The sequence below is a fragment of the Shinella zoogloeoides genome, assembly GCF_030733845.1.
In the GTDB taxonomy this organism is placed as follows: domain Bacteria; phylum Pseudomonadota; class Alphaproteobacteria; order Rhizobiales; family Rhizobiaceae; genus Shinella; species Shinella zoogloeoides_C.
The window spans coordinates 262501-320171 of record NZ_CP132312.1 but is presented as its reverse complement, the minus strand read 5'-3'; the positions used below and the strand labels follow the sequence as shown (position 1 = coordinate 320171).

At 66.3% G+C, this 57671-nt stretch carries 43 protein-coding genes and 2 pseudogenes (2 of these 45 only partly in view); 17 read left to right on the top strand and 28 right to left on the bottom strand.

Annotation, left to right across the window (positions count from 1 at the left end):
- The 13 genes from Q9316_RS21925 to Q9316_RS21865 all read left to right on the top strand — a co-directional run.
- A protein-coding gene (locus tag Q9316_RS21925) for an NAD(P)/FAD-dependent oxidoreductase (protein ID WP_306035434.1) crosses the window boundary here: on the top strand, nucleotides 1-911 show its 3' portion. It extends 475 nt beyond the left edge of the window; only the last 911 of its 1386 coding nucleotides appear in the window; its start codon lies beyond the left edge, outside the window; its stop codon occupies nucleotides 909-911.
- Between the two features lie 21 nt (nucleotides 912-932).
- Entirely contained in the window at nucleotides 933-1292 is a 360-nt protein-coding gene (locus Q9316_RS21920) for a cupin domain-containing protein (protein ID WP_306035433.1), read from the top strand.
- A gap of 25 nt (nucleotides 1293-1317) precedes the next feature.
- Nucleotides 1318-3312, top strand: a complete 1995-nt coding sequence (locus Q9316_RS21915; protein ID WP_306035432.1) for an oxidoreductase — start codon at nucleotides 1318-1320, stop codon at nucleotides 3310-3312.
- Nucleotides 3313-3413: 101 nt separating this feature from the next.
- Nucleotides 3414-3788, top strand: a complete 375-nt coding sequence (locus Q9316_RS21910) for a COG4315 family predicted lipoprotein (RefSeq protein WP_306035431.1) — start codon at nucleotides 3414-3416, stop codon at nucleotides 3786-3788.
- Nucleotides 3772-4332 carry an RNA polymerase sigma factor gene (locus Q9316_RS21905; protein ID WP_306035430.1) on the top strand — a complete coding sequence of 187 codons (561 nt, stop codon included), beginning with the start codon at nucleotides 3772-3774 and terminating at the stop codon, nucleotides 4330-4332. Before Q9316_RS21910 ends, Q9316_RS21905 begins: the two co-directional genes overlap by 17 nt.
- On the top strand, nucleotides 4329-5105 hold the full coding sequence (locus tag Q9316_RS21900) for an anti-sigma factor family protein (protein WP_306035429.1): 777 nt from the start codon (nucleotides 4329-4331) through the stop codon (nucleotides 5103-5105). Before Q9316_RS21905 ends, Q9316_RS21900 begins: the two co-directional genes overlap by 4 nt.
- 129 nt (nucleotides 5106-5234) lie before the next feature.
- Entirely contained in the window at nucleotides 5235-12041 is a 6807-nt protein-coding gene (locus Q9316_RS21895; protein WP_306035428.1) for a beta strand repeat-containing protein, read from the top strand.
- Between the two features lie 193 nt (nucleotides 12042-12234).
- A complete protein-coding gene (locus Q9316_RS21890; protein ID WP_306035427.1) occupies nucleotides 12235-13236 on the top strand; it encodes a 3-oxoacyl-ACP synthase III family protein in 1002 nt (333 codons plus the stop codon).
- 4 nt (nucleotides 13237-13240) lie between these two features.
- Nucleotides 13241-14221, top strand: coding sequence for an NAD-dependent epimerase/dehydratase family protein (locus tag Q9316_RS21885; RefSeq protein ID WP_306035426.1), 981 nt, complete (start codon nucleotides 13241-13243; stop codon nucleotides 14219-14221).
- Nucleotides 14218-15039: an MBL fold metallo-hydrolase gene (locus tag Q9316_RS21880; RefSeq protein ID WP_306035425.1), complete on the top strand. Its 822-nt coding sequence runs from the start codon at nucleotides 14218-14220 to the stop codon at nucleotides 15037-15039. The genes Q9316_RS21885 and Q9316_RS21880 overlap by 4 nt, the downstream gene beginning before the upstream one ends.
- Nucleotides 15036-16307, top strand: coding sequence for a CoF synthetase (locus tag Q9316_RS21875; RefSeq protein ID WP_306035424.1), 1272 nt, complete (start codon nucleotides 15036-15038; stop codon nucleotides 16305-16307). Before Q9316_RS21880 ends, Q9316_RS21875 begins: the two co-directional genes overlap by 4 nt.
- Entirely contained in the window at nucleotides 16304-17404 is a 1101-nt protein-coding gene (locus tag Q9316_RS21870; protein ID WP_306035423.1) for a GNAT family N-acetyltransferase, read from the top strand. The genes Q9316_RS21875 and Q9316_RS21870 overlap by 4 nt, the downstream gene beginning before the upstream one ends.
- Nucleotides 17401-18390: a Rieske 2Fe-2S domain-containing protein gene (locus Q9316_RS21865; protein WP_306035422.1), complete on the top strand. Its 990-nt coding sequence runs from the start codon at nucleotides 17401-17403 to the stop codon at nucleotides 18388-18390. The genes Q9316_RS21870 and Q9316_RS21865 overlap by 4 nt, the downstream gene beginning before the upstream one ends.
- Here the strand turns inward: Q9316_RS21865 and Q9316_RS21860 are convergent.
- Nucleotides 18375-19571, bottom strand: a complete 1197-nt coding sequence (locus Q9316_RS21860) for an ATP-grasp domain-containing protein (protein WP_306035421.1) — start codon at nucleotides 19569-19571, stop codon at nucleotides 18375-18377. The two genes, Q9316_RS21865 and Q9316_RS21860, sit on opposite strands and share 16 nt — an antisense overlap.
- A complete protein-coding gene (locus tag Q9316_RS21855; RefSeq protein ID WP_306035420.1) occupies nucleotides 19541-19945 on the bottom strand; it encodes a MerR family transcriptional regulator in 405 nt (134 codons plus the stop codon). Before Q9316_RS21855 ends, Q9316_RS21860 begins: the two co-directional genes overlap by 31 nt.
- Nucleotides 19946-19996: 51 nt before the next feature.
- Here Q9316_RS21855 and Q9316_RS21850 point away from each other — a divergent pair, with 51 nt between their 5' ends.
- Nucleotides 19997-20779 carry a glutaredoxin family protein gene (locus tag Q9316_RS21850; protein ID WP_306035419.1) on the top strand — a complete coding sequence of 261 codons (783 nt, stop codon included), beginning with the start codon at nucleotides 19997-19999 and terminating at the stop codon, nucleotides 20777-20779.
- 119 nt (nucleotides 20780-20898) lie between these two features.
- On the top strand, nucleotides 20899-21663 hold the full coding sequence (locus Q9316_RS21845) for a helix-turn-helix transcriptional regulator (RefSeq protein WP_306035418.1): 765 nt from the start codon (nucleotides 20899-20901) through the stop codon (nucleotides 21661-21663).
- Here the strand turns inward: Q9316_RS21845 and Q9316_RS21840 are convergent.
- From Q9316_RS21840 to Q9316_RS21810, 7 genes are all read right to left on the bottom strand, one after another.
- Nucleotides 21652-22743: a polyamine ABC transporter substrate-binding protein gene (locus Q9316_RS21840; RefSeq protein ID WP_306035417.1), complete on the bottom strand. Its 1092-nt coding sequence runs from the start codon at nucleotides 22741-22743 to the stop codon at nucleotides 21652-21654. The two genes, Q9316_RS21845 and Q9316_RS21840, sit on opposite strands and share 12 nt — an antisense overlap.
- Nucleotides 22744-22754: 11 nt before the next feature.
- Complete coding sequence (gene aguA, locus Q9316_RS21835) at nucleotides 22755-23867, bottom strand: agmatine deiminase (RefSeq protein WP_306035416.1); 1113 nt, start codon at nucleotides 23865-23867, stop codon at nucleotides 22755-22757.
- An 88-nt stretch (nucleotides 23868-23955) separates the two neighbouring features.
- A complete protein-coding gene (locus Q9316_RS21830) occupies nucleotides 23956-25680 on the bottom strand; it encodes an acetyl/propionyl/methylcrotonyl-CoA carboxylase subunit alpha (protein ID WP_306035415.1) in 1725 nt (574 codons plus the stop codon).
- Between the two features lie 4 nt (nucleotides 25681-25684).
- Nucleotides 25685-27280 (bottom strand): 5-oxoprolinase/urea amidolyase family protein, encoded by a 1596-nt coding sequence (locus Q9316_RS21825; protein WP_306035414.1) that lies wholly within the window; start codon nucleotides 27278-27280, stop codon nucleotides 25685-25687.
- 7 nt (nucleotides 27281-27287) lie between these two features.
- Nucleotides 27288-28097 carry a putative hydro-lyase gene (locus Q9316_RS21820; RefSeq protein WP_306035413.1) on the bottom strand — a complete coding sequence of 270 codons (810 nt, stop codon included), beginning with the start codon at nucleotides 28095-28097 and terminating at the stop codon, nucleotides 27288-27290.
- A 10-nt stretch (nucleotides 28098-28107) separates the two neighbouring features.
- Nucleotides 28108-28875, bottom strand: a complete 768-nt coding sequence (locus Q9316_RS21815; protein ID WP_306035412.1) for a LamB/YcsF family protein — start codon at nucleotides 28873-28875, stop codon at nucleotides 28108-28110.
- Nucleotides 28876-28891: 16 nt separating this feature from the next.
- Complete coding sequence (locus tag Q9316_RS21810) at nucleotides 28892-30157, bottom strand: NRAMP family divalent metal transporter (protein WP_306035411.1); 1266 nt, start codon at nucleotides 30155-30157, stop codon at nucleotides 28892-28894.
- A 246-nt stretch (nucleotides 30158-30403) separates the two neighbouring features.
- On the opposite strand from Q9316_RS21810, the gene Q9316_RS21805 reads away from it, so the two are divergent.
- Nucleotides 30404-31066 carry a GntR family transcriptional regulator gene (locus Q9316_RS21805; protein WP_306035410.1) on the top strand — a complete coding sequence of 221 codons (663 nt, stop codon included), beginning with the start codon at nucleotides 30404-30406 and terminating at the stop codon, nucleotides 31064-31066.
- Nucleotides 31067-31070: 4 nt separating this feature from the next.
- Here the strand turns inward: Q9316_RS21805 and Q9316_RS21800 are convergent, their stop codons facing one another.
- From Q9316_RS21800 to Q9316_RS21745, 12 genes and pseudogenes are all read right to left on the bottom strand, one after another.
- Nucleotides 31071-33074, bottom strand: a complete 2004-nt coding sequence (locus Q9316_RS21800) for a putative bifunctional diguanylate cyclase/phosphodiesterase (RefSeq protein WP_306035409.1) — start codon at nucleotides 33072-33074, stop codon at nucleotides 31071-31073.
- Between the two features lie 227 nt (nucleotides 33075-33301).
- Nucleotides 33302-34921, bottom strand: coding sequence for a GMC family oxidoreductase (locus Q9316_RS21795; protein ID WP_306035822.1), 1620 nt, complete (start codon nucleotides 34919-34921; stop codon nucleotides 33302-33304).
- Between the two features lie 2 nt (nucleotides 34922-34923).
- The gene (locus tag Q9316_RS21790; RefSeq protein ID WP_306035408.1) at nucleotides 34924-36453 is read right to left on the bottom strand and encodes an FGGY-family carbohydrate kinase; all 1530 of its coding nucleotides are present in this window, start codon (nucleotides 36451-36453) and stop codon (nucleotides 34924-34926) included.
- A 30-nt stretch (nucleotides 36454-36483) separates the two neighbouring features.
- Nucleotides 36484-37321 (bottom strand): annotated as a pseudogene (locus Q9316_RS21785) (class I fructose-bisphosphate aldolase).
- Nucleotides 37294-39042, bottom strand: a complete 1749-nt coding sequence (locus Q9316_RS21780; protein WP_306035407.1) for a glycerol-3-phosphate dehydrogenase/oxidase — start codon at nucleotides 39040-39042, stop codon at nucleotides 37294-37296. Before Q9316_RS21780 ends, Q9316_RS21785 begins: the two are co-directional and overlap by 28 nt.
- 12 nt (nucleotides 39043-39054) lie before the next feature.
- The gene (locus tag Q9316_RS21775; protein ID WP_306035406.1) at nucleotides 39055-40050 is read right to left on the bottom strand and encodes an aldo/keto reductase; all 996 of its coding nucleotides are present in this window, start codon (nucleotides 40048-40050) and stop codon (nucleotides 39055-39057) included.
- Complete coding sequence (locus Q9316_RS21770) at nucleotides 40047-41054, bottom strand: sugar-binding transcriptional regulator (protein ID WP_306035405.1); 1008 nt, start codon at nucleotides 41052-41054, stop codon at nucleotides 40047-40049. Before Q9316_RS21770 ends, Q9316_RS21775 begins: the two co-directional genes overlap by 4 nt.
- A gap of 1 nt (nucleotide 41055) precedes the next feature.
- On the bottom strand, nucleotides 41056-42045 hold the full coding sequence (locus Q9316_RS21765; protein ID WP_306035404.1) for an ABC transporter permease: 990 nt from the start codon (nucleotides 42043-42045) through the stop codon (nucleotides 41056-41058).
- Nucleotides 42046-42067: 22 nt separating this feature from the next.
- Nucleotides 42068-43593, bottom strand: a pseudogene (locus Q9316_RS21760) (sugar ABC transporter ATP-binding protein).
- Between the two features lie 73 nt (nucleotides 43594-43666).
- Nucleotides 43667-44695 carry a substrate-binding domain-containing protein gene (locus Q9316_RS21755; RefSeq protein ID WP_160858746.1) on the bottom strand — a complete coding sequence of 343 codons (1029 nt, stop codon included), beginning with the start codon at nucleotides 44693-44695 and terminating at the stop codon, nucleotides 43667-43669.
- 210 nt (nucleotides 44696-44905) lie between these two features.
- The gene (locus tag Q9316_RS21750) at nucleotides 44906-47347 is read right to left on the bottom strand and encodes a GcvT family protein (RefSeq protein ID WP_306035403.1); all 2442 of its coding nucleotides are present in this window, start codon (nucleotides 47345-47347) and stop codon (nucleotides 44906-44908) included.
- Complete coding sequence (locus Q9316_RS21745; RefSeq protein ID WP_306035402.1) at nucleotides 47344-48255, bottom strand: choline/ethanolamine kinase family protein; 912 nt, start codon at nucleotides 48253-48255, stop codon at nucleotides 47344-47346. Before Q9316_RS21745 ends, Q9316_RS21750 begins: the two co-directional genes overlap by 4 nt.
- Before the next feature lie 212 nt (nucleotides 48256-48467).
- On the opposite strand from Q9316_RS21745, the gene Q9316_RS21740 reads away from it, so the two are divergent.
- Nucleotides 48468-49229, top strand: coding sequence for a DeoR/GlpR family DNA-binding transcription regulator (locus Q9316_RS21740; protein ID WP_306035821.1), 762 nt, complete (start codon nucleotides 48468-48470; stop codon nucleotides 49227-49229).
- Between the two features lie 85 nt (nucleotides 49230-49314).
- Here the strand turns inward: Q9316_RS21740 and Q9316_RS21735 are convergent, their stop codons facing one another.
- The 7 genes from Q9316_RS21735 to Q9316_RS21705 form a co-directional block, all read right to left on the bottom strand.
- A complete protein-coding gene (locus tag Q9316_RS21735) occupies nucleotides 49315-51480 on the bottom strand; it encodes a TonB-dependent siderophore receptor (RefSeq protein ID WP_371878046.1) in 2166 nt (721 codons plus the stop codon).
- A gap of 160 nt (nucleotides 51481-51640) precedes the next feature.
- A complete protein-coding gene (locus tag Q9316_RS21730; RefSeq protein ID WP_306035400.1) occupies nucleotides 51641-52525 on the bottom strand; it encodes a helix-turn-helix transcriptional regulator in 885 nt (294 codons plus the stop codon).
- A 130-nt stretch (nucleotides 52526-52655) separates the two neighbouring features.
- Complete coding sequence (locus tag Q9316_RS21725; protein WP_306035399.1) at nucleotides 52656-54161, bottom strand: tripartite tricarboxylate transporter permease; 1506 nt, start codon at nucleotides 54159-54161, stop codon at nucleotides 52656-52658.
- Between the two features lie 9 nt (nucleotides 54162-54170).
- Complete coding sequence (locus tag Q9316_RS21720) at nucleotides 54171-54632, bottom strand: tripartite tricarboxylate transporter TctB family protein (protein WP_306035398.1); 462 nt, start codon at nucleotides 54630-54632, stop codon at nucleotides 54171-54173.
- Nucleotides 54633-54724: 92 nt separating this feature from the next.
- Nucleotides 54725-55708: a tripartite tricarboxylate transporter substrate-binding protein gene (locus Q9316_RS21715; protein WP_306035397.1), complete on the bottom strand. Its 984-nt coding sequence runs from the start codon at nucleotides 55706-55708 to the stop codon at nucleotides 54725-54727.
- 198 nt (nucleotides 55709-55906) lie between these two features.
- Nucleotides 55907-57262: a sigma-54-dependent transcriptional regulator gene (locus tag Q9316_RS21710; protein ID WP_306035396.1), complete on the bottom strand. Its 1356-nt coding sequence runs from the start codon at nucleotides 57260-57262 to the stop codon at nucleotides 55907-55909.
- Nucleotides 57259-57671, bottom strand: partial view of a sensor histidine kinase gene (locus Q9316_RS21705; RefSeq protein WP_306035395.1) — the final stretch only. It continues 1411 nt past the right edge of the window; the window shows 413 of its 1824 coding nt (coding positions 1412-1824); its start codon lies beyond the right edge, outside the window; it ends in the stop codon at nucleotides 57259-57261. Before Q9316_RS21705 ends, Q9316_RS21710 begins: the two co-directional genes overlap by 4 nt.

The window sequence follows — 57671 nt, the reverse complement described above, 5'->3', positions numbered from 1 at the left end:
AGCGCGTGCAGATGCTCACCGCCGAGGAGACGACGAGGCGCATCCGCATCGCCAATGCGCAGGGCGGGTTCGTGATCCGCGACACGGCGCGCGTGCAGCCGGCCAAGCTGGTGCGCGGCCTTGCCAAGGTCGTCGAAAACCTCGGCGTCTCGATCTTCGAGGGGACATCGGTCACGAGCTTCGAGAAGGGCCGGGTCACCACCGATCGCGGCACCGTGCGCGCGCCCTTCATCATCCGAGCTACGGAAGGCTTCAGCGCCGGGTTTCCCGGTGAGGAGCGCACCTGGCTGCCGCTCAACAGCGCGCAGATCGTCACCGAACCGGTACCGGAAGCGCTGTGGAAGGACATCGGCTGGGAAGGACATGAACTGCTCGGCGATGCGGCGCATGCCTATTGTTACGCCCAGCGCACCCGCGAGGGGCGTATCACCATGGGCGGCCGCGGCGTTCCCTACCGTTTCGGCTCGAAGACCGACGTCAACGGCCAGACCCAGCAGGCGACCATCGACGCGCTGCACGGCATCCTGACGCGCCTCCTGCCGCAGACGAAATCGCTGAAGATCGATCATGCCTGGTGCGGGGTGCTCGGCGTGCCGCGCGACTGGTGCACCACCGCCGGCTTCGACCGCTCGACGGGCATCGGCTGGGCCGGCGGCTATGTCGGCCTCGGCGTCTCCTCCTCCAACCTCGCCGGCCGCACGCTGGCAGACCTCGTGCTCAACCGTGAGACCGAGCTGACGGGGCTTCCCTGGGTCAACCGCACGGTGCGCAAGTGGGAGCCGGAGCCGTTCCGCTGGCTCGGCGTGCATTCCATGTACCAGCTCTACCGCATCGCCGACGAACGCGAATTCGCCGGCCTTCCGCACACCTCCAAGCTCGCGGCCATTGCCGACAGCATTACCGGCCACTGAGCCTGCCCGAAGGATATTGCAATGATCAGTTTCGAGAATTTCGGCGACCTCCTCAGCCTCGACATCGGCGCTTTCACGCCGAAGCCGACCAGCCTCGAAGGCGACCAGCAGGAAGCGACGGCCGTGCTCTGGACCAGCCCGGACGGCAAGATGGAAACCGGCATATGGGAATGCACGCCCGGCCGTTTCTCCGCCGACCGCACCCAGAATGCGGAGATCTGCCACATCCTCACCGGCCGCGTGACGCTGCACAATGGCGACGGCACCGCCCGGGAAATCGGCGCGGGTGAAATGTTCGTCCTGCCGCTCGGCTGGCGCGGCGAATGGACCATCCACGAACGGACCCGCAAGATCTTCACGATGGTCGCCGGCGGCGTCTGACGACCTTGACGGGAGGAGGAACCCGATGACCGACGCCGCATCTTCCGGCGAAGCGATGATGCATGCGCCATCCGCCTTCCCGCACCTGTTCCAGCCGCTGAAAATCCGCGGCGTGGAGCTGAAGAACCGCATCATGTCCAGCGGGCACGACACGACGCTGCCGACCGACGGCCTCGTCAATGAGGCGCTGCTCGCCTATCACGACGCCCGGGTCAAGGGCGGCGCCGGGCTGATCGTCAGCCAGGTGGCGGGCGTGCATGAAACCGCGCGCTACACCTCGCACATGCTGATGGCGACCGAGGACGCATGCATCGACGGATATCGCCGGCTGGCGGACCTCTGTCACGCCGGGGGCTGCGCGCTCTTCTCGCAGCTCTTCCATCCCGGCCGCGAGATCATGGAGGGCGGCGACGGCCTGCTGACGGTCGCCTATGCGCCGTCCGTCTCGCCGAACGAGCGGTTCCGCGTCATGCCGCGCGCGCTCGACCGGCGCATGATCGACGAGATCGTCGAAGGTTATGCGGCGGCGGCCCGGCGTATGTTTGCGGCCGGCGTCGACGGCGTGGAGTTCGTGGCGAGCCACGGCTACCTGCCGGCCCAGTTTTTCAATCCGCGCGTCAACCGCCGCACGGACGACTATGGCGGCCCGCTGGAAAACCGGCTGCGCTTCGCCAGCGAGGCGCTTGCGGCGATGCGCGCGGCGACGTCCGAGGACTTCGTCATCGGCCTGCGCATCAGCAGCGGCGAGCGCGACGAACAGGGCCTTGCCGACGACGAGGCGCTGGACATCTGTCGCCGGCTGGAACCGATGCTGGACTATGTCAGCATCACCACTGGCACCTCGGCCTCGCTCGGCGGCGCGGTGCATATCGTGCCGCCCATGGCCTATCGCGCCGCCTATCTTGCCGGCGATGCGGCGCGGTTTCGCGCCGCGCTTGGCATTCCCGTCTTTGTCACGGGCCGCATCAACCAGCCGCAGGAGGCGGAAGCCGTGATCGCCGGCGGCTCGGCCGATGTCTGCGGCATGACGCGGGCGATGATCTGCGACCCGGAAATGCCCGGCAAAGCGCGCGAAGGGCGGACGGACGACATCCGCGCCTGCATCGCCTGCAACCAGGCCTGCATCGGCCATTTCCACCGCGGCGTGCCGATCTCCTGCATCCAGCACCCCGAGACCGGCCGGGAACTCACGTTCGGCACGCTGGCGTCGGCTGCTAGGCCGAAATCCGTGATGGTCGTCGGCGGCGGGCCGGCGGGGCTGAAGGCGGCGGCCGTCGCCGCGGCGCGCGGCCACAGGGTGACGCTCTACGAAGCCACCGGCCAGCTCGGTGGCCAGGCGCTGCTGGCGCAGCAGATTCCCCGCCGTGCGGAATTCGGCGGCATCGTCACTAACCTCGCCCGCGAGGTCGAGCTCGCCAATGTCCGCATACAGCGCGGCGTGCGCGTCGACAGGGCGCTGGTCGAGGCGGAAAGACCCGACGCCGTGATCCTCGCCACCGGTGCGCGGCCTTACAGGCCGGAGATCCCGATCGACGACAGCATCCAGGTCGTCGATGCGTGGCAGGTGCTGCGCAGGCAGGTCAAGACCGGCAGCCGCGTCGTCGTCGTCGACTGGCGCTGCGACTGGATCGGCCCCGGCATCGCGGAGCTTCTGACCGGCGAGGGCTGCAGCGTCGATCTCGCGATCAACGGCACGCATCCCGGCGAACTGCTGCCGCTCTACGTGCGCGACAACATCGCCGCAGAACTGCACCGCATCGGCGTGCGCGTCACGCCCTATGCCCGCCTCTACGGCGGCGATGGCGGCACCGTCTATATGCAGCACACGACGAGCGACCAGCCGATCCTCTTCGAAGATGTGGAAACGCTCGTGCTCTGTCTTGGCCACGAACCGGTGGACGAGCTGGGTGAGATGCTGCGCGACCTCGTGCCGGAGGTCCACGTCATCGGCGACTGTCTTGCTCCGCGCACGGCAGAAGAGGCCGTCTACGAGGGGCTGAAGGTCGCGACTGCTCTCTGAGCACGGCAATTTTTTTGCAAAGCCGATGGAATAATCCGCAGCCCGGCGGTGTCTAGGCTCCGGCGGCTGCAAGAATGCCGTCCCAACGATGGGAGAAGACCATGAAGCTCTTTGTTCTCGTGCCGGTCGCGGTCGCAGCCTTTGCCGGCTGCGCCTTCGCCGCCGAACCGTTCAAGATCGTGAAGACCGACAAGGGCGAGGTGCTTGCCGGCGAAAAAGGCATGACCCTCTATACCTTCAAGAACGACAAGGCCGGCATGTCCAATTGCTACGACAAATGCGCGACCAACTGGCCTCCGGCGATTGCCGCTTCCGATGCGAAGGCGGAGGGCGCATATTCGCTCGTCACTCGCAAGGACGGGACCATGCAATGGGCGAAGGACGGCATGCCGCTCTACTACTGGATCAAGGACGCCAAGGAAGGCGATACGACCGGCGACGGCGTGAACGGCGTCTGGGATGTCGCAAAGCCCTGACCCGCAGAAAACAGGCGGCGGAGGGGCGTCCGCCCCTTCCCCGCCCCTTTCCTTCGAGGCGCAGATCCTTGCGCTTCTGCCGCAGCTGCGGCGCTATTCGCGCAGCCTGACGCGCTCCGATGCGGAGAGCGAGGACCTGTTGCAGGATTGCGTCGAGAAGGCGCTGGTGCATCGGGCCGAGTGGCGCGGCGCAAACATCCGCGCCTGGGCCTACCGGATCATGACCAATCTGCATCTCAACGCGCGCCGGACCGTCGCGCGCCGCCCCTCCGTCGGCATCGAGGAGGCCGATACCGTCGCCGAAACCGCGCCGCCTTCCGACCCGTTGGAACGGAACCGCCTCGTCGCGGCACTGGAAACCCTGCCGAAGGAGGCGCGTGCCGTGCTGATGCTCGTGGCGGTGGAAGGCCATTCCTATCAGGAGGTCGCCGACATGCTTGAAATACCCCTCGGCACCGTCATGTCCCGCCTCTCCCGCGCCCGGCAGGCGCTGCGGCAGAGGCTGCAGGAGGAAAACGTCATTCCTTTGCGGAGTCCCCGATGAACGAAAGCCGCCCCGTTTCCGAAACCGACCTGCACGCCTATGTGGACGGCCTCCTGGGCGACGAGGAGCGCGCGCGCGTCGAAGCTTATCTTGCGGAAAATCCTGAAGTTGCGCGCATGGTCGCCGACTGGCAGGCGCAGAGCGACGGGCTGAGAGATGCTTTCGCCCCCTATGCCGCCGCCCGTCCGTCCGATCACCTTCTCGTCTCGCCGGCGACCCCATTGCCGCTAAAAACGCGCCGTCTTGCCATGGCTGCCGCCGCGGCGCTGATTTTCGTGCTCGGCGGAATTGCCGGCCATTTCGCACCGATGCCCTTCAAGCAAACCCCGGCGAGCGCGGCCATCGACGCCCTGCCGCTCGAAGCGCGCAATGCCTATCTCATCTATGCGAGCGAGGTGCGCCATCCCGTCGAGGTCTTCGCCGACCAGGAGGCGCATCTTGCGACCTGGCTTGGCAAACGCCTCGCCATACCCGACCTTAAGGTGCCGGACCTGCAATCCATCGGTTTCCGCCTCGTCGGCGGCCGCCTGCTTCCGGTCGCCGACAAGCCGGGCGCGATGTTCATGTACGAGGACGAGGCCGGGCGACGCGTGACCGTCCTTGTCGGCCGCAACGAGGAGAACCGCACGACCAGCTTCCGCTTCGCCTCCGCAAGCGGCATCGAGACCTTCTACTGGATCGACGGCGCGCTCGGCTATGCGGTGACCGGCGACATTTCCCGCAACCTGCTGCAGCAGATCGCCGAGGAATGCTACCGCCAGTTCCCGACATAGGAGGCGCTGGAGCCAGGCCCGGCAGACGAAGAACACCTACAGGTTCAGGCAAGCTCGCCCCTGTATCCCGCAAGCTGCCATATCGTGGATTTGTGTGTTTTTTCGTCTGTTTTTTCCAGGACTTTGCTCATGACGTCGATCGTTCCCTCGCTCAGCCTCAACCAGATCAGGCAGCTTTCGACGACGGCGATCCAGAACTGGACGACGGAGGATGTGGCGGCGCTTTCCTCAAGCCAGATCGGCGCCTTCTCATCGCGGCAGATCGCGGCGCTGGAAGTGGAAGACATCGGCATCCTCAGCGCCGGCCAGGTCAGCGCCATTGCGCAAACGGCGATCGTCGGTCTCTCGCTGGACCAGATCGGCACCCTGAACAAATACACCGCCGGCCAGATCGAAAGCCTGACGGCCGGCCAGGTCGGCGCGCTGACCGCCGGGCAGATCGGCAAGCTTTCCGCCGACCAGGCGGAAGCGCTCACGGCATCCCAGGTCAAGACCTTGAGCGCGGCCCAGCTCGCCGCGCTCGACCCCGAGGACATCCAGACCTTCTCGCTCGAAGACATGGCGGCGATCAGCTACAAGGCCGTGCAGGGTCTGAGCAGCGCCGCCATCGCGGCGCTTTCCGACGAGCAGATCGGCGCGCTCGCTCCCCTCGCCGTCGCCGGCTTCACCGCATCGCAAGCCTCCGCGCTCACGCCCGACCAGATCAGGGCGATGACGACCGACCAGATCGCCCTGCTCAAGCCCGCGCAGATCGCGGCCTTGAGCGAGGATGCGGTCAAGGCCTTTTCCGAGACGCAGATCGCCGCGCTCAGCACCAGCGCCGTCACCGGCTTCGCGTCCTGGCAGATCGGCGCGCTGGAGACCTCTCACATCGAGGCCCTGTCGCCCGCGCAGGTCAAGGCGCTCTCGGCGCAGCAGCTTGCCGCCATCGGCCCGGCGGGCCTGGCCACCTTCTCGCCCGAGGATATCGCCGCGATTTCCAGCAGGGCGCTTTCGGGTCTCAGCCCCGCAACGATCGCCGAACTTTCCACCGACCAGGTCGCAGCTCTCAGCTTGCAAACCATCCAGGGCCTGACCGCCGCCCAGGTCGCCGCCTTCACGCCCGAGCAGACCGCGGCCCTGCGGCCGGCCCAGATCGCCGCCATGAGCGCCGCGCAGGTCGCGGCCTTCAGCACCGACGACATCGTGGAACTGTCCAGCGACAGCCTTGCAGCCCTCTCCGCCAAGGCCGTCAAGGGACTGAGCACGGCGGCGATCGCCGCGCTTACCCTGGGGCAGGCCCAAGCACTGACCTCCAGCCAGATCGCCGCGCTCGAAGCCCGGCAGGTCGCCGCGCTCAGCGTGGAGTCCATCGAAGCGTTTTCCACCGGCCAGATCGCCGCGCTCGGCAGCGGCGCGGTCAGGGGGCTGACGGCCACGCAGATCGGCGCGATGAGCCACGAACAGATCGAGGCCTTCTCCCCGACCCAGGTGAAGGGCTTCACCGCCCAGCAGATCGCCGCCCTCGACGACGAGGGTATCGCAGCCTTCTCCGCGGCGGATATCGCCGCGCTCTCGGCAAACGCCCTTTCGGGCCTGAGTTCAGACGCCATCGCGGGCCTCACCCCGGCGCAGATCGCCGCGCTCAGCGTCAAGGCGATCGCTGGCCTGACGCCGCAGCAGATCAAGGCGCTGAACGAAGAGCAGGCCGAAGCGTTCAACCCGGCGCAGATCAAGGCGTTTTCCGCCGTGCAGATCGGCGCCTTCGATCCCGACAATCTCAAGACCTTCTCCAGCGCGGATATCGCCGCGATCCAGAACAATGCCCTCGGCGGCCTTGGCAGCGATGCCCTCGCCGCGCTCACCACCGACCAGATCGTGGCATTCACCGCGACCCAGATCAGCGCCCTGAAATCCGCGCAGATCGCCGCGTTCGATAGCGACCAGATCGAAGCCTTGACGCCCGCCCAGGTGAAGGCGCTCAACGCGACGCAGCTTTCGGCCCTTTCCCCGGACGAGCTTGCGACCTTCTCGACGGAGGATATCGCCGCGCTCAACGCCAGGGCCGTCGCCGGCATCGGCAGCGCCGCGATCGCGGGGTTGACGACGGAGCAGATCGGCGCGTTCAGCGCCGCCGCGCTTGGCGGCTTCACGGCCGCGCAGATGCGCGCGATGAGCGCGGAGCAGATCGAGGCGCTGTCGCCCGCGCAAATGGCCGCGCTGACATCCGTGCAGCTCGCGGCGATGGATCCCGCCGCGCTCGCAGGGCTCTCGCCCGCCCACATGGCCGCGATCAACACCAGGGCCATCGTCGGCCTGCCAACCTCCGCCATCGCCGCCCTGACGCCGGACCAGATCGCCGCGCTCAGCCCGAGCATCATCGCCGGCCTTTCCACGGCCCAGATCGATGTGCTCAACACCGAGCAGATCGAGACGCTCACGCCGCTCCAGATCCGCGGCATGAGCGCGCGCCAGATCATGGCGCTCGGCCCGGACGGCATCGCGACCTTCTCCACGGACGATATGGCGGCGATCAACACCAAGGCCATTCCGGGCCTTGGTAGCACCGCGCTCGATGAACTTTCAGCCGGCCAGATCGCGGCACTGACGCCCGGGCAGATCGCCGGCCTGACACCCGCGCAGATCGTCGTCCTCGACGACGCCTTCCTCGCGTCGCTGACACCCCAGCAGGTCGCAGCCATCGCCGCGAACGTCATTCCCAGCCTGACGCCGGACCAGATCGAGGCGTTGAGCACCGCGCAGGTCGAGGCGCTGTCGTCGCTGCAGATCAAGGCCCTCACCTCCGCCCAGCTCGGCGCGCTCAGCCGTGCGGACCTCGCCACCTTCTCGACGGACGAGATTGCCGCCATCACCAACAAGGCCATCATGGGTCTCACCGGGGAGGCGATCGCGGGCCTCTCCACCGCGCAGACGGCCGCGCTCAGCCGCACCGCGCTCGCCAGCATGACGGGCGAACAGGTCGAAGCGCTGACGACCGCCCAGATCGCGGCGCTTTCCACCCTCCAGATCAACGCATTCACCTCCCGGCAGGTCGCCGCGCTCGAACCGCAGGACATCCAGGCGCTTTCCACCGCGCAGATCGCGGCGCTCACGGCCAGCGCCGTTTCGGGCTTTGCGCCCGATCACTTCGCCTCCCTCACCTCCACGCAGATCGCGGCGTTCAGCACGAGCACCTTCGTCGGTCTCACCGCCGGCCAGATCGAAGCACTGAGCTCGCTGCAGGTGAGCCAGCTTTCCACCGCGCAGCTACGCGCCCTTACCGCCGCTCAGGCCGCAGCGCTCGACAACGACATCAAGGCCCTCTCCTCCGACCAGATCGTCAATCTCAGCGCCGCAGCCGTCGCAGGACTGCGCGCCGACCAGATCGGCGCCCTCAGTTCCGGCCAGATCTCCGCGCTGACGACGGCGCAGGTCGGCGCGCTCAGCTCCAAGCAGGTCGCGGCCCTCGACGCGGGCGACGTCGCCGCCCTTTCGACGGCGCAGATCGCCGCCCTCAACGCATCCGGCATTTCCGGCCTCACGTCGAGCCAGATCGCGGCCCTCAGCCTCAGCCAGATCGGCGCGCTGAGCAACAAGCAGATGGCGGCGCTGACCTCCTCGCAGATCCCCGCCTTCGGCACGGACAAGATCGCCGCGCTCACGACCGAGCAGATCGCCCATCTCAACGCGGGCAGCATCGCCGGCTTCACCTCGCAGCAGCTCTCGGCGCTCAGCACCAGCCAGGCCGAGGCGCTGACCAGCGCCCAGGTCGGCTCGCTCAATTCCGAACAGATCGGCGAACTCGGCACCGACGACATCGCGACCTTCTCCACGAAGGACATCTCGATGATCACGTCCGGCGCCATCCGGGGCCTGTCGGCGGCGACGATCGCCTCGCTCTCCACCGCGCAGATCGCCGCCTTCAGCACGGCGGCCATCGCGGCAATGACGACCCAGCAGATCGCCGCGCTCTCGACCTCGCAGGCCGAAGCGCTCACCAAGTCCCAGATCGGCGCGCTGGGCTCCAACCAGCTCGCCGCCTTCGGCCCTGATGACATCGCAACCTTCTCCGTCCAGGAAATGGGCGCCATCACGTCGGGCGCGCTGCCCGGCCTTACGACCGATGCGATCGCCGCCCTTTCGACGGCACAGATCGCCGGCCTCAGCGCCGCCAGCATTCCGGGCCTCAGCACGAAGCAGATCACAGCGCTCAACGCCGCACAGGCCGAAGCGCTGACGACCAGCCAGATCGGCGCGTTCAGCGCCACGCAGCTTTCCGCCTTCTCCACCGACGAGATCGCCACGTTTGCGACCCGCGAGATCGCGGCCATCGGCGCGGATGCGATCACAGGCCTGTCGACCGCTACGATCGCTTCGCTCTCCACGGACCAGATCGCTGCCTTGAGCACGGCCGCCATCGGCGGGCTGGAGCCCCGGCAGATCGCAGCTCTCACCAGCGAGCAACTCGATTCCTTGAAGCCGGAGCAGGTTCGCGCCCTCGGCGCGCGCCAGATCGCCACGCTCGGGCCGGAATATATCGCCTCGCTGTCGCCCGAGCAGATCGCCGCGCTCAGCACGGCCGCCATTGCCGGCCTGTCGCCCGAGCAGGTCGCCGCCTTCACGACCGCCCAGGCCGAGGCCCTGACCCCGCAGCAGGTCGCCGCCCTCACCGCCCGCCAGATCGCCGAACTCGACATGGACAAGCTCGGCACCTTCTCGACCGCCGACATGGCCGCGATCAGTTCCGGCGCCATTTCCGGCCTCTCCACCGCCACGGTGGCCTCGCTGACGGCCGGCCAGATCGCGGCCCTCGGCCCGGCGGGCGTTTCGGGCATGACGAGCGACCAGATCGCGGCGCTTTCGACGGCCCAGGTCGAGGCGCTGACCACCGCGCAGGTCGCAGCCCTCGGCTCGCGGCAGGTGACGGCGCTGGGCACGGACGACATCGCCGCGCTTTCGCCGGCACAGATCGGCGCGCTCGGTTCCGACGGCATCGCCGGCCTGACGACCGCGCAGATCGGCGCACTGACGGCGGCCCAGGCGGAGGCCCTGACGAGCGGGCAGATCGCCGCGCTGAACTCGACGCAGGTCGCCGCGCTCAGCACCGCGAACCTCGAAACCTTCACGCCCGCCGAAATCGGCGCGATCGGTTCGCGCGCCGTCGCCGGCCTTCCGACGGCGGCCATCGCCGCGCTCACCACGGCCCAAATCTCCGCCATCAACACGGCCGGCCTGACGGGCGCCCAGATATCCGCGCTCAGCGACAACCAGCTCGAGGCCCTGACAAGCCTCCAGATGGCGGCGCTCGGCTCCACCCAGATATCGGCCCTCAGCACCGCCGACATCGCCGTTCTGTCGCCCGACCAGATCGCCGCGCTCAGCACCGCCGGCATCGCCGCCCTCAGCACCGCGCAGATCACGGCGCTCAGCACCCTCCAGGCGGAGGCGCTGACCGCAACGCAGGTAGGCGCGCTCGACGCGCAGCAGATCGCCGCCTTGAGCGCGGACGATCTCTCCGTGTTCTCGACCGCCGACATCGCCGCCATCAGTTCGCGCGCGATCACCGGCCTTTCGACCGGCATGATCGCCTCGCTCACCACTGCGCAGATCAGGGCGCTCGGCACGGCGGGCATTTCCGGCCTGTCGAGCGAGCAGATCGCCGCCCTCAATGCCGACCAGGTCGAAGCGCTTACCGCCACGCAGATCGGCGCCTTCACCTCGCGGCAGATCGCGGCCTTTGACGCCGGCGATATCGCCCTCTTCACCACCGCGGAAATTTCCGTGATCGGCTCGGCGGCGATGGCCGGTCTTTCCCCGTCGATTCTCGCCGGCTTCTCCCCCGAAAAGATCGAGGCCCTGAGCCCGGCAGGCATCGGCGGCATGACCACGGGGCAGATCGCCGCGCTGAGCCCAGGCCAGGTCGCAGCCTTCTCCACCGCGCAGGTCCAAGCGCTCTCCTCCAAACAGGTCGCGGCGCTTGCCGTCGAGGACATCGCCGCGCTGACGCCCGGCCAGATCGCGGCCCTGAGCGCGGGCGGCATCGCCGGCCTCACCGGCATGCAGGCGGCAAGCCTCACCTACGAGCAGGCCGAAGCCCTTTCCGCCAGCCAGATCGCGGCGCTGACCGCGGCAGCGCTCGGCGGCTTTTCCAGCGAGGCGCTCGACACGCTTTCGACGAGCGAGCTCGCGGCCATCGGGTCGAGCGCCATCAAGGGCCTTCCGCCGGGCTATATGGCATCGCTTTCGAACGACGAGATCGCCGCGCTCGGCACGGGGGCCATTGCCGGCCTCAGCAGCGCCCAGATCGCCGCCTTGTCGACGGACCAGCTGGAGGCCTTCTCGCTCGCCCAGATCGCGGCGCTGAGCGTGCCCGGCACGGCCGGCCTGACCACGGCGCAGATGCAGACGATCTCGACCGAAGAGCTCGCCGCCATGAGCGCCTCGGCCATCAAGGGCCTGACGAGCTCCGTCATCGGCGCGCTATCGACGGAAAGCGTCGCCGCCCTGACGAAGGGCCAGGTCGCCGCACTAACCTACGGCCAGATGAACGCCATGAGCGCATCGCAGGTCGGCGCGCTCTCGACCGATCAGGCCAGCGCGCTGACGGCAACGCAGACGGCCGCCCTCGGCGCCGACGACCTCGGCACTTTCTCGCCCGACCATATCCTCGCCCTCGGCTCGAACGCCATTTCGGGGCTGAGCACGGCAGCGCTCGCCGGCCTTACCCCCGAGCAGGCGAACGCCTTCACGCTCGGCCAGCTTGCCGCCATGACCTCGGCACAGATCGACGCCCTGCCGCGCGGCCCCGGCGCTTCGGCGATGGCCTTCAGCGCGGCCGGCACCGGCGAGGCCTCGACACCTCCGGAGGATACCGGCACGACGGCGGAGGCGCCGCAGGCATCCGGCGATCCGCAATCCGAGATCGCGGCGATCATCTCGTCCTATCTGGAGATCTGAGCGCGAGCGGAGCCCATTCCGGTTCCGCGCTTGGCGTCCAGTCCTGCTGAAGCCTGCGCGCCATCGCTGCGGTGCGCCGGTCGAAGGAATATTTCTCGGGTCACAGCCGTCTTGAAACTATCGGCAAAGTGGTGCGCCGTCCCTCCGCAAGGAGCGGGGGATGGGGCGGGCTTCGATCCCATCGCAACCGGAGATGCATGCCATTCTTTCCATACGCATAGCCGGAACCGGCCACGCGCTGCCGCGCAGAGCCGTTGCGTCGACGGAACTGGATCGCCGGCTCGGGTTCGAGGACGGTCATCTGCAAAGGCTTTCCGGCGTGGAAAACCGGCATGTCTGCGAGAGCGAGGACCAGATCGACCTTGCCGTCGCCGCCGCCGAGGAGGCTATCGCGCGGGCGGGGGTTCCCGTTTGCGATATCGACCTCGTGCTGGGCGCCTGCGGCATTCCCTACCAGCCGCTGCCGGCGACGGCGCCGCTCGTCATGCGCCGGCTCGGCATGGCCGACGGCGCGGCGGCCGCCCATGACGTCAACGCCACCTGTCTCAGCTTCCTGACCGCGCTGGAGCTTGCCGCCGGCAGGATCGCCCTCGGCCAGAGCCGCGCCGCGCTCGTCTTCTCCTCGGAAATCGCCTCGCGCGCCCTGCCCTGGCAGGACCAGCCGGACGTCGCGGCGCTCTTCGGCGACGGCGCGGCGGCGGCCGTCGTCACCGCGGCGCCGGATGGCCGTACCGGTATCCGCGCCAGCCTGTTGCGCAGCTACCCCTCCGCCTATGGCGCCTGCGAGATCGGGGCGGGCGGCACGCGGTTCGATTTCCACCGCGAGCCCGAAGCGTTCGCCGCCCACGCCCTCTTCCACATGGACGGCAAGGAACTCTTCCGCATCACGCATCGCCACTTTCCGCGCTTCGTGGAGCAGGTGCTCGACGCCGCCGGCTGGTCGCGCGAGGATGTCGATCTCGTCATCCCGCATCAGGCAAGCCCCCTGGCACTGGACCACATGGTCCAGCATACCGGCATGGAAAGCGGGCGCGTCGTCAACATCGCCGCGCGGCTCGGCAACCAGATCGCCGCCTCCATTCCCACTGCGCTCGATATCGCCTGGCGGGACGGCCGGATCAGGCCTGGCATGAAACTGCTGCTTCTGGGCACGTCCGCCGGCGTTTCCTTTGGTGGCATGGCCATCGAGGTCTGAGCGGATGCGTGTGCTCGTCACCGGAGCAACGGGATTTCTGGGCGGCGCGCTGATCCGCCACCTGCGCGACCGGGGCTTCGAGACCATCGCCGTCGGCCGCAATGCGGAGCGCTGCCATCTGCTGGCGGAAGCCGGCTTCACGACGCTGCGCGCCGATCTTTCGCAGTCCGACGCGCAACTGGCAAAGCGCATCGGCCCGTTGGACGCCGTGGTCCACTGTGCCGCCCTGTCGTCCCCCTGGGGCCGGCTTGCCGCCTTCCGCGCCGCCAATGTCGAGGGTACGCGAAACGCCCTCGATCTCGCCGCGGCGCTCGGCGCGCGGCGCTTCGTCAACATCTCCTCGCCGACCGTCTATTTCGAGCTGAAGGACAAGGTCCGCGTTGCGGAAAGCGCTGCCCTGCCGCGTCCCATCAACGCCTATGCCCGGACAAAGGCGGAGGCGGAACGGCTGGTGCTTTCCCGTCTCGAACTCGGCCCGGTCAATCTGCGGCCGCGCGGCATCTATGGCGCCGGCGAAGAGACCCTGCTGCCGCGCCTGCTCGCCGCCGCCAGGCGCGGCCCGCTGCCCCTCTTGCGCAACGGCGTCGCCTCCATCGACCTCACTCATGTCAGTGACGTCGTCGCAGCCATCGAGGCGGCGCTGGGGCCTGATCCTGTCCTTGCCGGAGAGACGTTCAACATTTCCGGCGGCGAGACCGTCGCTGTCCGCGAGATCGTGGAGCGTACCTGCACCGCGCTCTCCGTGCCGGTCCGATGGCGCCGCGTGCCGTTTCATCCCGCACTTTTCGCTGCGCGGCTGGCATTTCTGGCGAGCCTTGCCCGTCCCGCGCCGAAGGAACCGCCGGTGACGCCCTATACACTCGGCCTCTTCGCCTTCCGCCAGAGCCTCGACATCACCAAGGCCCGGCAAATGCTGGGCTGGCAGCCTCGGATCCCGTTCGAACAGGGCCTTGCCCTGACCCTTCAAGGGCGGGGCGCGTCATGAGGCCGGTCTTCGCCAACAGCGCCTTTGTCACCGCCCCGGAGCGGCTGGTCCTCAGGGGCGGGCGCTGGCGGAACATCCGCCTCAAGGTGCGCTACGGCCTGTTCCGCCATCCAGATGCGGGGCTGGTGCTGATCGATGCGGGCTACGGCCCGCGGGTGACGCAGGGCCGGCGCGGCCTTGCCCTCCGGCTCTACAACGCCCTTTTCGGGCCGGAGCTTGTCGCGGCCGGCCAACCGGAAGCCGTGCTGCGGCGGTTCGGCGCGGCGCCGGCCGATGTCTCGGCCGTCATCCTCAGCCATTTCCATGCCGACCATGTCGCCACGCTCGACCTGTTTCCGCAGGCGCGGGTCTTTGCGAAGACCCGGCTCCTGAACCGCATCGAAGGCCGGAGCGGCTGGCGCAACCTGCGCCATGGCGTCTTTGCCGAACTCCTGCCGGAAGGACTTGCCGCGCGAACCGTCGATATTGACAGGCTTGCCGTGCGCGACGCGCCGTTCGGTCTTGGTGCAGGGCGTAACCTCTTCGGCGATGGCAGCGTGCTGGCAATCGACCTTCCCGGCCATGCCGAGGGTCATGTCGGCCTCTGCTTTGCGCGGCTGCCCGTACCGCTCCTCTATGCGGTCGATGTGCAATGGCTGATCGATGCCCTGTCGGAAGACCGCCAACCAGGCTTCCCGGCCAGCCTGATCGCCGACGACCGCCGCGCCTTGGCCGAAAGCGCCCGCCGGGTCCTCGCCTTCCGGCAGGCGGGCGGGCAGGTGCTGCTATGCCATGAGCCGGGCGACAGCCCCTATGACCTGACGGACGATCCCGCATGACCGGGACCCTGCAGATCGCATCGGCCTTCGCGCAGACCCTTTGGGCGGGTCGCGTGGGCCGTCCACGCGCCGATTTCGAGCGCTGGCAGGCCCGCACACTCCAGCGCTGGCTCGACCGCGACCTGCCGGCTGTCGATTTCTACCGCGATGCGCCACGGCGGCTGGATGGCCTGCCGGTCATCGACAAGGCCGTCCTCATGGGAGATTTCGCTGCCTTCAACCGGGGGCGCATCACCGCCGAACAGGGCTGGCAGGCGTTTGAAACGACCGGCCGGCTCGGAAATATCAGCATCGGCGCCAGCACCGGCACGAGCGGCAACCGCGCCCTCTACGCCATCACGCCAGCCGAACAGCACCGCTGGCTCGGCACCATGCTCGCCAAGGCCCTGCCGCGCTTTCTCCTCCAGCCCGAACGGGTCGCCGTCGTCCTGCCGCAGAATTCCGCGCTCTACGAGGGCGCCAACCGTTCGCGCCTTCTGAAACTCAGGTTCTTCGACTTGCGGCGAGGCGCCGAGCGATGGCTTGGCGCCCTCGAAAGCTTCGCGCCCACCACCATCGTCGCCCCGCCGCGCGTGCTGCGTTATCTGGCGGAGAATGCGAGGGGGCTCGCCCCGCGACGGCTCTTTTCCGGCGCCGAAACCCTCGATCCCGTGGACCGAGCGGTCATCGAGGCCCGTTTTCGCCTGCCGCTCGGCCAGATCTACATGGCAACCGAGGGGCTGTTTGCCGTCTCCTGTTCGCACGGCCGCCTGCATCTGGCCGAAGACGCCAACGTCTTCGAGTTCGAGCCGGTGGAGGGCGGACTCGTCTCGCCGCTGGTGACGAGCTTCCGCCGAAGGTTCCAGATCCTGGCGCGCTACCGCATGAACGACCTCCTGCGCCTTTCCCAATCCCCCTGCCCCTGCGGCTCGCCCTTGCAGGCCGTGGACGAGATCGTCGGGCGCATGGATGACGTCTTCGTCTTCGAACGGCCGGATGGCGCGCGCCTTCTCGTGACGCCGGACGTGATGCGCAACGCCGTGCTCGATGCCGCGCGCGCGATCACGGATTTCCGCATCCTGCGCGAAGGGCGCGACGAAATCGCAGTGGTTCTTCAACCGGGCCTCCCCGAAGCCGACGCCGAGGCCGCGCGACAGGCGCTCGTACGGGTTTTCGCGCAGCGCGGCCTTGTTCCGCAAATCCGGACGCGGCGCGAGGCGATGGTCCTGGATCCCCATCGCAAGCTGCGGCGGGTCGAATGCCGGTTCCGGCCGGAGGCCGAGCCATGACCGGGCATGTCCGGAACGAGCCGGAACTGGTCCGGCGCTTCGTCGATCTGTTCAACGAGCGGCCTGTGCGGGACCTGATCGGCAATCTCACCACCACGGTCTCCTCCGTCGAGATCGACGGCCGGCACTTTCCACTCACCATCAACGACCGGGCGGACGCGCCGACCTGCTATATCTGCTGCCCGAGCAGCGCCTATATCGATTATGCGGTGGACGAGACCCGCAATTTCGCGGCAGCACCGCTGCTGCGCCGCGCCGTGCAGGCCCTCGTCCGTGCTTCGGCCCCGCTCCTCGCCGCAAGCGGGCTCGACCATCAGGTGCAGGTGAACAACTGGCTGCTCTCCACCAATCCCGTGCCCGCCATCGACCCCGCCTCCGCCACCGCGATGGTGGAGCACCTGACCGCCGAATTCCCGGACAGGGCCATCGTCATCCGCTCGCTCAACGCGCGGGCGGATGACGGCACCATGGCCAGCCTCAAGGCATCAGGTTTCCGGCTGCTTGCGGCCCGCCGCATCTATCTCTTCTCCGGCAGCGCACGCCGAACGCAGAACATGGGCTACGATCGCACCCTGTTGCGGCAGACCCCATACCACTTCGCCCCGGGAGAGAGCTTCACCGATGAGGACTATGCGCGCTCCGCCGAACTCTACAAGTTGCTCTATCTCGACAAGTACACGCCCCTGAACCCGCACTATACGGCCCGCTATATCGGCGAGATGCACCGGCGCGGCCTGTTCGATCTCGTCGGCTTCCGAGATGGCGACGGGCGGCTCGTGGCCGTTTCCGGCTTCTTCGCGAACGGCCGGACGCTGACGCAGCCGATCGTCGGCTACGATACCGGCCTACCGCGCAAGGACGGGCTCTACCGGCTGGTGATGGCAACTGGCCAGGCGATCGCCACCGAGCAGGAACTGTTCTTCAACATGAGCGCCGGGGCCGGAAAATTCAAAAGCCTGCGCGGCGCCGAACCCGTCATCGAATACAGCGCGGTCTACATGGCCCACCTTCCCTTGCGGCAGCGCGTCGCGGTGCGCATCATGGAAGGTCTTCTCAACCGTATCGGCATCCCCCTCCTTAAGGCTTTCGACCTATGACCCTTTCACCCGATTGCTGGCACGCCGTCGCGCTCGCGTCGGATATCGGCGCAAAGCCGCTGCGGATCCTCTTTTCCGGGCAGCCGGTCGTGCTGTTCCGCTCGGGCAGGCAAATCGCCGCGCTGCAGGACCGCTGCCCGCACCGCCTCGTGGAACTGTCGACGGGCAAGGTGGTCGGCGGGGAGATCGAATGTCCCTATCACGGTTGGCGCTTCAACGCGGCCGGCGCCTGCACAGCCATTCCGGGACTGACGGGAGAGGTCCCGAACTACCGGGTTCCACGCCTGAAAACCTTCGAGAAGGACGGTGTCATGTTTCTCGCCAAAGGCGAGCCGGAGGGCGAACCCTATCTGCACTGCGCAGAAGGGCGGAAGATCATCCTGAAGCTGGTGCGCAGCAGCACGCAGTCCACGCTGGTCGATACGGCGGAGAACATTCTCGACGCCACCCATACCCACTTCACCCACAAGGGCCTGCTGCGCGGGCTCGGCGGACAGCGGCAGCTCGTCCGCGTCGATATCACCGGCGGTCCCGGCTGGGTGGAAGCCTGCTACACCGGCGAGGAACGCCAGCAGGGGCTGGTGAGCCGCCTGCTGGAGGGCGAGCGGGTGAAGACCGTCGGGCGCTTCCGCTATCCCGGCATTGCCGAGCTGGAATATTGGGGGGCAAAAGGACTGGTGCTCGCCACGACCTTCCACCTGCGCCAGGCGGCCGACAACCAGGTGGACGGCATCGGCTGCCTGATCGGGCCGCGGAACGGCCTTATCGACCACCTGAAATCCTACGCCTTCCGTCCGATGTTCCGCATCGCGCTGGAACAGGACCGCCGCGTGCTGACCTCGGCGAGCCGGAACGCGACGTTCTGGCCCAATGCGACACCGCTGGTCGGGCCGCTCGATTTCCTGCGACGGAGCATCGAGGCGATCCTTGCCGGTACCCTGCCGCCCGCAGCGGAAAAACCCGAGACCGCCTATATCGAGCTCTGATCCGGCCCGTCCCATTCGATATCGCGGGTGGAGGCGCGTTGCAGGGAAATACCGTGACGCAGGGCCAATGTAGCGATCTCGCCGAGCGCCAGCCATTGCGCGCGTTTCGGCGCGGCATCGCCCGGCCAGTCGAGCAGTTCGTCGGCCGCGTTCAAGTCGCGGCGGAAGCGGCCGACGCCGCCAGCGCGCAGGGCCGCCGGCAGTCCGTAGATCCACATGGCGAGCCGCACCGTCTGCGGCCGCGCGACATCCCGCTCGACAAATCCGGTATCCCCGGTGGCAGCCGCCACGAAGCCCTTCGGATTCCTGAAGAAATGCAGCCCGCTTGTTGCGCGCGGATTACATTCGAGCGGCAGGACCGCACCATCCGCCATTCGCATCAGGTCGAAGGAGATTTGGCCCGTCCAGCCGGTTCCCGCCACGAAACGCTCGACGAAGGCGCGCGCCCGCTCATCCTCCAACGGCTGGAAACAGATGCCCGCGCCCTTGCCCGCCCGGTAGATGGACCGGTAGAGCGAAAACACCGCAAGCCGCCCCTCTCTGGCGACGGCATAGACGCTCAACTCCTCCCCCGGCAGGAACTGTTGCGCAACCCAGGGCGCCTGCGGGCTCGGCGACAGGCCATCGAGCTCGGCGCGCGACGGGTGGACCAGGACGCGGCTCGCAAAACGCGACCATACCGGCTTGAAGACGAGGTCGGCGGCCTCTGCCCGAACGGAAAGAACATCATCCTTACCACGCAGCAGGCGGGTATGCGGCACGGCAAGCCCTAGGCTCCGGCAAAGCTCGATGAAGGCGTATTTATCATGCACGCGCTGCAGGAGGTCGATATCCGGCGCGAACAGAAGCGCGGCCGGCTGCCGCTCCCGCCACATATGCGCCAGATAGAACACCTCCTCGCAGGTCGGCACGACGAGCGAAACGTTTTCGCGCACGACCAGCGCCTCGACGGCATCCCCGTAGCGGGCGGGCTCGAAGCGCGGCGGCGGCAGGCGGAAATAGGCGGCACAGGCGCGGCTTGCGGCAGAAAGCGGCTTCGCCGGCGTATCCGCCAGCACCACGCGCCAGCCGGCCCCGTCGAAAAGCCGTGCGAGATGCAGCGCGACAGGCGCCCGCGCGCCGCTAATCAGGACGGACGGGCCACCGCCGCTCACGCCTCGAACGATTTCAGGATGGGGCATGGGCCCTTCTTGCCGATCGCGCATTCCGAAACGAGCGTTTGCAGCGAGGACCTCGCCCGTTGCAGGTCCTCCATGCGGGCATCGAGCTCGGCGAGGCGCTTCGTCGCCATCTCCCGCACAGCCGACCGGTCCTCGCCGGAATCGAGCGCCAGCAACTGGCGGATTTCTTCCAGCGTGAATCCTGCCGTCTGCGCTTGCCGGATGAAGCGAAGGCGTGAAACGTCGGTCTCGCTGTAGCGCCGGATGCCGTCGATGCGTTTTGGCGTCGCGAGCAGGCCGCGGCGCTGGTAGAAACGCACGGTCTCGACGCCGACATTCGCCGCCGCCGCAAATTTTCCGATCGTCAGCTCGTGGGGGTGTTGACTCCGTACCATGGTACGGAACCTATAGTCCTGCCAACGATTTCACAAGACAGGAGACGTGAGATGTTGGACAGAACCCAGAACACCGGCCGCAAGGCCATTCTCTACCGCATGGTGATGTCGAGCCACATCTGCCCCTACGGCCTGAAGGCCAAGGACCTTCTGCGTCGCTCGGGCTACGAGGTCGACGACCGCCACTTGACGACGCGCGAGGAGACCGACGCTTTCAAGGCCAAGCATGATGTCGCGACCACGCCGCAGGTCTTCATCGATGGGACACGCATCGGCGGTTATGACGACCTGCGCCGCTATCTCGGCAAGCCCGTCGCCGACCCGAAGGCCACCACCTACCGCCCGGTCATCGTGCTCTTCACCCTGACGGCACTGATGGCGATGGCCGCGAGCTTCGCCGTCAGCGGCTCGCCCTTCACGCTGCGGGCGGCGGAATGGTTCATCGCCTTCTCGATGGTCGTGCTCGCCCTCCTGAAATTGCAGAATGTCGAGAGTTTCGCGACCATGTTCCTCAACTACGACCTGCTTGCCAAGCGGTGGGTGCCCTACAGCTACATCTATCCCTATGCTGAAGGTCTTGCCGGGGTGCTGATGGTGGCGGGCGCGCTCAACTGGCTGTCGGTTCCCGTCGCACTCTTCATCGGCACGATCGGCGCCGCTTCGGTTTTCAAGGCCGTCTATATCGACCGGCGCGAACTGAAATGCGCCTGCGTCGGCGGCTCCAGCAGCGTTCCGCTCGGCTTCATCTCGCTGACGGAGAACCTGATGATGATCGCCATGGCCGTGTGGATGGCCGCCGCATCGCTCGGCTATACCGGCCTTCATGCGATGTAACGAACGGGGCACGGCGCTTCGGCGCCGTGCCGTCGCACGTGGCGGGATGGCTGGGTAGCGTCCTACGCCATCGGGATAGGTCCGCTTGAATTCCCGGCCGCCCTGTTTATCCTGTCGCCATGCAACCGAACCTCACCTTCGAGCAGATCGAGCGCTGGAGCAGCGGTATCGCCGCCGCCGTCGGCGCCACCTTGCCGGAAGAGATCTCGGCGCATTTCACGGCCGGCGCGCGCAATCTCATCGCCTCCGACCAAGTCTATATCGGCCTCTACCTGCGCGACAGCGCCTCGATCACCATCTACGAGCGCGACCCGGACGACTGGAACCGCAACTACGACACCCGCAAGTACCACGAGGACCCGTTCTTCCGCCTCTTCGCAGGCTCGCGGCAGGATTTCCTGCTGCCGCTCTCCGCGCTCGACAAGGGCGATTTTCGCACCAGCGCCTATTATCGCGACTTCTACGAGCCCTCCGGCAGCTTCGACGAGATCACCGGCGTCTTCAATTTCGACCGCAACGCCGCCGGCTTCGTCACCTATCTGCGCCGTCGCGGCGCGCGCCCCTTCGGCGCCGGGGATCTTGCGCTCGCCGAGGCGACCGCGGAGGCCACCCGCCGCGTGCTCGAACGACTCTGGCGGCAATGGCGTCCCGAAGGCGAAGGCCCGCTCTCGCTTGCGCCACTCAGCCTGCGCGAGCGCCAGATCGCCCTACTCCTCATCGAGGGCGGCTGCGCCAAGACGATTTCGCGCGAACTGGCCATCTCGCCCGGCACCGTGCGCAACCACATCAAGACCGTCTATCGCAAGCTCCGCATCCATTCGCAGGTCGAGCTGATGGCCGCCGCCCGCGGCGGCGACCACGCCTGCTATCCCTCACTGCCCTGAGACGACGCGCGTCCACATGCGGTTCTGCAGGCGCAGGAGCTTCGCATCGCTCGATTCCACCACGAAGAGTTTCGCCTTCACGTCGTCAGGCGGGAAGACGCCGGGATCCTTCGCCACGGCCTGATCCATCAGCGGCAGCGATTCCGGAATGGGATTGGCGTAGGAGACGTAACTGGAATTGGCCGCCGCGATATCGGGCCGCATGTTGAAATCGATCCAGGCGAGCGCATTTTCCGGGTGCGGCGCATCCTTCGGCACGGCCATCGTGTCGAAGTTGATCAGCGTACCCTCCTTCGGAATGGAATAGGCGATTTCCAACTTCTTTTCGCTCTCCGCCGCCCGGGCCTTGGCCTGGAGGATGTCGCCGGACCAGCCGAGCACGACGCAGATGTCGCCGTTGGCAAGGTCGTTGATATAGCGGGACGAATGGAAATAGCGGATGTGCGGTCGCACCTTCACCAGCAGCTCCTCGGCCTTGGCGGTGTCGTCCGGGCTGGTGGAGCGCGGATCGATGCCAAGATAGTTCATCGCCATCGGGATGATCTCGGCCGGCGCGTCGATGATGGCGACGCCGCAATCGGCGAATTTCTCGACCACGGCCGGGTCGAAGACCATGGCGAAGCTGTCGACCGGGGCCTCGCCCATACGCTGCTTCACGGCCGCGATGTTGTAGCCGATGCCGTCGGTCACCGCCATGTAGGGCACGGCATGCACGTTGTCCGGGTCGGCGCCGGCAATCAGCGACAGCGCCTGCGGATCGAGCTTGCCGGCATTGGCGAGCTTCGCCTTGTCGAGCGGCTGGAAGGCGCCGGCCTTCACCTGGTTCTTGAGGAACGGATAGGCCGAGGGGTAGACGACGTCGTAGCCCGAGCCGCCCGTCAGCATCTTGGTCTCCAGCACCTCGTTGCCGTCATAGACGTCGTAGACGACGCGGATGCCGGTTTCCTTCTCGAACTTCTCCGCCGTGTCCGGCGCGATGTAATCCGACCAGTTGTAGACGTTGACGACCTTTTCTTCCTGCGCCTGCGTGGTCCCGGCGGCCGCGAGCAGGGCAAGGATGGAAACGAACGATGCGCGCATGGTCTTCCTCCTCAAGCCTTCGTCTGGCCGGCATAGACCGGCAGCGTGATGCAGGCGACGTTGCCGCCCCCGAGCAGGATTTCGCGGGAATTCTCGATTCCGACGATGCGGTGGTCCGGGAAGAGCTCGGCGAGCTTGGCCTTGGCGGCGCGGTCGAGCGTCTCGTCGTCGAACTGCGGCACGACGACGACGGAGTTGCCGGGATAGTAGTTGATATAGGTGGCGGCGGTGCGGTTGCCGGCCGGCCGCGCCCAGGTGCTGTCGACCTGGTCGACGCTTTCGGCCTCTTCCGCCGTCATCTCGATGGGGCGGGGATGGGTGATGCGGTGCACCTCCAGCGCCCGGCCGCGTGCATCGCGTGCCGAGCGCAGCGCCTCCTCCACCTCGCGCACGATCTCGTATTGCGGGTCGTCGCGGTCCTCAGTCCAGCTCATCGCCACCACGCCCGGCCGCACGAAGCAGCAGACGTCGTCGATATGGCCGTCCGTCTCATCGAAGCAGAAGCCGCGCGGCAGCCAGATGACATGCTCCAGACCGAGATAGTCGCAGAGCTGCTGCTCCACCGCCGCCTTGCCGAGATGGCCGTTGCGGTTGCGGTTCAGGAGGCACTGTTCCGTGGTGATCAGCGTGCCCTCGCCGTCGCATTGCAGGCCGCCGCCTTCGGCGATCAGCGTCGAGCGATAGCGGTCCATCCGCTCGGTCTCCAGCACCTTGCGGGCGACGAGATCGTCGAGGTTCCAGGGCGAATAGAGGCCGCCGTCATTGCCGCCATAGGCGTTGAAGGTCCAGTCGACGCCGCGTACCTCGCCGCGGTCGTTGATGACGAAGTTCGGGCCGCTGTCGCGCAGCCAGGAATCGTCCGTCGACATCTCCACGAGCCGCACGCTTTCCGGCAGCATGGCGCGGGCGTTGAGCCACTGGCGGCGCGAGACGGCGATGGTGACCGGCTCGCTCTCGGCGATCGCCGCGGCGACCTGCGCGAAGAGCTTCTGCGCGGGCTTGGCGCCGAGCCGCCAGGTGTCCGGCCGTTCCGGCCAGATCAGCCAGCAGCCGGCCTTCGGCTCGAATTCCCCCGGCGCGCGAAAACCGTCTGCCCTGGGCGTGCTTGCAAGCGTGCGTACCATGTTCCCCCCGATCGAAAAATCCGGGTGGATTAAGGCAAGCGCACCCCTTTCGGGTCAATGTCCCATTTGGGATAGGCGGGAGGGCGGTTCAGCCCTCGAAGACCATCAGCGTGTCGCCGGCCTGGAGATAATCGCCTTCCTTGACGCGAAGCCGCAGACGACCGGCCTTCGGCGCGAGGACCTGCGTTTCCATCTTCATCGCCTCCATCACCGCCACCAGCTCGCCTTCGGCGACCTCCGTGCCATCGGCGATCTTGAAGGCCTGCAGCGTGCCGGAAACCGGGGCGGCGATGCCGTCCTCCGCCGTATCGCTGCCGGCCGCGGAGGTCGAGCCCTGCCCGACCGCGCTGAAGCCGGCGAGGAGGAGGCTCGGCAAGGCGAGCGAAACGCGCTTGCCGTCAATTTCGAGATGCGTGCGGATCAGCGACGGATCGGCGGCCGGCTCGGGCCGCGCCATGGCATCCGGCATGGCGGCAAAATCGGTCTCGATCCAGCGGGTATGCACCTTGAAGCCGTCGGTTCCGATGAAGTCCTCGGTATCGATGGCCGCGCGGTGGAACGGCAGGACCGTCGCCACGCCCTCGATACGGAATTCCTTCAGCGCCCGGCGGGCACGGCGCAGGGCCTCCTCGCGGGTCGCGCCCGTCACGATGAGCTTGGCCATCAGCGAATCGAAGACGCCCGGCACGGTGGAGCCGCTGACGACGCCGGTGTCGAGACGCACGCCGGGGCCGGAAGGCGGATCGAAAACGGTGATCGCGCCCGGCGTCGGCAGGAAGCCGCGGCCGGGATCCTCCGCATTGATGCGGAATTCGATGGAGTGGCCGCGCGGGGCCGGCGTTTCAAGGAGGCGCAGGCGCTCCCCTTCGGCGACGCGGAACTGTTCGATGACGAGGTCGATGCCGGTCGTCTCCTCCGTGACGGGGTGTTCGACCTGCAGGCGGGTGTTCACTTCCAGGAAGGAGATGGTCCCGTCGACACCGAGCAGGAACTCCACCGTGCCGGCGCCGGAATAGCCGGCCGCGGCGCAGATGGCCTTCGCGGCGGCATGGATCTTCTCGCGCTGTTCCGGCGTCAGGAAGGGCGCGGGGGCCTCCTCGATGAGCTTCTGGTTGCGCCGCTGCGCCGAGCAGTCGCGGGTGCCGAGCACCAATACGTTGCCGTGCTTGTCGGCGATGACCTGCGCCTCGATATGGCGGGGGCGGTCGAGGAAACGCTCAAGGAAACACTCGCCGCGACCGAAGGCGGCGGTCGCCTCGCGCACAGCGGATTCGTAGAGGTCGGCGATCTCCTCCATCTTCCAGGCGACCTTGAGGCCACGCCCGCCGCCGCCATGCGCCGCCTTGATGGCGACCGGCAGGCCGTGCTGCTCGGCGAATGCGATCACCTCCGCCGCCGTGGCGACCGGACCGTCGCTACCGGCCACGAGCGGCGCACCGACGCTCTGTGCGATACGCCGCGCCTCGACCTTGTCGCCCAGCGCGGTGATCACGTCCGGATCGGGACCGATCCAGATGAGGCCGGCATCCTGCACGGCCCTGGCGAATTCCGCCCGCTCGGAAAGGAAGCCGTAGCCGGGATGGACCGCATCCGCACCCGAGCGCCTTGCGATCGCGATCAGCTTCTCGATGTTGAGATAGGTTTCCGCCGGGCGCACGCCGCCGAGCCCGTAGGCTTCGTCGGCAAGGCGCACGAACAGCGCGTCCGCATCCGGATCGGCATAGACGGCGACCGACTGGAGGCCGTGGTCGCGGCAGGCCCGCACGATGCGCACGGCGATCTCGCCGCGATTGGCAATCAGCACTTTCTTCATGGCGTTACTCCTGGCGGGTCGCGATTTCGGCGAAGGGGCCGATCGGGCGGAAACAGATCTTTGCATTGATGGGGATCTGGCCGGCGAGGTCCAGATGGTATTCGGCGACCGCGCCGATGACGGGATAGCCGCCGGTGAGTGGATGATCGGCAAGGAAAAGCACCGGCTGGCCGCTGTGCGGCACCTGGATGGCGCCGGTCGCCGTGCCCTCGCTCGGCAGTTCCGCGCTGTCCTTGCGCTCCAGCGGCACGTCGCCGGCAAGGCGGATGCCGACCCGGCTAGATTGCGGCGTCACCTGCCAGAGCTGGCCCGTCAGCGTGTCGATGCCCTTCTGCGTGAACCAGTCCGTGCGCGGGCCGAGCACCACGTCGAGGGTCACGACGTCGGCGGCCGAAGGCGCGACGAAGGCGGGGGCCTCGTCGATGGAGACGCTCGCGAGCCCATCCCTGCCGGACTTCAACGCCAGCACGGTTCCGGCCGTCACCGGCGCAGGTCCGACGACGGCGAGCGTATCGGTCGCCGCGCTGCCGAGAACCGGCGCGACGTCGAACCCGCCGCGCACGGAGAGATAGGCGCGCATGCCCCTTTTCGGATGACCGATCGTCACGACATCGCCGGGTTCCAGCGCAATCGGCCGGTAGGCCGCAAATTCCCTGTCACGACCGGCGCCGTCGCGCACCGTTACCGGACAGGCAGCGCCCGCAAGGCCGATCACCGCACGGACATTGCTCTCGAAGGAGAAGCCGCCGAGCGTGAGTTCGAGCGCCGGCGTGCCCGCCGGATTGCCGACGATGCGGTTGGCGGCATTGAACGCGCCGCGGTCGAGTGCGCCGGAGGCGGAAACGCCCTGTCCCGTCTGGCCGAAGCGGCCGAGATCCTGAAACACGGCGGGCATGGGCGCGGCGAGCACCTTGAATTGCGGCGTCTCCGCCGATACCGCCTGTTCCGTGCGGACGGCGGGTTCGGGAATGCTGATCGTCCTGCCGGCCGTCTCCATGTCGAAGAAGCGGACGCGATAGCCGGGCTGGAACAGCGCGCCGGGGTCGCGGTCGATATCCCACATCTTGACCGGCGTCGTGCCGATGATCTGCCAGCCGCCGGGGCTCGCCTGCGGGTAGACGCCGCTGAAGGCGCCGGCGAGCGCGACGGAACCGGCCGGTATGCGGGTGCGCGGGCTCTTGCGGCGCGGCACATGCAGGGTGGGATCGCCGCCGACGAGATAGCCGAAGCCGGGCGCGAAACCGCAGAAGGCCACGGTGAATTCGCTTTCCGTGTGGCGGCGGACGACCTCCTCCACGCTGAGGCCGGTCAGCTCCGCGACGTCGCCAAGGTCTTCCCCGTCATAGCGCACGGGGATTTCCACCAGTTGCTCCGACGGTGCGAGCTTCGCCGAAAGATCGCGGGTGGCGATGCGGGCGGCAAGCTTGTTGGACGAAACCCTTTCCGGGCGGAAACGGATCATCAGCGTTCGGGCGGCCGGCACCATTTCCTCGACACCGTGGATGGCGTCCGCCTGCAGGGAGGCGAACAGCGCGAGCGTTTCGTCGAGATCGGCAAGCTCGACGAGGATGGTGGTCAGGCTGACAGGGAGAAAGCGCATCGTGCCCTCACGCGTGGTAGGCGGAATCGGGAATGTCGGTGATGAACATGTAGCCCGGCGCATGGGTGATGGCGAACGGCACGCCGGACGCCATCACGGCTGCCTGCGGGGTGACGCCGCACGCCCAGAACACCGGCACCTCGCCGGGCTCGATGCGCACCGCATCGCCGAAATCAGGCTTTGCGAGATCGGCGATGCCGATATCCTCGGGCGCGCCGACATGCACGGGCGCACCGTGCACGGCCGGGAAGCGGCCCGAGATGGTGGCGGCATCGGCGACGCGCGCGGCCGGGATCGGCCGCATGGAGACCACCATGTTGCCCTTCAGCCGCCCGGCCGGGCGGCAGGCCTTGTCGGTGAGATACATCGGCACGTTGCTCTTGTCCGTCATGTGGCGGATCTCGATGCCCGCCTCCACCATCGGCGTCTCGAAAGTGAAGGAGCAGCCGATCAGGAAGGCGACGAGGTCGTCGCGCTCCGCCCAGGCCGCCGTCGCATCCGGGGTTTCCTCGACGAGCTTGCCGTCACGCCAGATGCGGTAGAGCGGCAGGTCGGTGCGCAGGTCCGCGCCGGGCGCCAGCAGCGTCGTCGGCGAGCCGGGGTCGGAGACGTCGAGCACCGGGCAGGGTTTCGGATTGCGCTGCGCATAGAGCAGGAAATCGAAGGCCCAGTCGCGCGGCAGCACGATCATGTTGGCCTGCGTGAAGCCGGGCGCGATGCCCGAGGTCGGCGCGACGCGGCCGCCGCGATAGGCGGCGCGGGCCGCACGGGCGGCCGATGCATCCGTATGGTCGAGATAGGCGGTCGGGAGCGTCATGGTCGCGCCCTCAGGCTTTTTCGGCAAAGGAGCGGATGGCGATGCCCTCCGCCTCGAAGCGGCGGCGGATCTCCTGCGCGATGGCGACTGCACCGGGGCTGTCGCCATGTACGCAGATCGACTGCGCCTCGATGCGGATCGTGCTGCCGTCGATGGCCTCCAGCGTTCCCTCGCGGGCAAGCTGGACCATGCGGTCGGCGATCTTCGCCTCGTTATGCAGCACGGCGCCGGGCTCGCGGCGCGAGACGAGCTCGCCCTTCGGCGTATAGGCGCGGTCGGCGAAGGCTTCCGCGACGACGGCGAGGCCGGCGCGGCGCGCCAGGTCGAGGATCGGCGCATTGGCAAGGCCCATCAGGACCAGCGAGGGATCGACCGCCTTGATGCCGTCGATCACCGCCTGGCCCTGCCTGGCGTCATAGGCGATGCGGTTGTAGAGCGCGCCGTGCGGCTTGACGTAGCGGACGGTCGTGCCCGCCGCCGCGGCCACGCCCTTGATCGCGCCGATCTGGTAGATGACGTCGGCGATCAGCTCTTCCGGGGTGGCGTCGAGGTCGCGCCGGCCGAAGCCGACGCGATCCGGGTAGGAGACATGCGCGCCGATAACGACGCCGTTTGCGGCCGCGGCCTTCACCGTGCGGTAGATGCCGGCCGGATCGCCCGCGTGGAAGCCGCAGGCGATGTTGGCCGAGGAGACGACGGCGAGCATCGCCGCATCGTCGCCCATGCGCCAGGCGCCGTAGCTTTCGCCGAGATCGCTGTTGAGATCGATCGCTACCATGTTCCTCCCTCCCCTTTTAGAAACCCAGCAGACCGAAGATCGTGCCGGCCGACTTGTAGCCCATATACCATGTGAGCGCGCAGACCAGGACGCCGAGGACCAGCAGCCAGCGCGGATAGTGATAGCCGCCCATCAGGTCCTCGCGCTTCCAGGCCGCGAAAAGGAAGATGGAGAGGCCAATCGGCAGGATGAGGCCGTTGAGACCGCCGACGAAGACGAGCATGGCAGCGGGCGGCGTGGTCATCAGCAGGTAGCAGACCAGCGAGATGGCGATGAAGACCACCGTCGCCATATTGCGGGCGTGTTCGCTGATATCCTGCTTGAAGACGGTGATGAACGAGACCGACGTATAGGCCGCGCCGATGACGCTGGTGATGGCGGCGGCCCAGAAGATGATGCCGAAGAGGCGAAGGCCCGCGTCGCCGGCCGCGGCCTGGAAGGCCTGTGCGGCCGGGTTTGCCGCCTGGCTCGCCGTGTCGATGACGACACCGCTTGCGACCACGCCGAGGATGGCGAGAAAGAGCACGTAGCGCATCAGGCCCGTCACGGCGATGCCGGTCAGCGCGGCGCGCGTGACGGCAGGCAGGTGCTGCTGGCCGACCATGCCGCGGTCGAGCAGGCGGTGCGCGCCGGAATAGGTGATGTATCCGCCGACCGTGCCGCCGACGATGGTGGTGATGGCCGCAAAATCGATCGTATCGGGCAGGACGGTCTGGAACAGCGCGTCTCCGACCGGCGGGCCGGAAACGAAGGCGACGTAGAGCGTCAGCACGATCATCAGGATGCCGGCGAAGATGATGAAGCGGTCGACGGCAAGGCCGGCGCGCTTCGACAGGAAGATGCCGATCGAGAAGACGGCGCTGATCGCCCCGCCGATTTTGGGATCAAGGCCGAAGACGGCGTTGAGGCCAAGGCCCGTGCCGCCGATATTGCCGATGTTGAAGAACAGGCCGCCGACGATGACAAGGATGGCAAGAAGGTAACCGGAGCCGGGAATGGCGGCATTGGCGACGTCGGAGGCCCGCATGCGCGTCAGCGTGACGATGCGCCAGATGTTCAGCTGCACCACGAAGTCGATGAGGATGGAGGCCAGGATGCCGAAGGCGAAGGCGGCGCCGAGCTTTGTGGTGAAGGTCGCGGTCTGCGTGATGAAGCCGGGGCCGATGGCGCTGGTCGCCATCAGGAAGATCGCGGCGATCAACGCCGAGCGGCGGGATTTGACGGTTTCGAGACCCTGCGCGACCACGCTCGGGCCGGCAGGCAGAGCTGCATTCTTTTCCATGAGATTTCTCCGCTCTCATGCACCCGCCCCTCGCGGGTACTGCATGACGGAATGATGCCCTGCTACACAAAAATGTCAACATTGTTCAACAATATTTCGGTATCGTTCCTTATTTCTGCCTTTTTACCAACCACATAGGCCGCGATTGGCCGCAAATTTAACCTCCATTGTCCCCGCATTCGTGCTAAGGGCAGCGAAGAATGCGGGCATGTCCCGGCAATTTGCGCCGGGATCGAGGAGGACGGAATGACGGATGATGGAGATGGCCTGCCGCTTGCAGACCGATTGGCGCGACGCATCCGCACGTTGCTGATCTCGGGCGAGCTCGCCCCCGGCCAGCGCCTCTCGGAAGCCGCCTTCAGCGATCGTTTCGAGGTCTCCCGCAACTCGCTGCGCGAAGCCTTCCGCCTGCTCACCAAGGACGGGCTGCTGCGCCACGAGGCCAATCGCGGCGTCTTCGTCGCCGTGCCCACCATGGCCTCGATCATCGACATCTACCGGGTGCGCCGCATGCTGGAATGCGGCGCGCTCCGCCAGGCCTGGCAGCAGCACCCCGCCATAAGGGTGATGCGCGAGGCGGTGGACACCGCGCGCCGGCAGCGCGAACAGGGCAACTGGCTCGCAGTCGGCAGCGCCAACATGATCTTCCACACCGCCATCATCGACCTTTCCGACAGCGTGCGGCTCAACGAATTCTACGAGCGGATCTCGGCGGAACTGCGCCTCTGCTTCGGGCTGCTGAACGATCCGGAGCACCTGCACGCGCCCTTCGTCGACATGAACGACGCCATCGTCAGCCTGCTGGAACAGAACAAGCCCCACGAGGCGGCAGCGCAGATGGAGACCTATCTCAACCTCGCGGAGCGGACCATGCTGAAGGCATTGGAGCGGGCCTCCGAAATGGCCTGATCATCTAAGCCACGTCCGCATGGCGCAGCGCCGGCGCGGATGCTTCCGGGCGGAAGGGCACAGGGCGCGCAATGGCATAGCCTTGCGCATAGTCCACGCCGATTTTCTCAAGCGCCGCGAGAATCTCTTTGTTTTCAACGAATTCCGCAATCGTCCTGCGCCCGGCGAGATGCGAGATCTGGTTGATCATCTCGACCGTCGTCCAGTCCGCCTTGTCCGTCAGCATGTCGCGCACGAAACTTCCGTCGATCTTCACATAGTCGACCGGCAGACGCTTGAGGTAGGTCAGCGACGACATGCCGACACCGAAATCGTCGAGGGCGAAGCGGCAGCCCATGGCACGCATCGCATTCATGAAGGCTATGGCCTCGTCGAGATTCTCGATGGCGCTGGTTTCCGTGATCTCGAAGCAGAGCACATCGGCCGGCACGCGGCTGCGGCGCAGCGCCTCGCGCAGGAACGGCATGAAGGTGTCGTCCTTCAGCGTCAAGCCGCTGAGATTGATCGAATAGGTGCCGGCGGCAGCGCCGTGCCGGCCGATGGCATCGAGCGAATGGCGCACGACCCACCGGTCGATGGCGGGCATGAGGCCGAAGCGCTCAGCCGCAGGGATGAAGGCGCCGGGGGCAAGCAGCTTGCCGTCTTCCTCGAGCCGCAGCAGGATCTCGCAATGCTCCTGCGCCTCGCCGTTTCCGCCGACGGCGGCAATCGATTGCGAAAAGAGCTGGAAACGGTCGTCCTCCAGCGCGCGGTGCAGGCGCTGCACCCAATTGAGGTTGACGGTGAACTGGGTCTGCGCCGCATCGTTCGTCTCGTAGACGTGCACGCGGTTTCGCCCTTTCTCCTTGGCCATGTAGCAGGCGATGTCGGCAGCGCGCAGCGCTTCCTGCAACGTGTAGCTCGTACCCCCGAGATGCACCATGCCGATGCTGGCGCTGATGGAATAACGGTGCCCGTTCCAGACGAAATCGATCGCCTCGGTAATCTCGCGCAGGCGAAGCGCGATACGCAGCGCATCCTCCGGCGAGCATTTCGGCAGCACGATGCCGAACTCGTCACCGCCGAGGCGGGCGAGGAGGTCCGTGCCGCGGATCGCATTGCCGAGGTCGCGCGACACGCGCCGTAGGAGTTCGTCACCCGCCGCATGGCCGCCATTGTCGTTCACCGCCTTGAACTGGTCGAGGTCGATGAACATCAGGGCATGACCCGCCTCGGCGCCATCGAGCGCGCGGGCCAGTCTCTCCTCGAAAAGCCGCCGGTTGGGCAGGCCCGTGAGATCGTCGTGATTGGCGCTGAAGGAAAGCTGCGCCTCGATCCGGCGCCGATGCGTGAGGAATGTGTTGAGCCGCCAGACGGTCAGCACGACGAACAACAGCGCCATCGCCACGTTGCTGATGAAAAGCACGCTCTGGACCTGGCGCGTGCCTTCGCCGAGGCGGTCGGAGAAGCGCTTGGTAAGCGGCGTCACGAGCGCATTGATCTCGTCGAGCTGGCGCGTGATGTCGCGCCGATCGCTCTCGCTGATATGGCGGGATGTGTCGATCGCCTCGCCGATCGGCAGCAATTGCATGAGGACGCCTTCCGCCGTGCGCCAGTCGCGGATGCACGCTTCCATCACCGGCAGCCAGCGGAAGTAGCGGAACAGCCAAATGACGTTCGGAATGTCGTCCGGGTGATTGCCGCCCTTCAGGAAACCGTCGAAGGCGGCGTCGATATCCGGCGGGTTCGCTTCGAGCGCCAGCCGCGCCTCGCGGTCGCCCAGCGGCACCGCCATCGCCCGATGATAGCGGTCGACGAAGGAGCGATTGCCGGATTCGGCGTAGCGGTTGAGATAGTAGAGGGCATCGTGCTGGCCCTTCGACCACAGGCTTTCGCCAGTCACGAAGGCACGCAGGGAAGACGTGACCTGGAGGCTGAAGGTGGCGAACGCCGTCTGGAGGATGACGATCAGGACGAACGGCCAGGCAACCGTGATCAGGCGCAGCGTCGTCTTCGGAGATTGCTTCATCGTGGGCACCGGCGCGGCGCAAAGCAGGTTCCGCCGTACCGTCCGTTTGCGCTTGCTGTTGTCCCGTCCAAAGGCCGCACCCGTGTCATCCGTCTTGCTGTCGACGAGGGTGGCGGCGCCACCATCGTTCAGTACAGGCGAGTGGAGCACAAGAGAGTAATGAAAACCCTAATACAACCAGAAGATTACTTTCTATCTGTCCTGTTTTCGATCCGATCGGCGAAGCGCTAGGCGCGTCCCAGAATAGCTTCGGCGGCTTTTTCCGCGATCATAATCACCGGCGAGTTGGTGTTACCGGAGACGATGGTCGGCATGATCGAGGCGTCGACCACGCGAAGTCTGTCGAGACCGTGCACGCGCAGCCTCGCATCTACGACGGCCAATGGGTCGCTGCCCATCTTGCAGGTGCCGACCGGGTGGAAGATGGTCGTTGCGATATCGCCGGCACGGCGGATCAGCTCCTCATCGCTGGCATAGTCCGTTCCCGGCAGGACTTCCTGCGGGCGGAAGCACGAGATCGCCTTCGTCTGCATGAGGCTGCGGGCATGGCGGATGGATTTTGCCGCAAGCAGCCTGTCGCCCACTGTCGAAAGGTAGTTCGGCCGGATTTCAGGCGGCAGGGCCGCATCGCGCGCCGTCATATGAACCGTGCCGCGGCTTTCCGGCCGAAGGTTGCAGACGGAGACTGTGACCGCCGGATAGCGGTGCAGCGGCTCGCCGAGCCGGTCCGTGCTGAGCGGCTGGACATGGTATTCCAGATCGGCCGTCGCGACGGCCGGGTCGCTTTTCGCGAAGATGCCGAGCTGGCTCGGCGCCATGGAGAGAGGGCCGGAGCGGTTGAACGCATATTGCAGGCCCATGCCGGCGCGGCTGAGAAGATTGTGGTAGAGCTGGTTCAGCGTGCGCGCGCCTTCGATCCGGAAGACGGTGCGGATCTGCAGGTGATCCTGAAGGTTCTCTCCGACGCCGGGGAGCGCATGATGAACCGGAATACCGAGGGCGGGCAGCAGGTCCGGCCGGCCGACGCCCGACAGTTCCAGTATCTTCGGCGAGTTGATCGCCCCGGCCGACAGCACGACTTCCCGGGATGCGCGAGCACGGCAGACGCGGCCGTTCAGGCGGAAACGCACGCCGGTCACGGCCTTGCCGTCGAATTCCAGCCGTTCGGTCTCGGCACCGGTCAGCACGCGCAGGTTCTTCCGCTTCATGGCGGGACGCAGGAACGCCTTCGTCGTGTTCCAGCGCAGGCCCCCGCGCTGGTTGACCTCGAAATAGCCCGAGCCCTCGTTGTCCCCGTCGTTGAAGTCGTCGGTCTTCGGAACGCCAAGCTCCTCCGCCGCATCGCGGAAGGCGTCGAGGATCGGCCAGGAGAGGCGCTGGCGCTCCACGCGCCATTCGCCGCCCGCGCCGTGCATGGCGGACCGGCCGCGATAGTTGTCTTCCGATTTCAGGAAATAGGGCAGCACGTCGTCCCAGCCCCAGCCGGCATTGCCTGCCTGCCGCCAGCCGTCATAGTCGGCCGCCTGGCCGCGCATGTAGATCATGCCGTTGATCGAGGAGCAGCCGCCGAGCAGCTTTCCCCGGGGATAGTTGAGCGCGCGGCCGTTGAGGCCGGCTTCCGCCGCCGTCTTCATCATCCAGTCGGTGCGTGGATTGCCCATGCAGTAGAGATAGCCGATCGGCACATGGACCCAGTGATAGCGGTCCGAGCCGCCCGCTTCGATGAGAAGCACCCGGCTCCTCGGATCGGCCGACAGCCGGTTGGCCAGGACGCAGCCGGCCGAGCCGGCACCGACGACGATGAAATCGTAGGTGCCCTCGTCCACCGGCGTCTCGTTGACATGCATGTTCACGCCGCAACTCCCGTTGCCATGGTTTGCGATGCCGACAGCCGCCGCCAGAGCGGCGCCATGGCCTCGGCAATGTCGTTGTAGAGGGCGTAGCGCCGGTCGTAATGGGCGGCAAGCGCGCCGTTCGGCTTGTAGTGCCGCTCGACCTGCACCATGGCATCGGCCCCTTGCGTGAAATCGGCAAAGAGGCCCACGCCGGTTCCCGCCGCGATGGCCGCGCCGAGCGCGCCGGTTTCCCGCGAGGCGGCGACGGAGACGGGAACGCCCAGCACATCGGCGAAGATCTGCGGCCAGAGCCTGCTGCGCGAGCCGCCGCCGGAAAGGACCGCCTCCTCGAACGTCGCGCCGGCCTTGCGGATCGTCTCGACATGCTGGCGGTGGCCGAACGCGACGCCCTCGAGTAGGGCACGGACCAGATGGCCTCTGGTGTGCCAGCCAGCGATGCCGTAGAAGCCGGCCCGAGCGTGGCCGTCCTGCTGCGCGCCGTAGAGATAGGGATGGTAGAGCGGGTCGTCCGCCGCGGGCTCGATGGCCGCCGCCAGCGCGCAGCACGCGTCGAACGGCGAGATATCGCCCTGATGATCGCCCTCGAAGAACTCCCGCACCAGCCATTCGAGATTGGCCGCGGAGGTGGCGCTGTTTTCCATCGCCATGTAGCGGCTGCGGTCGAAAGTAGAGGACATGAAGACCGGGCCGTCAAGGGTGGGGCCGTCCATGATGACTTGGTTGATGCTCCAGGTGCCCGCGATGATCGAAGCGCTGCCCGTGCGCGAGACGCCCGAGCCGAGCGCCGAGGCGACGACGTCGAACAGCCCGCCGACGACGGGCGTCCCGGCGGCAAGCCCGGTTTCCCGCGCCACCTCCTGCGTCACCCGCCCGGCGATGTCGGCGCTTTCGATGAGCGTCGGCAGGAGGTCCATGCAGTCGCCAAGGCCATAGGCCTCCATCAGCTGTCCGTCGTAGCGGCGCCCGGCAAGATCGATGAGGCCTGCGCCCGACATGTCCGACACCTCGCTGACGCGCTCACCGGTCAGCCGGTTCACGACGAAGTCCTTGGAGAAGAACACCGTGCCGATCCGCTTGAACACCTCCGGCCGGTGGCGCTTCAACCAGGCAAGCAGGGTCGGCGTCTGGGACGGCCAGGGACGCTGGCGGGCGATGGGATACGTCCGCTCGCCGACGCCGGCCGACGCCCATTCCTCGACGAGGCCCGTCGCCCGCGTGTCGAGCGACTGGATGCCGATGAGCGGTTCGCCATCCCGATCGAGCGCATAGAGCCCGTTGCCGTGCCCGGCGCAGCCGATGGCGGCGATGTCGCCGGCCGCGATCCCCGCCTTGTCGAGGCAGGTGCGGATGACGCGCCGGGCATTGGCCCAGAGTTCATTCAGGTCGCGCTCGACATAGCCGGGGCACGGCATGCGGCTGTGCCCCTCCTCCCCCGCATAGGCCACCTCGCGGCCCGCGCAGTCGAAGATCACCGCCTTGATGACGGTGTTGCCGGCGTCGAGCCCCAACAGATACTTTCCCATTCTGAACCCCTCCCAAGGTTCGGCCCGACATCAGCCCTGCTGATAGACCGCGAAGGCCTCTTCGCCGCCCGCATCCTTGTGGATGATCGCCATCAGCCCGCGCACGACGGCGCCCGGATTGGCATGCTGGTAGATGTTGCGCCCGTAGACCATGCCCATTGCGCCCTGCCGCATCAAGGCGGCGGATTTGTCGAAGACGGCGCGAAGGTCCTCCTTGCCGCCGCCCCGCACGAGGATCGGGCAGCGCGCCGCCTCGACGACGCGGTGGAAATCTTCCGCATTGGTCGTCGGATCGGCCTTGACGATGTCGGCGCCCATTTCGCGGGCGAGCCGCGTCAGGGTGACGATCTTGTCGGCATCGCCATCCACCATGTAGCCGCCGCGCTCCGTGACGGGCTGCATGCGGCTCGATCATCAGCGGCATGCCGTATTTCTCGCAATCGGCCCTGACGCGCGCGATGTTCTGCACGCATTGGCGGAAGAGATCGGGCTCGTCCGGCAGCATGAAGAGATTGACCACCACGCAGGCCGCATCCATCTGCAAGGCGCCGACCAGCGGCTCGGCCTCGTTCTGCAGCACGGCCCACATGTCGCGATGGCGGATGCGGTTGTAGGGATTGCCCATGTCGATGCGCATGACGAGCGCCGGCTTGTCCTTGCCGGGGATATCCTGCAGGAGGTCGGCCTGGCCGTAGTTCATCTGGATCGCATCGGGCCTCGCATCGACCAGCGCCCTCACGACGGCGGGCATGTCCTCCAGCCCGTCGAGGAAGGACGGCTCGTTGCACACGCCGTGATCGATCGCGACGTCCAGGCAACGGCCGTTGCCGAACAGCCGGTTCATCCGGACCTTGCGGTTGTCTCGCATAGTTCACTCCTTTGTTCGTTCCTTGCGGAAAGGGTTTCCTGCGAAACGCCGTGGCGTTCATGCAGGAGGGTCAGAAAACGGGTGCGCTCCTCGGCCCGGCGCGAGGTGCCCCAAGCCTTTTCGGCGGCAAGCAGGTCGAGGACGGCCTCGGCCATGGCGAGGGAAAGGTCGCCGGCGATGGCGAGCGTCGTGCGGCGCAGCAGCAGGTCATCCAGATGCTCCACCGCCTCCGTGCGCAGGAGATACAGGATTTCCCGCGCACTGTAGCCGGCATGGGGCAGGGACTGCTCCGCGCCGGCCGCGATGAAGCGGGCGACTTCCTCGGCATCCGTACCGTAGCGTTCGAAAAGCGCCGCCAATCTTGCGCAGGTGAGACCGGTCGATGCGGCCAGCGCGGCAACCCAGCCGTCGCGGTCTGCCGGGAAGGCCCGGCCGCCCCCGAACGGACGGTCCGCCGTATCCACCCGGCGCGACAGCCCGAGGCGCTCCAGCGTCATGTCGGCGGCCAGTTCGCCGAACGAGCGGAAGGTCGTCCATTTGCCGCCGATCATGCAGAGCACCGGCGGCCCGCCGTCCTGCCCTTCGAGCATGGTGCAGAAATGATCGCGCGGGATGCGGCCCGTGAAGCTGTCCTTGCTCGCTGGAAGCGGGCGCACGCCGGCGAACTGGAAGATCACCTCCTCCGGACGAACGTGTACGCCCGGCAGCACGAAGGCGAGCGATTGCAGGATGTAGTCACGCTCCTCCGCCTCGCAGCGCACCGTGCCGGGATCGTCGACACGGATATCCGTCGAGCCGACCAGCACCTTGCCGAGATAGGGAAACAGGATGCAGATGCGCCCGTCCTCGTTCTCGTAGTAGATCATGTGCCCGTCGAGCATGTCGCGCAGGACCGGATTGTCGACGATGAGGTGTGAGCCCTTCGTGCCGCCCATCAGCGGCGCCGGCAGAGCCTCCTGCGGGAACAGGAAGCCGTTCGCAATGTCGATCCAGCCGCCCGTTGCGTTGATCACCAGACGGGGCTGGATGGAAAGCACGTCCCCGGAAACGCCGTCCCGCAGCCGGAAGAGACCGGCACCGGCCTGTTCGACGGTCGCATAGTTCAAAGCCCGGGCATTCGGCCCCGCCGAGAGGCCATCGCGCAGGAGCTCGATGCCGATGCGTTCGGGATGGCTGACCCAGGCATCGAAATAGGTCGCGGAATTGCGGATCGCCGGATTGAGCGCCGGCCATTTGTCGAGTGTCGCCTTGCGGCCGCGGAACTGGTGCCTCGGCATCAGCGCACGCTTGCGCGTCAGGAAATCGTAGATGCCGAGGCCCGCCTTGATGGCGATGGCGCCGCGCCGGCTCGGGCGGCGGGTGAGGCCGAAGAACCGCACGATACCGTTGGCAAGGCCGGAGAAGGTGTCGAAGATCGGCACCGTGGTCGGCAGGGGCGCGACATAGTGGGGCGCGTTGCGAAGCAGCCGGTCGCGCTCGACGAGCGATTCTCTGACGAGGCTGAACTCGCCGTTTTCGAGGTAGCGCAATCCGCCGTGGACCATGCGCGAGAGGGCCGCGCTCGCGCCCGAGCAGTAGTCGTCCTTCTCGACCAGTAGCACGTTCACGCCCTGCAGCGCCAGCTCGCGGAAGACGCTGAGCCCGTTGATACCGCCGCCGAGGACGCACACGTCCACCTTCGGGCTCTGGCGGAGCCCGTCCACTATCTCGTTCCGGTTCATGATGACAGCCTGCTATCCGTCCATGTTGGCCAGTTTCGCCGCGATGGCGGTGTCTATCGAAGCAAGATCGTCCGCCCCGAGCCGGAGCGTGCCGGCCCGCGCATTGTCCAGCGCCTGCGCCGGGTTCCTCGCACCGCAAAGGGCAAAGGTCACGCCCGGCTGCGCCAGCGTCCAGGCGATGACGACCTGGGCGATGCTCGCGCCGTGCCGCTCCGTGACCGGCCGGATCGCCTCGGAAAAGTCCTTCGCCTTCTGCCGGTTGGCGACGGAAAAGCGCGGATTGTCCTTGCGCTGGTCGTCCCCCGCGAAGATGCGGTCCGGCCCGATCGTGCCGGAGAGCAGGCCGAGCGCCAGCGAGGAATAGCTGAGCGTCGACACGCCGTTTTGGACAGTGAGCGGCAGCAGGTCCGCCTCGATCTCGCGATCGATCATGCTGAACCGCTCCTGGATCACATCGAGCGACCCGGTTTGGATGTATTGCTCCAGTTCCGCCCGGTTGACGTTGCTGGCGCCGATAGCGCGGATCTTTCCGGCCCGCTTCAGTTCCTCCAGCGCAGCGACGCTCTCCTCGATGGGCGTCGTCGGATCCTGCCAATGGGTGATGTAGAGGTCGATATAGTCAGTGCCGAGCCGGCGCAGGCTTTCCTCGACCTCATGGACGATTGAATCCCGGCCGAGATAGCGGTGGACCGGCTTGCTGTCCTGATCGAAGAAATGATTGCCCTTCTGCGTGTGCCAGACGAGACCGCATTTGGTGGCGATCACCGCCTTGTCGCGACGGCCGGCCAGCGCCCTGCCGACGATCTCCTCCGACCGTCCTAGACCATAGGCAGGGGCCGTGTCGATAAGCGTCACGCCGGCCTCCAGCGAGGCCTGGATGGCGGCGATCGATTCCGCCTCGTCCGTGCCGCCCCACATCCAGCCGCCGATCGCCCAGGTGCCGAGGCCGACGGCCGAGGCCCTGACGCCGGAGCGCCCGATTTGACGGATCAACTGTTCGCCGCTCATGCGGAAAGTCCTTCTTGCGATGCCAGTTCAAGGATGCGCGCGCCGGTCGCCTCGTCGGTGACGAGCGTATCAAGATGGTTGCCGCGCAGGACGGAGAGGATGGAACCGGCCTTGTTGAGGCCGCTCGCGACACCGATCTTCGTCGGGATCGACGCGAATTCCTCCAGCGTCAGCGACACCAGCGCGCGGTTGAGGCTGTAGTCGCAGACCCTTCCCTCGCCGTCGAGGAGGTGGGCCAGCAGTTCCGCGCTCGCGCCGGAATGCTCGATGGCCGACCGGTCGGTGCTGGACGACGGGTGCAGGTCGTAATAGGTCGAGTCCGAACTCAGGATCGAGCCGATGCCGACGACGGCTACCTTGGCCTCCCGCGCCCGCTGGAAGACTTCCGAAACGGAGCGCATGTTCATCAGCATCGCCCGCTGCCCGGCATCGTCGGCAAAGAGCGGCGCGTGGATCTGCCAGGAGCGGCCGCCGAGCCGCTCGGCCATCAGCGTCGAGACATGGTTGACGTCCGTATAGTGCTTGCCCTGCACGCAGCCCGTTCCGGGGATGACCTCGACGTCGAAGCGGCGCGGCGCCTGGAGGCCGGCGACGACGGCGCCAACACCCTTGCCGCCGGTGATGCAGATCGTGTCGCCGTCGGCGATCTCCTCCAGCAGCAGGCGCGCGGCCGCCTCCCCCACCGCCAGAAGCGCGGTCTGCGGATTGTCGGATACGGTCGGCACCACCACGGCGCGGCTGATGCCGCCGAGCGCCAGAAGCCGTTCCTCCATATCCACCAGCGGCTCGACCGGCGACTTGATCTTGATCTCGACGAGGCCGAGCTGGCGGCCGCGCTTGATGAGGCGGTTGACGGTGGCGTGCGAGAGGCCGAGCTGGTCGGCGATCTGTGCCTGCGTCAGCCCTTCCAGGAAATGCAGGACGAGCGCCTGATGCATCTGGCGGGCGATGACGATTTCTTCGCGCGGCGCGCTCGTCCTGGGTTTCAACTTGGCGATCGGCATGTCAGGCGGCCTTCCGCTTGTGCAGGAAATGGTCGATGGAAACGGCGGCGAGCAGAATGCAACCCTTGATCATGTCCTGCCAATAGACGGAGACGTTGAGCAGGATCAGCGACGAGGTGACGAGCGAGAGCAGCGCGATGCCGAGGATGGCGCCGAGGATCGTTCCCGACCCGCCGTTCAGCGAAGCCCCGCCGATCACTGCCGCGGCGATGATGTTGAGCTCCATGCCGACGCCGAAGGTGGGCGTGGCCGCGCCGAAGCGGGACATGTAGATGACGCCGGCGACACCGGCGAGCGTCGAGCACAGCACCGTCACCCAGAATTTCACCTGGTTGGTCTTGATGCCGGAATAGAGCGCGGCCTTCTCGTTGCTGCCGGTGTAGAAGACCTTGCGGAAGGCGGTCGCCCGGCGCAGCAGGAAATCGAACAGGACGACGACCGCGACGAAGATCAGGATGACATAGGGCACACCGTAGAAGGTGCCCTGCCCCACCGCCTTGAAGCCGGCCGGCAGCGTGAAGAGCGACAACGGCGTGCCTTTGGTGATGATGAGGCAGAGGCCGCGCACGATCACCATGGCCGCGAGCGACGTGATGAAGTGGTTGAGCCCGACGACCGTCACGAAGAAGCCCATGATGCCGCCGATGGCGGCGCTGGCGGCAATGCCGATCAGCGAGGCCGTCCAGGGATCGAGTCCGGCCAGGAAGAGCGAGCCGGAGAGCACCATGGCAAAGCAGACGACGGAGCCGACTGCAAGGTCGATGCCGCCGACGATGAGCAGGATCGTCATGCCGACGACGACGATGCCCTCCACCGAAAAGCTCATCAGCATGGCGCGGAAATTGCCGAGCGTCAGGAAGTGCGGCGAGGCAAAGCTCATGACGATGCCGAGCGCCAGGATGATCGCGATCAATCCGGCTTCGCGCATCGTGGCGATGCGCTTGAAGGATGGTGTTCCCGGCGCGCCTGCCGCCATCGTGTCGATTGCCATGTCCCTCTCTCCCACTTTCTCTTCACGCGGCATGGTTCGCCGCCCTTGCCGTGCCCATGCCCGAGGCAAGACGGATCACGGCCTCTTCCGACATTTCATCCGCGGCGAGTTCCCCCGCGATGCGCCCTTCCCGGACGACCAGCACCGGTCGGCAAGACCGAGCAGTTCCGGCATTTCCGAGGATATGACGACGATGCCGATGCCCGAGCGCGCAAGCTCGCGCAGCAGGCGGTGGATTTCCGTCTTCGCCCCGACATCGATGCCGCGCGTCGGCTCGTCCATCAGGATGACCTTCGGCTTCACGGCAAGCTGCTTGGCGATCGCCACCTTCTGCTGGTTGCCGCCGGAAAGCGACTTGACGGGTGCCTCTATGCCGCCCATGCGCACGCCGAGCCGGCGGGCGAAGTCCTCGGCAAGCGCCGCCTCCGCGCGGCCGTTCAAAAGACCGGCGGAATTGGTCAGCGCCTTCAGGTCCAGCACGGAGATATTCTGCGCGATGGACATATCGAGGAAGACGCCCGAGCCCTTGCGGTCCTCGGAGAGATAGACGATGCCCGCCTTCACCGCGTCGGCATAGGAATTGATCTTCTGCGTCCTGCCATGCAGCCGCACCGTGCCCGCCACGCGCGGCCTCAGCCCGCAGATACCCTCGGCGATCTCCGTGCGGCCGGAGCCAATGAGGCCGCCGATGCCGAGGATTTCACCCTTTCGTAAGTCGAAGCTGACGTTCTGGAAGCGCTCGCCGTCGCCGATGCCGTCGATCTCAAAAATGGTTTCGCCGGACGCCTCGTCCGCCCCGAGCTTGTCGGGATAGAGCTGGGTGATCTCGCGGCCCACCATGCGGCGCACCACATCGTCCGCCGTCACGTCGGCGATGCGGTCGGTGCAGACATAGCGGCCGTCGCGGAACACGGTGACCCGGTCGCAGAGCGAAAAAATCTCCGCCATGCGGTGGCTGATATAGATGATCGACATGCCGTTCGCCTTGAGGTCGCGGATGATCGCGAAGAGCTGCTGCGCCTCGGTTTCGGTCAGTGCGGCGGTCGGCTCGTCGAGGATCAGCACGCGGCAGTCGAGCGTCAGCGCCTTGGCGATCTCGACGAGCTGCTGGCTGGAAATCGGCAGGTCCGCGACCTTGCGGCGGACATCGATGGCGGCCAGGCGGTTCATCACCGCCTGCGCATCGCGCTCCAGCGCGCGGTAGTTCATGAAGGGCGAGCGGCGGCGGTTGGTCGCCGCCATGAACATGTTTTCGGCAACCGTCGCATCGGGGCAGAGCGCGATCTCCTGATGCACCAGACCGATGCCGAGCGACTGCGCAACGGCGGGAGAGGAAACGCGCACGGCCTTGCCGTCGACGCGGATTTCGCCCTCGGTCGGCTGGAGCACGCCGGCGATGATGTTCATGAGCGTCGACTTGCCGGCGCCGTTCTCGCCGCAGAGCGCATGGACCTCGCCGCGTTCGAGCGTGAAGTCGACGTCCGTCAGCGCCTTCACCGCCCCGAAATGCTTGGTCACGCCATGAATGGTGAGCACCGGCTCCGCCATCGTCATCCTCCCTCTCCCTCTCCCCTCAAGACCATCCGCGCCAGCATGGCGCGGATGGCGATCGCTTGGGAGCTTACTCCTCGATACCCTTGGTGCCGCGACGCTTCAGGTACTTGTCCCAGTAGAAGTCGTCGGCATTTTCCGCCGTCACGATGGACAGGCCATTGTCGACGACCGGAATGCTCATCGGGTTGAAGCCCGAACGTTTTGCGTCGTTCATCGGGTCGATCAGCTCGGGGTGCTTGGCGAGCCACAGCAGCATGAAGCCCATATAGCCCTGCATGCCCTGGTTCGGGTTGATCGAGCCGAAGACCTCGCCGGCCTTGATCATGTCGAGGATGTTGGCGTTGACGTCCGCGCACATGACGAGGACCTTGCCGCCGCTTTCCTTGTTGGCCTGCGCCGCGCCGATCGCCGAGTTCGCCTCCGGCATGAAGACCGCACCAAGGTTCGGATTGGCCTGGATGAGGCTCGAAAGCCCCTGATAGGCCTTGGTCGGATCCTGGTTGGAGGCGGCGCGGCCGACGAGCTTCATGTCCGGCCACTTCTCTTCCATGCGGGCGATGAAGGCGGCGATGCGCTTGTCGTGGTTGTCCTGGCCCGGATTTTCGAGGACCGCATATTCGCCCTTGCCGCCCATCTTCTCGGCAATGGCGTCGGCCGCATAGGTGCCTTCGCGGGTGTTGTCCGAGGTGATGAAGGAGACGCGCTTGGAGAGCGGCGAGTCGGCGGCGAAGGTGACGACCGCCGTGCCCTGGTCGATGGCGCGGTTGATCGGCTCGATGAACGGGTCGGAGTTCATCGGATGGACGAGGATGCCGGCCGGGTTCTGGGCGAGCGCCTGGTCGAAGGTGGCGATCTGCTTGTTGACGTCATATTCCGGCGTGCCGGTATATTCGGTCTCGCAGCCGAGCTGCTGGCCGGCCTGCTTGAACATCTCATAGACCGGGAACCAGTATTCGACGCCCGAGACCATGACGTTCATGACGTATTTTTCGCCCGGCTTGCAGCGGAACGGGTTCTCCGTCTCGGCGGCCGCGGAACCGGCAAAAAGCGTTGCTGCGAGGACCGCCATCGCGGTCGTGCTGAGAAAAGTGCGCAAAAGTCCTCCTCGAGGCCGAAGCCCCTCCCAAAAAGCCCGAGGGCGCCGGAACGACGCCGCTGATCGCGTTGAAGACCGGATTTCCTCCTCGAAGTCCGGTATGGGCAGCTAACTGCAAAGCGCATTGCGTGTCAATATAATTCACGCATTGAAATTTATTTCATGCTATCTGGCTGAAATCAAGGCCAGCGACTGAAATATCTTTCACGTCTATCCCTTCACCCGCAGCCCGGATGGATCGTAAGGCGGTTCGAGGTGGATTTTTGCCGGCGTGCGTTCCATGGCGACGACGAGCTCATAGTCGCCATCCGCAAGGAACCTGTCGTCCACGCCCTCGCCACGGCGCACATAGCCGTAGCCAATGTTCTTGCCGAGCGTGTAGCCATAACCGCCGCTCGTCAGATAACCGACCGGCTCGCCGTTCCGCAGGATCGTTTCGCGCCCGACGAGCACAACACCGGGATCGTCGACCGTGAAGCCGGCAAAGGCCTTCCTGCGCGGCTCGCCCTTCGCCGCTTGCAGCGCCCCGCGGCCGAGGAAATCGACGGTCTTGCCCAGCTTCACCGCCCAGCCGAGGCCGGCCTCGAAAGGCGTGTCGTTCGGCGTAATGTCGGAGCCCCAGGCGCGATAGCCCTTTTCGAGGCGCAGCGATTCCAGGGCACGGTAGCCGACAGGGCGGATGCCGAAGGGTTTTCCTGCCGCCATCAGCGCATCGAAGACGGTTCCGATGGCGCCGATCGGCACGTGCAGCTCCCAACCGAGTTCCCCGACATAGGTAACGCGCAGCGCCCGGACGGCATGGCCGGCGATGCCGATCTCGCGCACATGGCCGAAGGGGAAACCGGCATTGGAGACATCCGCCTCCGTGACGGCCGAGAGCACGTCGCGCGCCTTCGGCCCCATCAGGGAGAGCGTGCCGAAATCCTCCGTCACGTCGCGCAGCGTAACGTCGAGACCCGCCGGAACATGATCGGCGATCCAGCCGAGATCGTGGGTGCGGAAACCGGTACCGGTTACGATGTAGAATGTCTCATCCGTGAGCCGCGCCACCGTCAGGTCCGCCTCGATGCCGCCGCGGCTGTTGAGGAGCTGGGTATAGGTGAGCCGCCCAGCCGGTTTGCTCACGTCGTTGGCGCAGATCCAGTCGAGCGCCTTCTGCGCGTCCCGTCCCGTCATCTCGTATTTGGCGAAGGAGGACTGGTCGAAGATGCCGACGGCCTCGCGCACATGGCGGTGTTCGTCCCCGACGGCGGCGAACCAGTTCTGCCGCCCCATCGAATAGACGTCCTTCGGCGCGACCCCCTCCGGGGCGAACCAGTTCGGCCGCTCCCAGCCGAGCTTCGAGCCGAAGACCGCACCATGCGCCTTCAGGCGCTCATAGAGCGGCGAGACCACGCGCGGACGGCCGCTTTCGTATTCCTCGTGCGGGAAGGCGATCGTGTAGTGCTTGCCGTAGGCCTCCAGCGTGCGGTCGAGCACCCATTGGCGGTCGCGGTGCATGCCGGCGAAGCGGCGGATATCGACCACCCAGAGATCGAGCGGCGCCTCGCCGTCGACGACCCATTGCGCCAGAACCCAGCCCGCCCCTCCCCCGGAGGCGATGCCGAAGGCATTGAAACCGGCGCCGACGAACATGTTCGCGCATTCCGGCGCGACGCCGAGGATGAAGTTACCATCAGGCGTAAAACTCTCCGGCCCGTTGATCATCTGCTTGACGCCGACCTTTTCCAGGGCCGGCACGCGGGCGATCGCTTCGGCCATATGCTGCTCGAAATGGTCGAAATCGTCATCGAAGAGCCGGTAGGCCCAGTCGTCGGGCACGTCACCGGTCGTCCAGGGCTGCGGGTTCGGCTCGTAGCCCCCCATCACCAGCCCACCGACCTCCTCCTTGAAATAGGTGCGCCGATCAGGATCGCGAATGGTCGGCGCATCGGTTGACAGACCCGGCACCCTCTCCGTGATGATATATTGATGCTTGACCGGCTGGAGCGGCACGTTGATGCCCGCCATCGCCCCCACCTGCCGGGCCCATTGGCCGGCGCAGTTGACGACTTTTTCGCACGCGATATCGCCAAGCGTGGTGCGCACGCGCACGATACGATCGCCGTCCATGTCGAAACCCGTCACGCGCACGTTCTCGACGATCTTCGCGCCGTGCATGCGCGCGCCCCGGGCGAGCGACTGGGTGATGTCGGAAGGGCTTGCCTGCCCGTCCGTCGGCAGCCAGCTTGCCCCGACGAGGTCGCCGACCTCCATCAGCGGCCACATCGCCTTCACCTCTTCCGGCGTCAGCAGGTGCATGTCCATGCCGAAGCTCTTTGCCGTGGTGGCGAGACGGCGGAACTCGGTCCAGCGGTCCTGATTGGTGGCAAGGCGCAGGCACCCCGTCATCTTCCAGCCGGTCGCAAGCCCGGTCTCGGCTTCCAGTCCCTTGTAGAGATCGACGGAATATTTCAGCACGCGGGTGATCGACGCCGAGGAGCGCAGCTGCCCGACAAGGCCCGCCGCATGCCAGGTCGAGCCCGATGTCAGCGTGCCCTGCTCCAGCAGCAGGACGTCCGCCTTGTGGTCGCGCGCAAGGTGGTAGGCTGTCGAGCAGCCGATGATGCCCCCGCCAATAACGACGATTTCGGCATGCGATGGCAGGGTCATTTCGCAGGTTTCCCGTATGTGGTTCTGTAATGGTCGAGTGCCTTGTCGAGGCGCTCGAGGTTCTCCGCCGTATAGCCGACATAGTCGATGCCCGGCGCCGCGAGGTGCAGTTCGGAAACCATGCTCCACATCGCTTCGCGCAGCAGCGAAGCGCATTGCATGGCGGCATGCGAGCGACGGATTGCAGGGCTTGGCGCACCGCCGAAATAGGCGTCGAGGAAATCCTCCGCCTCCTCAGGGGAAAGCCCGGCATTGGACGTGGCGCCGGCAAGATCGAACATGGCGGTGGAGAAGCCGGCATATTCGAAATCGATCAGCCAGAGCCGCTCGCCGTCATCGAGAAGGTTTGCCGGCAGGAGGTCGTTATGGCCGAAGACGATCGGCAGCGGCATCTGCGCCGCCTCCAGTTCCTCGGCCAGCGCCAGGTAATCCGGCAGGCACGGCACCATGCGGCTGCCGCCGGCCGTCAGCGTGCGGGCATAGTCCCGCACCACATGGAACGGCCAGAAGAGGAATGCGGCGCCGCTCACCGCCGCCGGCATCTGCCTGTGAAACCGGCGCAGCAGGTCCGCCACGCGGCGGCGCTCCGCCGCGACGTCCTGCGCGGCAAAGGTCTTTGCCCCGAGGAAGGCGGAAACCATGACGCCGGGCTCGGCATAACGCACCTCGGGTCCGAAACCCGCTGCATGCGCCGCCCGCGCGGTCATCAGCTCGCGTTCGCGAAAGACATGATGGAAAGGATAGTCCTGGCCGAAACGCACGACATGGCGCCCTGCCCCGTCGTCGACGCGGTAGCTCTCGTTGCTGATGCCGCCCTTCAGCGGCGCGATATCGATACGGCCGCGCCAGCAGGGCAAGGCCCGGATGCGGTCTTCGACGGCGCGGCTGAGCTCGACATGCCCCTCCATAGACTTCCTCCCATGGCAGCAGGCGACCGCCACCCAATGCCGTTCCCGATTTGTTTTCTACAGGCTGCGGCGGGGGCAATGTCATTCCGGATGAGCGCCGCTGTCAATTGCAAGATGTGGCTTTTTATGACTTTGCGCCCGTTTTTGCGGCTTTCTTGCCAGACGACCCATGACGGATTATGAAACAGGAAGACCTTGCGGATTCGACCGACATGAACCATTCCAAGCGCCATAGCGACATCCTCCGGCTTCTCCAGCAGGAAGGCACGGTGAGCATCGCCGACCTAGCCCACAAGCTCGACGTTTCCTTGGAAACCGTGCGACGGGACATCAAGCCGCTGACCACCAACGGGAGCGTGGTGAAGATGCACGGCGCCGTGGCCCTGCCCTCCGTCGTCGGCGAAGCGCCGTTCGAAAAGCGCATGCGCGAGAACAGCGAGGCGAAGAAAGCGATCGCCGTCGCCGTGGCAGCGACCATTCGCGACGGCGATTCCATCATGCTCGATACGGGCACGACGACCAGCTACCTCGCCCGCGAATTGCTCGGCCATCGGCAACTTACGGTTGTAACCAATTCCTCGGACATCGCCCGCACGCTTTCGACCGTCAACGGCAACCGCGTCTACATGGCGGGCGGAGAACTGCGCAGCGACAACGGCGCCGCGTTCGGCATCTCCGCCATCGAGTTCATCAGCCATTTCACCGTGGGCCACGCGGTGATCACGACCGGGGCTATCGATGCCGCGATCGGCATCATGGACTATGATCTGGAAGAGGCGGAATTCGCGCGCGCCGTGGTTTCCCGCGGCAAACGCGCCATCGTCGTGACAGACCACACCAAGTTCGGCCGGCAGGGCCTCGTGCGCGTCTGCGAGTTCAGCGCGCTTACCGAGCTTTTCACCGACAAGGCCCCGCCCCGCGACGTCTCCGCCGCGCTGAAGGCCGCCGGCGTGAACGTCACCCTCGCCCGCTAAGTTGCCCGCAGTAAACTGAAAAACCCGGCGAGGTCATCCCGCCAGGTTTTGAGTTCAAGCCGGTGAAGTGCCGACCCCGGCATTTCTACCAGGAAGTGCTTGCCTTGAGCATGAACGTCCGGCCCGCGCCATAGCCGCAGGAACCGGCGCCCTTGCAGCTTGCCACATATTCCTTGTCGAAAAGGTTGGAGGCATTCAGCGCGATTGCCCAATTGTCCTTCTCGAAGCGGATGGCCGCATCGACGAGCGTTGCCGAAGGCACTTCCAGCGTGTTCGCCTGGTCCGCCCAGGACTTGCCGATGTGGCGCACACCGGCCGCCACGCTCAGGCCCTCAAGCGCCCCGCCCTGGAAGGCGTAGTCGAGCCACAGCGATGCGGTCAGGTCTGGCACCTGGATCGGCGTGTTGCCGGCAGGCGTCGAATCGGTCTCGCTCAGAACCTCCATGTCGAGATAGGTCAGCGCGCCGATCACCTTCAGGGCGGGTGTCACGTTTGCCTGTACCGACGTTTCGAAGCCGCGCGAGCGAACCTTGCCGAGGGCAGCCTGGAAGAGCGGGTTCGACGGATCGGGCGCCGCCGCGTTCTGGCGGGTGATGTCGAAATAGGCCGCCGTGATGATCGCATCCATGAAGCCCGGCTGGTACTTCACCCCGGCCTCCCACTGCTCGCCCGTCTCGGACTTCAGCAGCTTGCCGTCCGCGCCCGTCGTGGTCGTCGGGTTGAAGGAGGTCGAATAGCTGACATAGGGCGTCAGGCCGTTCGCGAATTCATAGGCGAGCGCCGCCCGGCCGGTGAATTTCCCCTCGTCCCCTTCCACGGAGTTTGCCGCCGTGATGTGGTCCTCCAGGTCCGTCGATACGAAATCGTAGCGGCCGTTGAACGTCGCGATCCAGCCACCGCCGAACTTGATCTGGTCCTGCGCGTAAAGACCAAGCTGGCTCTTGCTCAGGTCCTGATCGAGATAGGTCCCCAATGCGCCGGGAATCGTACCGTATACAGGATTGAGCGGGTTGATGGATGCGGCCCCACCCGCGGCCTGCGTCTGGTCGATATTGTAGTTGCGATAGTCCAGCCCGAGCAGCAGATCGTGGTCGAGGGCACCCGTCGAGAACCCGCCTTCGAGCTGGTTATCGACAGCGAAAAGTCCGACGTCGGTGTCGTGCCCGAAGCGGAAGCGGTTGAGCATGCCGGCGGTGATGCCATTGCCGTAGAGGCCATCCTCCTCGAGCGAGACGCTGGCATAGCGCAGGTTCTGGCGCACCGTCCAATTGTTGTCGAAGGTGTGCTCGAATTCGTAGCCGATCATCGCCTGCTGACGATCATAAGTGTCGAAATCCGGCTCGCCGTAGAACAGGTCGCGCGGGATGCGTCCGACGCCGGGCGCGTCCACCACCGTGCCGACATAGGGCAGGAAACCGGTGCTGGTGTGGGTCAGGTCTATGTGCTGATAGGAGCTGAGGATGGTGAAGCTGGTCCCCTCGTCGGGCTTCCATGTTAGGCTGGGCGCGATCGTCCCGCGGAAGTCCTTCGCCTTGTCCGTCTCCCAGCCACCGCCGGAAATCTTCCCCGTCAGGCGGTAGTTCACGACGTCGTCGCTGCCGAGCCGATCGCCAAAGTCGAGCCCGAGATAGGCGTTGCCGAAGCTGTTGATGCCGGTCTCGACATAGCGTAGCGGCTCGTCCGTCGGGCGCTTGCTGATGTAGTTGACGAAGCCGCCCGGATTGGCGCCGCCGTAGAGCGCCGAGCTCGGGCCCTTGATGACCTCGATGCGCTCGAGGAAGAACGGATCGACGAGAAACGTGCCGAACCCGCTCTGGTGCAGCGAAAGCCCATCCAGGAACACGCCGGTCTGGTCCGCCTGGAAGCCACGGATGAACAGCCAGTCCGTATCCGAATCCGTGCCGTAGGTGGACGGATTGACGCCGGCGACGTAACGCAGCGCCTCGTCGATCTTCTGCGGGCTCTGGGCATCGATCTCTTCACGGCCGACGACGGTGACCGACTGCGGGATTTCCCTGAGCGTGGCGGCCGACTTGCTGCCGGTGCGCGTGGACTTTGCGACGAGGCCCTGTACCGGCTCGACACCGGTCGCAGCGGAAGCCGCGCCCCCCTGCTCCACGCGAATTTCCTCCAGGCGCGTGGCCTCGCCGGCGCTCTGCGCGACGGCCGCGAGCGGCGCCAGTAGGGCGATTGCGGCCGCGCCGCAGGCCAGCGCGCACCGCACCCGTTGTTCGTTCTTCGACTTCTGCATCATCCGGCAAACCCCACTCGCGCCCGGTCCCCGCACCGGACAGTCAATCACAATAAGATGAGTGATTAACTCAGTTTTAACAGCCGGGCTTGTCGCATTCCCCGAAAATTGAACGTTCTTGGGCAATTTTCCAAAAGACGAACATTCGCTCGTAGGACCTTCAAGCGGGCTGGGTCTTCTGCCAATGGGCGGGCGTCGTTCCGAAATTCTTGCGGAAGACGCGGGTGAAATGCGCCTGGTCGGCGAAACCGGCCTCCGCCGCGATCTCGGTGAGGGAATGTTCCCCCTTCAAGATCAACTGCTTGGCATGGCGCAGCCGCGCATTCATCTGCCATTGATGCGGCGCGACGCCCGTGGAAGCCTTGAAGGCATGGCTGAAATGCGATTGCGAAAGGCCAATGAGCGCAGCCAATTCCTCCAGCCGGATGTTGCGCAGGCAGTTTTCCTCGATGAAATCCGTCGCCCGGCGCAGTTGCCAGCCGGCAAGCCGGCTGCGCTTGCGGCTCGGCGCCTTGGCGAGCTTCATGACATCGATGATCAGCGCGAGCGCAAGACCATCGCCATAGAGATCGTGCAGCGGCTGGGGATTGGTGCATTCCGCGGCGATAAGCTGGGCAAGCGCGAGAAGGCGGTTATCCGAGAAGAAGAGCTGCGGCGTTGCAAGCCGCCCAGGATCGAGATCCTCCGCCAGCCGCCGGCTGATCGTCTGCGCGTCGAAATGCAGGTCGAGATGGCGCATGAACCGGTGGTCGGCAAGGTCCGCCCAAAGCTCGAAATTCGCCGGAATATAGGCGATCGGGCGGTGTCCCCAATCCTCCACGGTCTCCGAACCGCCGGGCGCCACGCGAATACGGGACTGCCCCGGCCCCCGCTTGTCGAGCAGCACGAAGAGGCGCGGATCCTGCCCGACATAGTAGCCGCCGGCATAGGGCGCGCATTCCACATCCCAGACATCGGCGACGATGCCGTTCCATTGCCGGCGATTGAGATCGCCGACGACGGAAAAGCCCTCGATCCTGTTCTGCATGCGCGGCTGGAACGTCATCTCGCCGACCGGATATACCTTCTAATTTTTGTCAAGTTTCCTAGCGCGGAATGCACAGCGATGCAATATCGCCGAAACGAAGAAGGGGCGGCTCGACGCCGCCCCTCCCCTTCCCCGCAGGTTTGCCCTGTCAGTCCTCTTCTTGGAATACTTCCTCGCGCTTCTTCTTGACCGAGGGCAGGAAGACAACGACCAGCACGGCGAGGGCGAGGGCGAGCAGCACGGCACTGATGGGCCGCGTGACGAAGGTCGTCGGATCGCCGCGCGACAGGATCATGGCGCGGCGCAGGTTCTCTTCCAGCAGCGGCCCGAGCACGAAGCCCAGCAGCAGCGGCGCCGGCTCGCAGCGCAGCTTCACCAGCAGGTAGCCGCCAAGGCCGAACAGCGCGACCGCGTAGAGGTCGTAGACGTTGGAATTCACGCTGTAGACGCCGATCGAGCAGAACGCCATGATGATCGGGAAGAGCACGTAGTAGGGCACCGTCAGCAGCTTCACCCACAGGCCAATTAGCGGGAGGTTCAGGACGACGAGCATCAGGTTGCCGATCCACATGGAGGCGATGATGCCCCAGAAAAGTGTCGGCTGCTCGGAAGCGACGTTCGGCCCCGGCACGATGCCCTGGATGATCATGGCTCCCACCATCAGCGCCATGACGGGGTTGGCGGGAATGCCGAGCGTCAACAGCGGTATGAACGAGGTCTGCGCCCCGGCATTGTTGGCCGATTCCGGGCCGGCGACGCCGGCAATGGCGCCGTGGCCGAACTCTTCCGGATGGTCGGAAATGCGCTTCTCGACCGTATAGGAGGCGAAGGCCGCCAGGATCGCCCCGCCGCCGGGCAGGATGCCGAGCGCCGAGCCGATGCCCGTGCCGCGCAGCACCGGGCCGATCATGCGCTTGAAGTCGTCCTTCGTCGGCCAGAGACCGGAAACCTTCGCCATCACGAGGCTGCGTGTCTTCTCGCCCTCGAGGTTGCGCAGGATTTCGGCGATGCCGAAGACACCGACCGCGACCGCGACGAAGTTGAGCCCGTCGGCATATTCCCGGATGCCGAGGGTAAAGCGCGGCGTGCCGGTATAGATATCCGTCCCCACCAGTCCGAGCAGCAGGCCGAGCGCCACCATGGCGAGCGCCTTGACGATCGAGCCGTGCGCCAGCGCGATCGACGAGACGAGACCGACCACCATCAGCGAGAAATACTCGGCAGCGCCGAATTCAAGGGCGACGACGGTCAACGGGATGGCGAAGATCGCCACGAGGAAGGTGGAGACCGTGCCGGCGAAGAACGAGCCGAGCGCGGCGATGGAAAGCGCTGCCCCCGCCCTGCCCTTGCGCGCCATCTGGTAGCCATCGATGGCCGTCACCGCGGACGAGGATTCGCCCGGCATGTTGATGAGGATGGCCGTGGTCGAGCCGCCATATTGCGCGCCGTAGTAGATGCCGGCGAGCATGATCAGCGACGAGACGGGCTCGAGCTGGAAGGTGATAGGCAGGAGCATGGCGATGGTCGCCGTTGCGCCGATCCCGGGCAGCACGCCGATCAGCGTGCCGAGCAGGACGCCGATGAGGCAGAAGGCGAGGTTCGCGGGCGAGGCGGCTGTCGAAAAGCCGAGAACGAGATTGCTGACAAGATCCACAAACGCCTCCTACAGCCGGGTCCAGGGACCGAACCGCTCGAACGGCAGGCCCAGCGCATAGCTGAACACCGCTGCCGAGAAGATCGTGATGGCGAGCGCAAGAACGAGCGCCATGCCGGGTTTCATGCGTGTCGAGGCGAAAGCGGCGATCAGCGCGGTGAAGAACAGCGACGGCACGAAGCCGAGGCCCCGGACCGTCAGGCCGAAAAAGACCGGGGCAGGGAGGATGAACAGCATGCCGCGCAAGGCGAGCGGCCCCATGGGCTCGCCCTTCACCCGGGTTGCCTGAACCAGCACAATGACGCCGAGGATCGTCAGGATCACGGCGAGGATCATCGGAAAGTAACCCGGCCCCATGCGGAACGCGGTGCCTAGCTCCAGGTTAAGGCATTGATAGACAAAGAAGCCACCGAGCGCGATGAAGGTCAGGCCGCATATCGCATTGGTGCTGTCGAATTGCACTTGTTTCATGGAATCCCCTTTTCCAGCGGCCGGGAAAGGCCGCGCCGGCGGCAGGTGTCGCGGCGGCGTCGACCGCCACCACGACCCTATCCGTGCGAATTTTAGTCGGCGTACTGGCCGGCGGCCTCGATGACGGGCTTCCAGCGGGCTATCTCGCTTTCGAGCTTCGCCTTGAGCGCGGCCGGCGTCGCATCGGCTTCGGAGGAGGGCGCCGTGCCGAGTTCGGCGAAGCGCGCGACGACGTTCTCGTCCTTCAACGCGAGTTGGAGCGACTTGGAAAGCCGCTCGGTCACCTCGGCCGGCGTGCCCTTGGGTGCATAGATGCCGTGCCAGATGCCGACCTGGAAGCCCGGCAGGCCGCCTTCCTCCGCCGTCGGAACGTCCGGCAGGTTGCCGAGACGGGCAGGGGACGTCACGGCATAGGCCTTGATCGTGCCGCCCTGGATCTGCTTCGTCGTGTTGGTCGTCTGGTCGCACATCACGTCGACCTGGCCGCCGAGAAGATCCGTCATGGCCGGACCGGTTCCCTTGTAAGGTACCGTGGTAAACTGCGCCTCGAGCGCGCTCATCAGCATCATGCCGCAAAGATGGGATGCCGCGCCGATACCGGCATTGGCCACCGTCACGGTGTCCTTGTTCGCCTTCATATAGTCGATCAGGCCTTTGAGATCGGTGGGCTCAAATTCCTTGCGGGCCACGATCGTCATCGGCACGTCGGTGACGAGACCGACATATTCGAAGGCGTTGAGCGTGTCATAGGCCAGCTTGCGGTAGAGCGTCGCGCTGGTGGCCATGCCGATATGGTGCAGCAGCAGCGTGTAGCCGTCCGGGTCCGCATTCGCCACGCGGCCGGCGCCGAGCGTTCCGCCGGCGCCGCCGACATTCTCCACGACGATCTGCTGGCCGAGATCCTTCGACATGGCTTCCGCGACGAGGCGCGTCACCGTATCCGTCGGGCCGCCGGCGGAGAACGGCACGACCATCGTAATGGTCCGGTCTGGATAGGTCTGGGCGAGGGCAGAGGTGGAAAGCAGCGATACGGCGATTGCCGCCGAAATGCCCGCGAGGGCTTTCAAGGTCTTCATCAAATCCTCCCGATGAAATCTCAGCCGGCAGGGCTCCTCCCGCACCGGTTCTGGATGCGGCAAGAATGATGCGATCCTCGGCTCAGGCAAGCGAGTGAGCGGATTTCGCAGTCAGTTTACGGCGGTAAACTTGTTCGATTGGGTGGATTTGGTAACAAAGGCGATTGCACATGGGTGGATTCCCACCCACCACGATCGTCAGAACTCGTCCTGAAGCGATGCGGCGTTGAGGTTCTTGTCGAGGCCGTATTTCTGCATCTTCTCGTAGAGCGTCTTTCGGGAGACGCCGAGTTGCTCGTAAACCGGCTTGAGGCTACCGCCGTGAGCGGTGAGCGCACTGGAAATCAACCCCTTCTCATAGGCGGCAACCTTGTCCGACAGCCGTCGTGGCTCGGCCATCTGGGGCACATCGTCCGGGTTGGCATCGAGGCCGAGCACGAATCGGTCGGCCGCATTGCGCAGCTCCCGGACATTGCCCGGCCAGCCGCGCCCGGCAATCTCCGCCGTCAATTCCGCTGGCACATCGACATCGCTACGCATATAGCGAGCGGCCGCTTCGCGCACGAGCTGGAAGAAGAGGAGGGGAATATCCGCCTGGCGCTGGGCGAGGGAGGGCACATGCAGGGTCGCCACGTTCAGCCGATAGAGCAGGTCCGCGCGGAAGCGGCCCGCCGCAACTTCGGCCGCAAGGTCCACCTTGCTCGTGGCGATGAAGCGCACATCGAGCGGAACAGGTTCGTTCGAACCGAGCCGCGTGATGACGCGTTCCTGCAGGACCCGAAGGAATTTCGCCTGCAAATCGAAGGGCATGGAGCCGATCTCATCGAGCAGTATCGTTCCGCCGCGGCCATGTTCGAACTTGCCGTAGCGCGGGCGGAGTGCACCGGGAAAAGCGCCCGCCTCATGCCCGAAGAGCTCGCTCTCGATGAGATTTTCCGGCAGGGCGGCGCAGTTGATGGCGATGAAAGGCTTGTCGGCGCGACCACTGATATCATGCAGCGCCCGCGCAACGACTTCCTTGCCCGCGCCCGTCTCGCCGATGATCAACGTGTCCGCGTCGGTCGCGCCGATAGCCCGCAACTTGTAGCGCAGGTCCACCATGACCTGCGTGCGCCCGGGCAGCCGCGCCTCGATATCGTCCCGCTTGCCGGCGACCGCACGCAGGCGGCGGTTTTCCAGAACGAGGCTCCGACGGTCCATGGCCCGGCGAATGATGCCGGCAAGATGCTGCACGGTGAATGGCTTTTCGAGGAAATCGTAGACGCCGGCGCGCATGGCGCTCACGGCAAGCTGCACGTCCGCATGGCCCGTCACGAGGATGACCGGCACCTCGGGGTCCACCTCCCGGATGCGCTGGAGGAGCGTCATGCCATCCATGCCGGGCAGGCGGATATCGCTGACCACCACGCCATCGAAGGCATAGCCGACGAGCTCCAGCACCGGCTCCGCGCTTGAAAACGTATCGACCTCGAGGCCGAACAGTTCCAGCGCCTGCGCCGACGATCGCCGCATCTCCTCCTCGTCGTCGATCAGGAGGATGCGTCCCCCCGTCATTCCGCTGCCTCCTGCACCGCGTCCGCACTTTCCAGCATGATCCGGAAGACCGCACCGCCTTCCGGATGGTTCACGACGGAGAGATTTCCGCCGAAGTCCTTGACAATATTATAGGAAATCGAAAGGCCGAGGCCCAGCCCCTTCCCGACGCCCTTGGTGGTGAAGAACGGATCGAAGATGCGCTCGGCAATTGCCGCGGGCACGCCGGGGCCATGATCGCGCACCTCGATGACGACATGCGCATCGACACGCCCGGCGGAAAGCACGATCCGTCGATCCGCAAGACCTTCGACCGCATCCGCCGCATTGCTGATGATGTTGACCAGAACCTGCTGCAGGCGGACCGGCCCCGCCTTGACGAGAAGCCCGTCCCCTTCAAGCGCGACGGTCAGCTTCGCATCCGCCGCCT

Excerpts from the sequence above, each read along its gene's own strand:
- Q9316_RS21920 (WP_306035433.1), top strand. The coding sequence starts at position 933 with ATGATCAGTTTCGAGAATTTCGGCGACCTCCTCAGCCTCGACATCGGC.
- Q9316_RS21915 (WP_306035432.1), top strand. The coding sequence starts at position 1,318 with ATGACCGACGCCGCATCTTCCGGCGAAGCGATGATGCATGCGCCATCC.
- Q9316_RS21910 (WP_306035431.1), top strand. The coding sequence starts at position 3,414 with ATGAAGCTCTTTGTTCTCGTGCCGGTCGCGGTCGCAGCCTTTGCCGGC.
- Q9316_RS21905 (WP_306035430.1), top strand. The coding sequence starts at position 3,772 with ATGTCGCAAAGCCCTGACCCGCAGAAAACAGGCGGCGGAGGGGCGTCC.
- Q9316_RS21900 (WP_306035429.1), top strand. The coding sequence starts at position 4,329 with ATGAACGAAAGCCGCCCCGTTTCCGAAACCGACCTGCACGCCTATGTG.
- Q9316_RS21895 (WP_306035428.1), top strand. The coding sequence starts at position 5,235 with ATGACGTCGATCGTTCCCTCGCTCAGCCTCAACCAGATCAGGCAGCTT.
- Q9316_RS21890 (WP_306035427.1), top strand. The coding sequence starts at position 12,235 with ATGCATGCCATTCTTTCCATACGCATAGCCGGAACCGGCCACGCGCTG.
- Q9316_RS21885 (WP_306035426.1), top strand. The coding sequence starts at position 13,241 with ATGCGTGTGCTCGTCACCGGAGCAACGGGATTTCTGGGCGGCGCGCTG.
- Q9316_RS21880 (WP_306035425.1), top strand. The coding sequence starts at position 14,218 with ATGAGGCCGGTCTTCGCCAACAGCGCCTTTGTCACCGCCCCGGAGCGG.
- Q9316_RS21875 (WP_306035424.1), top strand. The coding sequence starts at position 15,036 with ATGACCGGGACCCTGCAGATCGCATCGGCCTTCGCGCAGACCCTTTGG.
- Q9316_RS21870 (WP_306035423.1), top strand. The coding sequence starts at position 16,304 with ATGACCGGGCATGTCCGGAACGAGCCGGAACTGGTCCGGCGCTTCGTC.
- Q9316_RS21865 (WP_306035422.1), top strand. The coding sequence starts at position 17,401 with ATGACCCTTTCACCCGATTGCTGGCACGCCGTCGCGCTCGCGTCGGAT.
- Q9316_RS21860 (WP_306035421.1), bottom strand. The coding sequence starts at position 19,571 with ATGCCCCATCCTGAAATCGTTCGAGGCGTGAGCGGCGGTGGCCCGTCC.
- Q9316_RS21855 (WP_306035420.1), bottom strand. The coding sequence starts at position 19,945 with ATGGTACGGAGTCAACACCCCCACGAGCTGACGATCGGAAAATTTGCG.
- Q9316_RS21850 (WP_306035419.1), top strand. The coding sequence starts at position 19,997 with ATGTTGGACAGAACCCAGAACACCGGCCGCAAGGCCATTCTCTACCGC.
- Q9316_RS21845 (WP_306035418.1), top strand. The coding sequence starts at position 20,899 with ATGCAACCGAACCTCACCTTCGAGCAGATCGAGCGCTGGAGCAGCGGT.
- Q9316_RS21840 (WP_306035417.1), bottom strand. The coding sequence starts at position 22,743 with ATGCGCGCATCGTTCGTTTCCATCCTTGCCCTGCTCGCGGCCGCCGGG.
- aguA (WP_306035416.1), bottom strand. The coding sequence starts at position 23,867 with ATGGTACGCACGCTTGCAAGCACGCCCAGGGCAGACGGTTTTCGCGCG.
- Q9316_RS21830 (WP_306035415.1), bottom strand. The coding sequence starts at position 25,680 with ATGAAGAAAGTGCTGATTGCCAATCGCGGCGAGATCGCCGTGCGCATC.
- Q9316_RS21825 (WP_306035414.1), bottom strand. The coding sequence starts at position 27,280 with ATGCGCTTTCTCCCTGTCAGCCTGACCACCATCCTCGTCGAGCTTGCC.
- Q9316_RS21820 (WP_306035413.1), bottom strand. The coding sequence starts at position 28,097 with ATGACGCTCCCGACCGCCTATCTCGACCATACGGATGCATCGGCCGCC.
- Q9316_RS21815 (WP_306035412.1), bottom strand. The coding sequence starts at position 28,875 with ATGGTAGCGATCGATCTCAACAGCGATCTCGGCGAAAGCTACGGCGCC.
- Q9316_RS21810 (WP_306035411.1), bottom strand. The coding sequence starts at position 30,157 with ATGGAAAAGAATGCAGCTCTGCCTGCCGGCCCGAGCGTGGTCGCGCAG.
- Q9316_RS21805 (WP_306035410.1), top strand. The coding sequence starts at position 30,404 with ATGACGGATGATGGAGATGGCCTGCCGCTTGCAGACCGATTGGCGCGA.
- Q9316_RS21800 (WP_306035409.1), bottom strand. The coding sequence starts at position 33,074 with ATGAAGCAATCTCCGAAGACGACGCTGCGCCTGATCACGGTTGCCTGG.
- Q9316_RS21795 (WP_306035822.1), bottom strand. The coding sequence starts at position 34,921 with ATGCATGTCAACGAGACGCCGGTGGACGAGGGCACCTACGATTTCATC.
- Q9316_RS21790 (WP_306035408.1), bottom strand. The coding sequence starts at position 36,453 with ATGGGAAAGTATCTGTTGGGGCTCGACGCCGGCAACACCGTCATCAAG.
- Q9316_RS21780 (WP_306035407.1), bottom strand. The coding sequence starts at position 39,042 with ATGAACCGGAACGAGATAGTGGACGGGCTCCGCCAGAGCCCGAAGGTG.
- Q9316_RS21775 (WP_306035406.1), bottom strand. The coding sequence starts at position 40,050 with ATGAGCGGCGAACAGTTGATCCGTCAAATCGGGCGCTCCGGCGTCAGG.
- Q9316_RS21770 (WP_306035405.1), bottom strand. The coding sequence starts at position 41,054 with ATGCCGATCGCCAAGTTGAAACCCAGGACGAGCGCGCCGCGCGAAGAA.
- Q9316_RS21765 (WP_306035404.1), bottom strand. The coding sequence starts at position 42,045 with ATGGCAATCGACACGATGGCGGCAGGCGCGCCGGGAACACCATCCTTC.
- Q9316_RS21750 (WP_306035403.1), bottom strand. The coding sequence starts at position 47,347 with ATGACCCTGCCATCGCATGCCGAAATCGTCGTTATTGGCGGGGGCATC.
- Q9316_RS21745 (WP_306035402.1), bottom strand. The coding sequence starts at position 48,255 with ATGGAGGGGCATGTCGAGCTCAGCCGCGCCGTCGAAGACCGCATCCGG.
- Q9316_RS21740 (WP_306035821.1), top strand. The coding sequence starts at position 48,468 with ATGAACCATTCCAAGCGCCATAGCGACATCCTCCGGCTTCTCCAGCAG.
- Q9316_RS21735 (WP_371878046.1), bottom strand. The coding sequence starts at position 51,480 with ATGCAGAAGTCGAAGAACGAACAACGGGTGCGGTGCGCGCTGGCCTGC.
- Q9316_RS21730 (WP_306035400.1), bottom strand. The coding sequence starts at position 52,525 with ATGACGTTCCAGCCGCGCATGCAGAACAGGATCGAGGGCTTTTCCGTC.
- Q9316_RS21720 (WP_306035398.1), bottom strand. The coding sequence starts at position 54,632 with ATGAAACAAGTGCAATTCGACAGCACCAATGCGATATGCGGCCTGACC.
- Q9316_RS21715 (WP_306035397.1), bottom strand. The coding sequence starts at position 55,708 with ATGAAGACCTTGAAAGCCCTCGCGGGCATTTCGGCGGCAATCGCCGTA.
- Q9316_RS21710 (WP_306035396.1), bottom strand. The coding sequence starts at position 57,262 with ATGACGGGGGGACGCATCCTCCTGATCGACGACGAGGAGGAGATGCGG.